The sequence below is a fragment of the Flavobacterium sp. JAS genome (genome assembly GCF_020991455.1).
Classification (GTDB): Bacteria; Bacteroidota; Bacteroidia; order Flavobacteriales; family Flavobacteriaceae; genus Flavobacterium.
The window spans coordinates 57,672-115,342 of the sequence record NZ_JAJMOX010000014.1 but is presented as its reverse complement, the minus strand read 5'-3'; the positions used below and the strand labels follow the sequence as shown (position 1 = coordinate 115,342).

The following is a 57,671-nucleotide window of genomic DNA, read 5'->3' as shown; positions in this document are numbered from 1 at the left end:
ATCAAAATCTGTAGAAACCGTTTCAGGATTACAGTTAATCATGATTGTTTCGTAACCACATTCTTTAGCAGCCAAAACTCCGTGCACACAAGAATAATCAAACTCAATTCCTTGTCCAATTCTGTTTGGTCCTGAACCAAGAACGATAATTTTCTTTTTCTCAGTCACAATGCTTTCGTTATCTACATAACGCTCGCCGTTTGCTTTTTCGATTTCAGCCTCAAAAGTTGAGTAATAATAAGGTGTTTTTGCTTTAAACTCCGCAGCACAAGTATCAACCAGTTTAAACACACGGTTAATATTTTTGTCCATACGCAAAGTATGTACTTCACTTTCCAGACAATTCATCATGTGAGCGATTTGTCTGTCAGCAAAACCTTTTTGTTTCGCTTCAAGTAAAAGTTCTTTAGGAAGATTATCGATTTTATAGTTCGAAATTTCTTTCTCAAGAGTATAAAGCTCTTCGTATTGTTTTAAGAACCACATGTCTATTTTTGTGATTTCATGAATACGGCTCAACGGAATTCCCATTGCGATTGCATCATAAATTACAAAAACACGATCCCAACTTGCAAAAGTTAGTTTCTCGATAATTTGTTCGTAGTTTTTATATCCTTTCCCGTCAGCTCCTAACCCATTTCTTTTAATTTCTAAAGATTGAGTTGCTTTATGTAACGCTTCCTGGAACGAACGTCCAATTCCCATTACCTCACCAACAGATTTCATCTGAAGACCTAAAGTTCTGTCAGCACCTTCGAATTTATCAAAGTTCCAACGTGGTATTTTTACGATTACATAATCTAAAGTTGGTTCAAAAAGAGCCGAAGTAGATTTTGTAATTTGATTTTGCAATTCATCTAAGTTGTATCCTAAAGCCAGTTTAGAAGCAATTTTAGCAATTGGATAACCTGTTGCTTTTGATGCTAAAGCAGATGAACGAGACACACGAGGATTAATCTCGATTGCTACGATATCTTCTTTTTCGTCTGGCGAAACTGCGAATTGTACGTTACAACCTCCAGCAAAATTTCCGATACTTCTCATCATTAAGATGGCATAGTCACGTAATTTTTGGAATGTTGTATCAGATAATGTCATTGCCGGCGCAACCGTGATCGAATCTCCCGTATGAATTCCCATTGGGTCCATATTTTCGATCGAACAAATGATTACAACATTATCATTTTTATCTCTTAAAAGTTCTAACTCATATTCTTTCCATCCCATCAAAGCTTTGTCAATCAAAACTTCATGTATTGGCGAAGCTTCAAGACCGCGAGTTAAAAGCTCATCAAAATCTTCTTTTTTATAAACAATTGCAGCTCCCGTTCCTCCAAGTGTAAACGAAGGACGAATTACAAGTGGAAAACCAAATTCCTGAGCAATTTCTTTTCCTTCTAAATATGAAGTAGCAGTTTTTGCAGGCGCAGTTGGTACATTAATTCTTTCTAAAAGTTGTTTAAACTGCTCTCTGTCTTCTGTAATATTAATCGCGTTTACGTCAACTCCAATTAATTTTACTCCAAAATCCTGCCAGATTCCTTTTTCTTCAGCTTCCAAACACAAGTTCAAAGCCGTTTGTCCACCCATTGTAGGCAAAACAGCGTCAATTTGTGGATGTTCTTTCAGAATTTCAATAATCGATTTTGTAGTTAAAGGTTTCAAGTATACATGATCGGCCATTGTTGGGTCAGTCATAATAGTCGCTGGATTTGAGTTTATCAAGATAACTTCAATTCCTTCTTCACGAATCGAACGTGCAGATTGAGATCCTGCATAATCGAATTCGCAAGCTTGTCCAATAACAATAGGACCTGATCCTATTATTAAAACTGATTTTATTGATGTGTCTTTAGGCATTTTATTTGTATTGTGTAGTTATATAAAGTACTTTAAAAAACATTCGTAGTGTATTCTAAACTAGAATGTTGCATCTTTTTTTACCGACAAGGTATAAAAAAAGGCGATACTAAAAAAGTAATCGCCTTATGTATGTTTATACAAACATTATTTTTTGTGTCTAGGCTCGCTAGAAACAGTTAATTTATGTCTTCCTTTAGCTCTTCTACGCGCCAGAACTTTTCTTCCATTCGCAGAAGCCATTCTGTCCATAAATCCGTGCTTATTTCTTCTTTTTCTTTTCGATGGTTGAAATGTTCTTTTGCTCATTGCTTTGTATCTTTAAAATGGTGTCTATTATCTGTTTTTCTGTTTTGGATATCGTTATTCCAAAACCGAGTGCAAATATACAAAGACTTTTTTTTCTGGCAAGTACTTTAATAAAAATATTTTTAATTCATTTTACTATATTTGCAATCACAAATATACATCTATTATGTTTCACAAAAATATTAAACTTATTTTGGCCGGATTTCTTGTAGTTGCTGGCGTTTGGCAATTTACAGAAAGTAATATCGGGAATGGAATTTTCCTTTTATTACTGACTGCAATTCCAATATTTCTTTACTTTAAAAACGAATTTATCCTTTTAGCTTTCCTTAAATTAAGAAAACAAGACTTCGAAGGTGCTAAAAAATGGCTGGCATATATCAAAAACCCGGAAGCTGCTTTAGTTAGAAAACAACAAGGATATTTTAATTACCTACACGGAATCATGTTATCTCAGACAAATATCAACCAAGCCGAGAAACATTTCAAGAAAGCAATAGAACTTGGACTATCAATGGATATGGACTTAGCAGTTGCAAAATTAAACCTTGCCGGAGTTGCAATGTCACGCAGAAGAAAACTTGAAGCGACTAATTTATTAAACGAAGCTAAAAAATTAGACAAACAAGGAATGCTGAAAGAGCAAATCACAATGATGAAAGAACAAATGAAGAAAATCTAAACTTCTTTAAATTACAATATTTAAAATCCCAAATTCCAATTAATGGTGTTTGGGATTTTTTTTGCATACAGTTTGTGATTTCTCCCTTCGCTCGAAATGACAAGATTGCGTTTATTACTTTGTGTATAAACCTTTGTCAAAGTTCAAAACTTTGACAAAGGTCTTAACCAATAAACAATTGGAATTTGGAATTTAAAAAATTGGAATTTATTCTTCTAAAATAATAGAAGGCAAATTCTCATTCAGCCATTTGTATTTATTCAGAATCATAATATGAGTTCCACCTTTTACTACGATGCAACTATTAATATACTTTATAGGAAAAACATCGTCCTGATCTCCATGAATATGAACGACATTTGAATCAACCTGATCACGATCCCATAAAATAACAGATTCTACTGCCCATTGCAAATAATTGAGATCGCGGACAGCCAGAAACTTCTCATATAATTTAATACGCTTATTTATTTTCTCGCCAAAAGAATACTTAGCAAGATTTTCGATATTCAAAATTAACTTCATCGGAATCAGCTTGTAGGCTTTTGTAGTTTTCCCGATTTTCATTCTTCTTGGGAATTCGGTATTACTTCTAACACTCGAAATAATTATTACTTTTCGGGTTTGAATATGTTTTGCAATTTCCTGAACCAAGATTCCTCCAAACGAAACTCCAATCAAAACCGGATTTTCGTGTTTGATATTTTTAGATATTCGCAGTGCATAATCAGACAAAGATTCTTTTGGCTGCGGAATTTCCCATTCCAGCAAACACATCTCAAAAACAGATTCGTCTAATTTGATTCTTTCAAAAATAGCCGGACTAGCCGCCAGACCAGGCATAAAATAAACAGGAATTTTACTCATTTGACAGAAAAAGAATTATGGTTACAGATTTTAATTTCAAGCTAAAATTACTTTTTTTAGTAATATACTCTACAAATCCCACACCACAATTATGCTTTAAATCAAATAAAATTTCAACCGCACATAAGTTAAGACTACATTACGGCTGCAAAAAATAATTTTATATTGAAAATCAAATGATTACCTTTGTAGTTATTATGACCATTATTTAAAAATCTTCCATAGATTATTTATATAATGTTATCACCGTTCTTTTTCTATTATTTTTTAATCCAATCCCCCCAAAACATGACTAATATGGAACCTATTGAAACTATGGAAATCAAAGACAACACTTTTGCAAGACAATTTGAGACCATAGTCCCCGAAGGATTACTTTCTGTTGAATATTCTTTTCAGGAAAAGAAAATTTTCCTAACCAAAATCAACAGTCCCGAAGGTTTTGACAATCAAACTACAGTTGATACTTTACTTAAAAACATCATGGAAATTGTCGTTGAAAAGAAATTTAAATTAATGCCTATTCATCCTAGAATTGTATTATTTATCAAAAAAAATCCCGAGTATAAAGAATTACTCCCTCCTGGAATTAGAATTTAAAAATCACCAATTAATCGGAGCCACAATCCTCCTATTACCATATAGATAAAGAGCATAACCAATCCGGTTATCAATCCTTTGACCCACCAGCTTTTTAGGTCGACATAACCACTTCCGAAGAAAACTGGTGCAGGCCCGTGTCCATAATGCGTTAAAGTTCCATAAAGCGAACCAACGAAACCAAGCATAAAAGCCAGAAGTAATCCCGGAATTCCAAGTGAAACACCAACTCCCAATAAAGCTGCATACATTGCCGCCACGTGAGCCGTTGCACTTGCAAAAAGATAATGACTAAAAAAGTACACCAAAATAATAATCGGGAAAGCCATTTGCCAACTTAATCCACCAATCTGAGCTTTTACCAAACCGCTAAACCAACTAATAAATCCTAATTCGTTTAGCGAACTTGCCATCATTACTAAAACCGAGAACCAGACAATAGTATCCCATGCCCCTTTTTCAGATTTTACATCATCCCAAGTTAATACTGAAGTCAAAAGCAAAATAACCAAACCAATAAACGCTGTAGTAGTTGCATCAATAGAAAACAAATCGCCTGTCATCCAAAGAAACAACAAGATAAAGAAAGTCAACAACATCATCCATTCGTCACGTGTTATTGGTCCCATTTCTTTCAGTTTCTGAGCTGCAATCTGAGGAGCATCGCCTGTTTTCTTCAATTCTGGCGGATAGATTTTATACAATACAAAAGGAATCACAAAAAACGCCACCAACCCCGGAACTATAGCTGCTGTTGCCCACGAAATCCAGGTAATTTTTATCCCTAAATTAAGTGCAAATTTTTGACACATTGGATTACTCGCTGTTCCGGTCAAAAACATAGACGAAGCAATTAAATTGGCATTATAACTGCTTAAAGTAAGATATGAACCTAATTTGCGATGTGTTTCCGGCTGATCCGGCATTGAACCAAAACTCATTGACATCGACTTCATAATCGGATAAATGATCCCTCCTCCTCTAGCCGTATTACTTGGCACGGCAGGAGCCAAAACTAAATCGGCCAATCCTAAGCCATAAGCTAGTCCAAGCGAGCTTTTACCAAATATTCGAATAAACAAGAAAGCAATTCTATTTCCCAAACCTGTTTTAATAAAACCTCTTGCTATAAAAAACGAAATCCCAATAAGCCAGATTACTTTATCTCCAAAACCTTTTAAAGCTAATGTTATTGATTTTCCAGCTTCACCAGGTGCCAAAACTTGTGAGAATGCAGTAAGTGCAATTGCAATCATACACATGGTTCCCATTGGTGCCGCTTTCAAAATAATTCCTAAAATTGTTGCCACAAAAATGGCAAACAAATGCCAAGCTTCAATTACTACACCATCTGGCGCAGGAATAAACCAAATTGCTATTCCAACAACAAGTGTAATCAGAGTTTGAGGAATTTTTACTTCTTTCATAACAATAAAAATTAGATTAAATTATAGTCTGCACTGAAACTGAATTATAAATAAGTTGTCATTATACATTGATGTATCCGGAATGTTTTTATCAAAACGATCTATTTCCATCCCCATTTCGATACGCCCCGTATAAGCTTTACCAAACTCAAGACTAATCATTGGCGTATAAGTTTGTCTCACATTAGAATCAATTTTATAACTCGGATCAAATCTTTCGTATCGACAGGACAATTCTAATGAAGTTAGTTTTTTATAATCAATTAAATACCGCAAATTAGGCAGGAAATAAATTCCGCGCATTTGATAATCTGAAACATTTGGAGTTCTTGTTGCGACTGGTAAAGAAAAATACAAATTATGGTTTGTACCTTGTTTATATTCTATTTGCAAATCAAAAGTAAATTTATCCGTAAGCTTAAAATCACTTGTAATATCTGCACCTAAAGCAAAAACATCTTGTTTAAAAACCTTTCCGACACCACCATTTAATCCTAAATTGATTTTATGTTCTTTTGACAACCCAAAAACCAATCTGGTAGAGTATTGTTTTCCATTATCTTTATCCATTTCCTGATCTTTCCCATTTCCGTTTAACATAGAAACAGCATAATTAACGGGGATTTTTCCAAGATCAAAAGCTCCTGTTGCAGACGCTCCTATTTGAAAACTGGTCCAGCCATTTTTTCCAAATTCATAATATTGATTTGAGAAATCAAATGATTTAATGATGTCTACAGGAACAAGTTCTTCAATACCAAAAGCAGGTCGGAATTGACCTCCTGTTACAGCAAAATATTTATTGAAAGTATATTTTGCATAAGCATTCTCCAAAACTTTTCCTTTTGGATCTGATTTAAAATCAGCAAGGTTTACTAAAATTACAACTTCTGTAGCTTCACTTAATTTAGCATTAAGACCAACACGCATTCTTTTAATATCAAACGAACTTTGAACAACATCACCTGTAGAATGCTGAACACCCATAACATCAACACGATCTTCTAACACTTGTAGATATCGCGCCTGAAACAATCCTTTGAATTGAAATTGAGGATATTTAACTGTACTTTCAGGTACCACCGGAGCTACAGGAGCTGCTGGTGTTTGCGCCTTTGCTAAAAAAGGCATTATAAAAAGGAAAAAAATAATTCTTACTAGTAAAATTTTACTCATATCTTCATAAATAAAAAATTAAGTCTGCATCAAACCTGCACCAAAAACTTACACTAATTTCCAGAAGTTCTCCCTGCCCTTGGCGCAGCGGTACTTCTATTTCCCGAAGAGTTGGTTGCCGGACGGGTCGTAGCAGGTCTTGTTGTTGGCTGAGTCGGACGAGTCACTGGAGTTACCGGACGTGTTGTTGGTTGAGTCGGACGTGTTGTAGGTTGTGTTGGTTTTACAGCAGGTCGCGTTGATGGATTAGTTGGATTTGTCGGACGTGTAACTGGTCTGGTCGTACCTGGTTTCGTCGACGGATTTGTAGGACGGGTTACTGGTCTGGTTGTACCCGGTCTGGTCGACGGATTTGTCGGACGTGTTACCGGTCTGGTAGTAGTTGGCCTTGTAGATGTTACAGGAGCTGGCCTTTTATAGTCCCTTCCGTTATAAGTTGTATTATAACGTCCACTAGTTCTATTGTCCCTAACTAATACTGATGTGTTTCTTCTGTTAGTATAATTATTATAATATCTAGGATTTCTTATAGAAGCTGTTCTTCTATAATATGAGTTTCTATAATAATAATGCCCATGATACCCCCAATAATCATGATAGTAAACAGGACGCCACGGACGCCAGTACGGAGGGTAATATCCCCAATACCAAGGAGATCTGTACACAACATATACAGGAGAAAACAAATACAATACAACTGGCCACACACTTACACTTACATAACTTGGACTTGTTGTATTATAATTATTGGTTGTATTATTATTCACAATTACAGTCCCATCTCCTTTATAACCGGGATTAGGTGTTCCCGATACTGTATCTGATGGCTCTACAATATAATTTTTACCATATAAATCTTCATCCCCTATTATCTGAACGTGTACATTGTTCTTTTTATCCCGATCTACTTCAATAACTGCAACATCTTGTTTTTCTCTGGCACTAACAGCAACCTGAAGAACAATCGAATGGATACTTCCGTCGTTTTGACTTACTATTTCAATATAATCAATCTCTCCATCATTATTTAAATCTAAATTATTGACATTGCTGTCTTGTTCGTTTAACACTTTTTCAAACTCCTCTAGGGTTTTAGATTTCTGAAAAACATCCAAAACTGCAAATAAATTAAGATTATCTCCTGGCAAACCTAAAGCTACAGGTTCATTATCTGTTTGAGCAAACAGGGACAGGCTTATTAAATTAGTCATCAATACTGCAAAAAACAAAAAGGCTTTTTTCATGTTAAAATTGAGTTAATTTATAAATACATTTACTAAGGTATGAAAAAACAGACAAAGTCTAACGCATTGCCATAAATTTAGATAACTTTCTGTTTTTCAAACACAAATTAATCAAAGAACAAAACTAGCCCTTACTTTTCACCTATCGAAGAACAAACAATATAAGAGTTATATTCTTAAAATTTGTAAATAGTGGTTTTAAAAAACACAATTCTTCAGCAAACCATCTTACAAAATTCATCTACTTTTTCCTCAAGTAACAGAAATAAAAATTGCCATAAAAAAAAGCACAAGAATAAACTTGTGCTTTTTGATTTATAAAGGTCGAAAATTACTTTTCGATTTCTCTCATAGAATCCATTTTCTTGTGTGCCAGGAATCCAGCGACATCTTCAAAATGCTCTTTCACACGTTTGTTTCCAAACTCAAAAACTTTAGTTGCTAGTCCGTCAAGGAAATCACGATCGTGAGAAACTAAGATTAAAGTTCCGTCAAAATCTCGCAAAGCATCTTTAATAATATCTTTGGTTTTCATGTCTAAGTGATTAGAAGGCTCATCCAGAATCAATAAGTTAACAGGCTCTAGTAATAATTTAATCATTGCCAAACGAGTTTTTTCTCCTCCAGAAAGCACTTTTACTTTCTTGGTAATATCATCACCCTGAAACATAAATGCCCCAAGGATATTTTTAATCTGAGTACGAATATCTCCAACAGCGATTGCATCAATTGTTTCAAAAATAGTTGCATTTTCATCTAACAAAGAAGCTTGGTTTTGAGCAAAATATCCAATTTGAGAATTGTGTCCAATTTCAACACTTCCTTCATCGATACCAATTTCTTTCATGATCGCTTTGATCATAGTCGATTTTCCTTCACCATTTTTACCTACAAAGGCAACTTTCTCACCTCTTTCGATTACGATATTAGCGTCTTTAAAAACAACATGATCTCCGTATTTTTTAGATAACTCTTTTACCACAACAGGATATTGTCCAGAACGTGCTGCCGGTGGAAATTTTAATTTCAATGCCGAGTTATCTACTTCATCAACTTGCACAATTACCAATTTCTCCAACATTTTAACACGCGATTGAACGGCATCAGTTTTAGAGAATGTTCCTTTAAAACGATCAATAAAAGCTCTGTTATCTGCAATCATTTTTTGTTGCTCATCGTATGCCTTTTGTTGGTGTACACGACGATCTTTTCTTAATTCTAAGTAATGAGAATACTTTGCTTTATAATCGTAAATTCTTCCCATTGTAACCTCAATAGTACGATTGGTAATATTATCTACGAATGCTCTATCGTGAGAAATTACCACAACCGCTTTCGCCGAATTAATCAAGAAATCTTCTAACCACTGAATACTTTCAATATCCATGTGGTTGGTTGGCTCATCCAGTAAAATCAAATCTGGTTTTTGCAAAAGAATTTTAGCCAATTCGATACGCATTCTCCATCCTCCTGAAAACTCAGAAGTCTGACGTGTAAAATCTTCACGCTCAAAACCTAAACCAACTAAAATCTTTTCAACTTCGGCTTCATAGTTCACTTCTTCAATTGCATAAAATTTTTCGCTTAAGTCAGAAACTCTTTCGATCAATTTCATGTAAGCGTCACTTTCATAATCTGTACGAACCGTTAATTGTTCGTTGATTTCGTCAATTTCAGCTTTCATTTTAAAAATCTCACCAAAAGCTTTTGATGCTTCTTCCATTACAGTAGAACCATCTTTAGTTAACAAATGCTGAGGCAAATAAGCTACAACTGCATCTTTTGGAGTCGAAATACTTCCGGTAGAAGGTTTGCTTTGACCTGCAATTATTTTTAAAAGTGTCGATTTTCCCGCACCATTTTTACCCATAAGGGCAATTTTATCATTTTCATTTATAGCAAAAGAAACATCGCTAAATAATGTAGTTCCACCAAACTGAACCGAAATATCGTTAACTGTAATCATTACTTTCTGTGAATTTGTTTAATCGGTTAATCGTTTTGCTGTCAACCCATTTTTTTTTCGTGGTGCAAAGATAGATTAATTAGAGTATTAGACAATATAATTTAGATTACTGCAAGTTCAGTTTTTTAAAAACATATAATTATTCCTACATATTTACAAATTTTATTTATATCTTTATAAGAATTCAAAAAATCAGAAAAATATGAGAACGAAATTAAACTTGGCAGCCAGCTTAATTGCAGGGTTAATATTTGGACTTTCTGCAAATGCGCAAAAAACTGTAATTAAAAAAGAAGCTTTACCGGCAAATGCACAAACTTTTTTAAAGACTCACTTTGGATCGAAAAAACCCAGCTACATACTAGAGGACAAAGAAATCCTTTCTACAGAATATAAAGTTCAGTATGACAACAAACTTGAAATCGAATTTGATAAAAAAGGAAACTGGAAAGAAGTTGACGGTAAAAACTCTAAAATCCCTAGCTCTATTATCCCAAAGAAAATCGCAACTTATGTAAAAACAAATTTTCCTAAAGAAAAAATAACCAAAATAGAAATAGGAACTTCTGATTATGAGACAAAACTAACCAATGGTTTAGAATTAAAATTCAGTTTAAAAGGAGATTTTAAAAAGATTGATAAATAGCATTTAATTTTAAAATACAAAACCCGACAACTTACAAAAGAACTGTCGGGTTTACTAAATTATCAAATTGACTAATTACCTAATTAAACTAGTCTTTTCTCCACTTTTTAGTTTCCTCAAAAATATGTTCTAAGATTGAAGATTCTATTTCGTCGAATTCTATGTTTCGTCTTCCCATAACTAATTTCGCAGTTTCAAAAGCTTTTTTGGTTACATAAGTTGTAAAGCCCGCTGCCCCGCCCCAAGAAAAACTTGGAACAAAATTGCGAGGAAAACCGCTTCCAAAAATATTAGCGCTCACACCAACTACAGTTCCGGTATTAAACATCGTATTGATTCCGCATTTACTGTGATCTCCCATCATCAAACCACAAAACTGAAGTCCGGTTTTAGCAAAACCTTCAGTTTCGTAACTCCATAATTTTACTTCTTCGTAATTGTTTTTCAGGTTCGAATTGTTACTGTCTGCACCAATGTTACACCATTCGCCCAGAACAGAATCTCCTAAAAATCCGTCATGTCCTTTGTTTGAATTCGCAAAAAGCACCGAGTTTTTAACTTCTCCTCCAATTCTTGATCCCGGACCAACTGTTGTTGCTCCGTAAACTTTGGCATTTAGTTTTACTTGTGCATTTTCGCATAAAGCAAAAGGGCCACGAATTACGGTTCCTTCCATAATTTCGGAATTCTTACCTATATATATAGGTCCATTCGAAGCATTCAAAGTAACAAACTCCAGTTTTGCACCTTCTTCGATAAATATATTTTCCGGTGCAATGACATTTACACTTTTTGGAATTGCTTGCGATTTTCTGTCTTCAGTTAAATAAGCGAAGTCTTCACGAATTGCAGCGTCATTTTTAGAAAAAATATCCCAGGTATGTTCAACCGTTAAGCACTCGTCATTGTATTGAATGATTTCGTAAGAATCAAAATCAACTTCATCCTGATTTTCTGTTGTAAAAAAAGCGATTACATCATCACCTTTAAAAATAGCCTGGTTTTCTTTTAAATCAGAAACCAATTCTGCCAACACGTCATTTGGTAAATACGCAGCATTTATCATTACATTTTCTTCCATTTCCACCATAGGGAATTTAGCAGATAAGTAATCTTCAGTAATAGTAGTTATAGTTGAACCTAAGCGCGCTTCCCATTTTTGACGAATCGTCATGATTCCAATTAAGATATCAGCAACAGGTCTTGTAAACGTAAAAGGTAATAAAGCATTCCGGACGGGACCGTCAAAAAGAATGTAATTCATAAATAAAAAAATTTGGTACTTGTTAAAATCTCGATTTGGTTATCGAGTTCAAAGTTACAAATATTTTATGGGTTTGATTAAAAGTACTCTTATTCAAAATGAGAAAATAATTGCTTTTTGGGTTAACATATTTTTATATTGATGGTCATTTAACCGCAAAGTGCGCAAAGTTTTTATTATCAAGTTTTTATAAAAAGTAAAGTTCGCAAAGCTTTGTATAGATTTAGCTTTGCGAACTTTGTGTTTTCTGAACATAATACCAGGCAAAAATCTTTGCGCACTTTGCGGTTAAATTTTACAATTCCATAAAAAAAGCCTTCCGATTGGAAGGCTTTTGTATAAATAAAAACAGTTATTAGTTTTTAACGTGTTTTGCATATTTAGTTTTGAACTTGTCAATACGTCCTGCAGTATCGATAAGTTTAGATTTACCAGTATAAAAAGGGTGAGATGTTCTAGAAATCTCCATTTTTACAACTGGATACTCAACTCCGTCAACTTCAATTGTTTCTTTTGTATCTGCAGTAGATTTAGTGATAAAAACGTCATCATTTGACATGTCTTTAAATGCAACTAATCTGTAATTTTCTGGGTGAATTCCTTTTTTCATCTTTTTCTTTTATTTATTATTTAGAGCATTTTCATTTTGAAGCTTTTCCATGGTTAGAAAAAGGTGTAAACAAAGGATACTCTTTTTTTGTTTAAAATTTTAATTATTTTGAGTCTGCAAATTTACAATTCTTTTTTAATATACAAATCTTTAACACACTTTTTTTTAGTTAAATTCAAAAAGCTTTTTTTACCTCTCATTATATTGGGAATTGCTATATTTGTGGATTAATTTTAAAACATATAGAAATATGATTAATGAAGTTATAAAAAAGAATGGAGTTACATACGGAATTACCTTAGGTATTATTCTGGCGTTAATCACGGCAACCATATATGCCATTGATCTAAAATTGTTTGTTTCTGGCTGGATTGGTGGTCTGTCATTTGTTATTTATTTAGTAGTTGGAATTTTATTACTTATAAAAACAAAAAAAGAGATCGGTTTTTTCTCATTTAAAGATGCCTTTACCACTTTTTTTATAACTACCATAATTGCTGTTGCAATTTCTACTTTGTTTAGCATCGTATTATTTAATGTAATTGATCCGGAAGCAAAAAATACAATACTCGACTTGCTAGTAAAGTATATGGCTGAAACATTACAAAAATTTGGAACACCAGCATCTGCCATAAACGAAGCATTAGCTAAAATGAAAGAAAGCAATCCTTTTTCAACTTTAGAACAACTAAAAGCATTAGTTTTCAGCATTGTTGGGTACTCTATTTTAGGGCTAATTTTAGCAGCATTTTTCAAAAGCAAAACTACTCAAGAATAAAAATTATAAATGAATTTATCTATACTTATACCGCTTCTAAACGAAGAGGAATCACTGAAAGAACTCTACACGTGGATTATTAAAGTGATGCAATCTAATAATTACTCTTATGAAATCATTTTTGTAGATGATGGAAGTACGGATGATTCTTGGAATATTATCGAAAGTTTTTCTAACGAAAATCCTAATGTAAAAGGGATTCGTTTCATGAAGAACTTTGGAAAATCACAAGCTTTACACGCTGGTTTTGCCAAAGCAAAAGGCGATGTGATTATTACTATGGATGCCGATTTGCAAGATAGTCCGGATGAGATTCCTGGATTATACGAAATGATTACGGCTCAGAAATTTGATTTGGTTTCTGGTTGGAAAAAGAAACGTTACGACTCTGTTGTAGCAAAAAATCTTCCTTCAAAATTATTTAATTGGGCTGCCAGAAAAACTTCGGGAGTTGAATTGAACGATTTTAACTGCGGATTAAAAGCGTATAAAAATACTGTTGTCAAAAACATTGAAGTTTCGGGCGAAATGCACCGATACATTCCGGTTTTGGCAAAAAATGCCGGTTTTAATAAAATTGGCGAAAAAGTGGTAATTCACCAGGCGCGCAAATATGGTGAAACCAAATTTGGAATGGAACGTTTTATAAACGGTTTTCTGGATTTGATTACTATTTGGTTTTTATCAAGATTCGGAAAAAGACCAATGCACTTGTTTGGAGCAATGGGTTCTTTAATGTTTATTATCGGATTTTTATTGGCGGGTTATATTGGAGTTTCAAAATTGTACCACATGTACAACGGAATGAAATATAGCTTAATAACCAGCAATCCATGGTTTTTTATTGCTTTGACAACCATGATTTTAGGAACTCAATTATTCTTAGCAGGTTTTCTTGGAGAGATTATTTTGAGAACTAAAAGCAATGAAGCACGTTATAAGGTTTCCCGAGAGGTTAATTTTTAACGTGAAGCCCTAGCCCTGATGGGAGTGGCATCCTTTTGTGGTGGTCCCGATAGCTATCGGGAACAACAAAAGATATAACGGACAGCAGGAAATAGCTCCTGAAAATTATTATTTTAAATATAAAAATATACGAATGATGAATATAGCACCTAATATTTTGAATGCTGTAAACGAATGGTTAACCCCTACATTTGACAATGAAACACAAGCGGCGGTTAAGGAATTAATAACAACTTCGCCGAAGGAACTTGAAGAAAGTTTTTATAAAAATCTGGAATTTGGAACTGGCGGAATGCGCGGTGTTATGGGCGTTGGTAACAATAGAATCAACAAATATACGCTTGGAAAAAACACGCAAGGCTTGTCTGATTATATGCATGAAGTTTTTCCAAATCAGCCTTTAAAAGTTGTTATTGCTTACGATTGCCGTCACAATAGCAATACATTAGCAAAAGTTGTTGCTGATGTTTTCTCTGCAAACGGAATTCATGTTTATTTATTCTCGGATTTACGCCCTACTCCTGAATTATCATTTGCACTTAAATATTTAGGCTGTCAATGCGGAATTGTATTAACTGCTTCTCACAATCCACCGGAATACAACGGATACAAAGTATATTGGGAAGATGGCGGACAAATTGTTCCTCCTCAAGATGCTGCAATTATTGACGTAATCGAAAATTTAGGTTACGATAAAATTAAATTTAACGCTAACGAAAGCCTGATTCAATATATCGATACTGAAATTGACAAAGCTTTTGTAAAATCATCTATAGAAAACGCAAGTTTTAATACTCCCGCTGCTGCCAAAGACAATTTACAGATTGTTTTTACTTCGTTGCACGGAACTTCTATAAAATCTGTTCCTGATACTTTATCGCAAGCAGGTTACAAAAATGTACATATTGTTCCTGAACAAGCGATTCCTGACGGGAATTTCCCAACAGTTAAATCTCCAAATCCCGAAGAACCGGAAGCTTTGACCATGGCTTTGGCTTTGGCAGATAAAACAAACTCTGATATCGTTGTTGGAACTGATCCTGATTGTGATCGTCTTGGTGTTGCGGTTAGAAATAACGATGGCAAAATGATTTTGCTTAACGGAAATCAAACCATGATTTTAATGACTTCTTTCTTATTGAAACAATGGAAAAAAGCAGAAAAAATCAATGGTAAACAATTCGTAGGTTCTACAATTGTTTCTACTCCAATGATGATGGAATTAGCAACAAGCTATGGCGTTGAATGTAAAGTTGGTTTGACTGGCTTTAAATGGATTGCTAAAATGATTAAAGATTTCCCTGAACTTGAATTTATTGGAGGTGGTGAAGAAAGCTTTGGTTTTATGGTTGGCGACGCTGTGAGAGACAAAGATGCTGTTGCAGCTACCTTATTAATATGTGAAGTTGCTGCTCAGGCAAAAGCTGCAGGAAGCAGTGTTTACAAAGAGCTTTTACAACTTTATGTTGAAAATGGCTTCTATAAAGAATACTTGGTTTCTTTGACTAAAAAAGGAATGGAAGGTTTACAGGAAATTAATCAGATGATGATTGATTTACGTGAAAATCCTTTGAAAGAAATCAGCGGACAAAGAGTTATTATGGTTGAAGATTACCAATCGTCAATTGCACTAAATTTATTGTCTGGCGAAGAATCTACAATGGATATTCCGAAATCGAATGTGTTGATTTATTATACTGAAGATGGTTCTAAAATTTGCGCAAGACCAAGTGGAACGGAACCAAAAATTAAATTCTACATTAGTGTAAATGCAGAATTAGATTCAGTTGAAAATTTTGACGCTGCAGAAAGTTTCTTAGACAAAAAAACTCAAAATATCATTGCAGGAATGCAATTGAAATAAACATAATACAAATACTTTTTTAAAATAAACCCGATTGTTTCAAATAAACTATCGGGTTTTAATGGTAAAATAACATCCACAAATAAATGAGTAATTTTAAAAAAATAGTTCCTTTCATATATCCGTATAAAAAATATGCGTTCCTAAACATCTTTTTTAATGTTTTGTATGCCCTTTTTAGCACACTTTCTTTCATGGCATTGATTCCTATGCTTCAGGTTTTATTTGATAAAACGAAGAAGAATACTGTAATGCCAGTTTACGAGGGAATTACCCATATAAAAGAATATGGAGAAAATTATTTAAGCTATTATATCACAACACATACAGATCCTACAAACCCAGGGCTTATCCTTTCGGTAATGGTAGCTCTAATTATTTCGATATTTTTATTGAAAAATTTGGCCGATTATCTGGCTATGTTTTTTATAAACTTTTTACGAAATGGTGTATTAAGAGACATGCGAAATGCGTTGTATAAAAAAACACTGGAATTGCCTTTGGCTTTTTATTCTGAAAAAAGAAAAGGAGATGTTATCTCCAGAATTTCTGCTGACGTAAACGAGGTTCAAACTTCATTTTTAGCGATCTTAGAACTTATTGTAAAAGAACCTTTAACTATTATTTTTACAATAGCAGCTATGTTAATCATTAGTGCTAAACTTACCTTGTTTGTGTTTATTTTCATTCCTGTATCCGGATATATTATTTCATTGATCGGAAAACAATTAAAAAAACAATCCAGCAAAGCACAGCAGGAACAAGGTTCGTTCTTATCGACTATTGAAGAAACAATTGGAGGTTTGAAAGTTGTAAAAGGATATAATTCTGAAAACTACTTTAATACTATTTTTCAAAATTCTACAGAGCGTTTCTTCAAACTATCAAATAGTATTGGAAATCGTCAGAACTTAGCTTCTCCTGCAAGTGAGTTTATGGGAATCACTGTAATTGCAATATTACTTTGGTACGGAGGCCAAATGGTCTTAATTGAAAAAACGCTTGACGGCCCTTCATTTATTGCTTATATGGGATTAGCCTATAACATTCTGACACCTGCAAAAGCAATCTCTAAAGCTTCTTACGGAGTAAAAAGAGGAAATGCCGCAGCGGAACGTGTTCTTGAAATTTTAGAGCAAGAAAATACCATTACATCAAAAGTAGATGCAATAGAAAAAACAACTTTTGATAACGATATAAACATAAAAAACATTAACTTTAAATATGAGGATGAAACGGTTTTAAAAGATTTTTCTCTTCAAATTAAAAAAGGTCAAACTGTTGCTCTTGTTGGACAATCCGGAAGTGGAAAAAGTACGATCGCGAACTTGTTGACACGTTTTTATGATGTGAATGACGGAACAATTTCGATTGACGGAATTAACATCAAAGACATGAATTTACAATCGCTTCGTAGCTTGATGGGATTGGTTACTCAAGACAGTATTTTATTTAATGATACTATTAAAGCGAATATTGCTTTAGGAAAATTAGACGCTACGGATGACGAAATTATCGAAGCTTTAAAAATTGCCAATGCTTTTGAGTTTGTAAAAGAATTGCCTTTAGGAATCTATACCAACATTGGTGACAGCGGAAACAAACTTTCTGGTGGTCAAAAACAACGTTTATCGATTGCTCGTGCGGTATTGAAGAATCCTCCTATTATGATTTTGGATGAAGCAACATCAGCATTGGATACGGAAAGCGAAAAATTTGTTCAGGTTGCTCTTGAAAACATGATGCAAAACAGAACTTCGATTGTAATTGCTCACAGACTTTCGACAATTCAAAAAGCAGATGTGATTGTGGTGATGCAAAAAGGAAAAATCGTAGAGCAAGGAACTCACGATGAATTAATTGCTCACAATGGTACTTATAACAAATTGGTAACGATGCAATCTTTTGAATCGTAAATAAATAAAATTATTTTAGCCACAGATTACACAGATTAACATAGGTTCTTTTTTTTTAAACAATGAAATAAACCCTTTTAATCACTGTAATCTGTGGCTTTTTTTTTAGAATAAACCCTAAATCTATAAAAGATGTATCGTAATAATCCGACCATAAAACTTCCTGATGATCCAGATACAGTTGTTTGGAAGTACTTAGATCTCTCTAAATTCCTGGATTTATTACTTTCGAAGAAACTATTTATGTCACGTTCTGATAAATTTGAAGATCAGTACGAAGGCACTTTTAGCGAACCTACCTTTGAGGAGATTAAAAAATTAGCCACCGACAATCCCGACTTTTTAAATTATTACAAGATACATCGTGAGCAAGTTGCTGTAAGCAGCTGGCATATTAACGAATATGAATCATTTGCCATGTGGCAGATATTCACTCAAAACAGTGAAGGATTAGCTATTCAGTCTACTATTGGGAGATTGCAAAAAGCCCTGAAACCTGAGAATAATTTTGATCAATATATTGGCGAGGTTAACTATATCGACTACAAAAAAGAATACATTCCGTTTGATGATTTATTTTTTCCGTTTCTATTTAAACGAAAAAGTTTTCAGTACGAGCGTGAAGTTCGCATTATTACAGACACTTCAAAAAGCAATATCAAACTGAATGATGGATTAAAAATCAATGTCGATATTAATCAATTAATCGAAAAGATATACATTCATCCCAAATCAGAGAACTGGTATAAAAAACTCGTAATTGATTTAGTAGATCGCTTAGGCTTTGGAATCGAAATTGAAAAATCAGACTTGGAAAGCGATATTTTGATTTAGATTTTTCTGCTGTGAATTCACAAATTAAACATTGTAAACTGGACTAAAGTCCAGCTCTACAAAACTGACCGAACCTACGGTTCTTTTCCTCAATTCCTTTGGAATAATTTATATTGTAGCAACGGATTAAAATCCGTTGATTAATAAACACAAAAAAACCATTTAAAAATTAATTTCTAAATGGTTTTCTTTTAAATCAGATTGGAGTCAAAATTCAAATTTTCAATCTAAAATCTAAAATCAGCAATCTAAAATCTAGATCGGTTTATAACTTTTAACTTCCCATTTTTTCGAAGCTAAATCAATGTAGTTATAATGTAAAACATCATTTTTATCGAATTGTCCGTTTTGATTCGTGTCTTCGATTGTTCTAAAGTATATACGGTTCTTAGATTCAATTAAACTCCAATCTACTAACTCCTGAAGATCTTCTGATACTTTGGTGAAATTCTCTCCACTAATATTACTTAAATACAATGTTTTGATATCTCCAGTATCAATTTTTCCGTCTTTATTAGTATCAGAATCGGTCAAAGTATAAACCATAACTTTATTCTGAGTTTTATCTGCAACTGTTTTTAAATAAGTCGCCGTTAAAATTAAAACTGGCTTATCAGATAAAGGACGAATAGAGTCTGAATCTACTTTTTGAAATTTCAAGTTTTGTAAATAACCCGTAATTTCATATTCTCCTAGATTTGAAATCGTAAAACTCACATCATTCACACTCGAAGATCCGTAGCGTGCTTTTGTTCCTCTTTCAAAAACGCGTAAATCTCCAACAGGATGAATTAAATAATTCGTTCCCTCCATTTGAATAGGCAAATCAGCCACTTCTATTTGTGTTGAATCCGTTTTTGATACGACACTTCCTTTATTTGCAGTGCCATAAATCACTTTCGGTTTCTGAACTTCATCTTTACAACTCACTAATGTTCCGATGATTGCTAAGGCTATATATTTTAAGGAATTTTTCATGTCTGCAAATTATATTAGAATATCAAATATAGTATTTTTGATTGTATTATCTACTTTTATTGAATTTTACTAAATGTAAAGCGATATCTATTTTTCAACGCAGATAGTTCCTTTTTTATTGCAAAAAAACCATCATAACATTTACAACCTCGCATTCAACTTCACATTAAAAACTCTCGAAGTCATATAATTTGGAATCGCATATTGATTTTTAGAATATACATCGCGAACCCAAGTATTGGTAATTGCGTTTTGATTATTGAAAAGATTAAAAATCTCCAAGCCAACAGATAATTCTTTGAAGTTTTTTAACCAGTTTGCTTTTGCAACTTTAGTACTGCTATCCACAAAAACTTTAGCAAAACCAACATCAACCCTACGATAATCGTTTAATCTGTTTTGGTACAAATACGGATCTGAATAAGCTGGCGCTCCACCCGGCAAACCAGTATTATAAACTAAATTCAGATATAATTTTACACTCGGGATATTTGGCATATAATCCTGAAACAACATCGCAAATTTCAAACGCTGATCTGTAGGTCTTGCAATATATCCCTTTCCTTCATAGTTTTCTTCGGTTTTCAAATAACCAAAACTAATCCATGATTCTGTTCCCGGCACAAATTCCCCATTCAATCTAAAATCTAATCCTTGTGCATACGCTATTGCATTATTATTGGCTACATAACGAATTCGGACGTTATCGATCGAATATACATTTACATCTGAAAGTGATTTATAATAAAGTTCCGTCACCCATTTAAAAGGGCGATTCCACATTTTGAAATTGTAATCATTACTCAAAACAATATGAACAGATTCCTGCGCTTTCACATTTGGGTTCACAACACCTTCCAAATCTCGAAGTTCTCTGTAAAAAGGCGGTTGATAATACAATCCTCCCGAAAGTCTAAAAACCATATCCATATCCCAATCCGGTTTTATGGCAAATTGTGCTCGTGGACTAAAAACAATTTGATTTTTTCCTTCAACAGCTGCTCCGGAAACACTCCAACTCTGGAAACGTGCTCCTAAATTATACCAAATCTGACTCGATCCTATTTCTGACTTTTTATTGTATTGTGCATATCCCGAAAATCTGTTTATAGTATTATAATTTGTTGCACGCACATCCTGATAAGGCAATAATGGTCCTGTATAAGGCTGATATGGTTGATTATTTTGTGGTAAAATAACAAGTGGTGGATTTATAGAAAACCCAGCTGAATCAATCGCTTCCCATTCTACAACTCTGTCTCTTATAGATTCTCTGGTATATTTAAGTCCAAATTCTAATTGACTGTCATTTAACCATTCTTTAAACCCTTTAACTTCTGCATTTGCGATTAAAGCATCCAAATCATTTCGGGCATGGCTTAATTGCGAACCAATTCCTCTGGTAAAATCAACTTGCGAAGTATCTTCTTCTCCAACGTTTCCAAGACGATATTGTGCCAAAATATCAAAATGTTCTTGCTCTGTGGTATGAAATAATGAACCAATAAGTTTTAACGTAAAAGTTGGCGAAACTTTATAAGTTGTTTTCAAAGCACCAAAATAAGTATCGTACTTATCCCTCTCCTTCCCTTCATAATATACCGAAAGAGCCATTGGCTGATCGATTGTTCCAAATTTTGTCTCACGTGTTAAAGGCTGATACAAATATTTATTTTCTGAAATATTCCCTAAAAAGCTAATTTGCCATTTTTGAGAAATATCATAATTAATATTCGTCTGAATATCGGCAAACGTTGGTGTGTAATTTGTTTGTGTATCCTGACTATTGACCAACAAACTATTATTTCTATAACGAACCCCTGTAACTGCTGACCATTTTTTGTTTTTAGAAACAGCATCAACAGAAACGCTTCCGCCAAGTAAACTTGCTTCTAAAGATGCGCCAAACTGAGTTGGTTTTCTATACGTAATATCTAAAACGGAAGATAATTTATCCCCAAATTTAGCCTGAAATCCTCCAGCCGAAAAATCAACATTCTGAACTAAATCGGTATTGGTAAAACTCAATCCTTCTTGCTGACCCGAACGAATTAAAAACGGACGATATACTTCAATTTCATTTACATAAACTAAGTTTTCATCATAATTTCCGCCGCGAACTGCATATTGTGTACTTAGTTCGTTATTTGAATTTACGCCTGGTAATGTTTTCAGAATATTTTCGATTCCGGCATTTGCACCCGGAATTTTCTTAATCGTTGCGACATCAATGTTTGCAATTCCCTGAACTCGTTTTTTATTTTTGGAAGAAACAAAAACTTCGCCCATTTGTTCTTCAGAATTACTCATTACAGGATTAAAAACAAAAATTTCATTTGGTTTTAAACTCACTGTCAAACTCATCATTTTTAAAGAAACGTGAGTAAAGATTAGAGAAGTTTTTTTGTTCGAAGGAACATCGATTTCAAAAAAACCATTTGAATCTGATTGTGTTGTATTCCCCAATGAGGTAATATTTACATCGCCAACAGGATGTTTTTGATTATCTAAAATAACACCTTTAACATGAGCATTTTGAGCAAATGAAATGCAAGTAATGCATAAAAAAAGAAAAACGAATATTACCCTGTTATTATTCAAACGTTTTGATTTTATTTTTGTTGGCTTCTAAAAAAATGAGTTTCAAAGATAACAGAATTACCCACATTATCAATTACTTCTATTTTTAAATCATTTGCGCCTTCGGCAAGCATTGTATCATCAAAAGTATGTGTGATTTTCTTCGTTTTATTTTCATATTCAAACAAAATCCAATTCCCGTTTAAATATCCGTTGTATGATTTAATTCCTGATGAGGAATCATTTATAATAAAATCAATTTTCTTAACATCACTGATCCATTTATCCTGAATTGGCTTTAAGATCTTAATCGTTGGTGCAATAGTATCTAAAACCAACCCAAATTGTCCTAAAGTTTTTGACTTAGCTGTATACACATCACCTTTTCTAATTGTACCATTATAACTGGAACCGTTCCCGCTAAATCTTCCTATAAAAAGTTTATCTTTTAATGCTTCCGGATAAGAACTATCATTTATTGTAATTGTAAAATTCGAATGAACAGGAACGGTGTCATCGTGAATATAAATACGGTTGTTTTTTACATCAAAATTCAAATTAAAATCGTCGTAAAAAGTTCCCACAGGGAAAAATACCGACATATTATCTTTTTCGAAATTAGAATCTTTATTGACTTTAATGAAATATTTAGAGGTTACAGGTTCTTCCTTTACAATTGGTGTTGCTGTATCATATTCAACCGGAACCGTAATTGACCTTAAATTACCAAAATAATCTGAAACTTCAATTCTATATGTCGAAGCTAAATTCGGCTCGACCGGAATAATACCACGAAGCGAATCTGTTTTTATTATGCTTAAAGCAAAAGGCGTTTTCATAAAAAGTTTTTGAACTCGCTGACCTGATTTTTTATATTTACCATAATCGATCAACGCATTTACGTAACGCATTTCGTCAAACGAATACGTATTGAACTGATAATTGAAGTTTTGATTTCCGTTGAAAAAAGTAGAAACATTAAAAACTCCGTTTTTATTAAATGAGATATCATCAAAATCTACAGCAACTATTCCAAAACCAATTTTTCCATTCGCTTTTACTTTACTTGCTAAATACGTTCCATCTTTTTGCAATGCTACATTCAAAAGCAAAGGCTGCTTAGACTGGTTTACCGTCGAATTATCTAACGGATAAACATATACGCTCGAGATTGTTGGTTTTTTAGTGTCTTTTATGTTTTTATCAAACCCAAAAAATATTGGATTAATAACAAATTCTGTTTTTGTATCGCGAATTTCAAAATGCAAATGCGGTCCTTCTGATGAACCCGTATTTCCGGAAAGCCCAATTATTTGTCCTTTTGTAACTGGCAATTCGTTAGGTTTTAGAAGCATTTCGATTTCGTAAGCTTTCTCCTTATAATGTGTTTTTTTTACATAATCCTGAATTTCACCCACAGCTGTTTGCAAATGTCCGTAAACCGAAGTGTACCCATTTGGATGTGTAATATAAATACATTTACCGTTTCCAAAAGTCGAAATTTTTATTCTCGAAACATATCCGTCAGCAATTGCATGCACACTCAGTCCTTCTCTTTGATTGGTTTTTAAATCGAAACCTGCGTGAAAGTGATTGGGTCTCAGCTCACCAAAATTGCCGGAAAGCTGCATTGGGATATCAAGTGGCGGACGGAAATCATTCTTCGGATATTGGGTTTGAGCAAAAATAGAATTACAAAAAAGCAGGGCAAGTAGTGAAAATCTCATAAACAACATTTTTGCTAAGGTAAAAAAATAAGAAGCAAAAACCGAGTAAAAAGCTACAAAAATACAATTAATTGAATTTCATTTATTTGTCTATTTTTAATGCAAAAAAATCGATAAAAAATTGCATTAATAAAAAGGAATACTAACTTTGTAGGATTAAGTAATGAATAGGATTTATAATGAGTGTAATTGCAGAAATAATTGATACTCTTGAATATAAAGTCGAAAAGCTTTTTGAGAAATCAAAGGCTTTAGAACAAAACAATCAGGTTTTACGATTAGAACTAGCCAAAGCTGCGCAAATTATCCAGAAACAATCTGAAGAAATGGAAGCTTTGAAGAAGCAATACGAGACACTTAAGATAGCCAATTCGTTGCTCGGCAGCGACAATAACAAGAGAGAGACAAAGCTTAAAATAAATTCATTAATTCGCGAAATTGATTACTGTATAGCACAACTATCAGATTAGAAACACATGGACGGAAAGCTTAGAATTAAAATATCAATCGCAGACAGAGTTTACCCTTTAACGGTAGAACCAACTCAGGAAGAAGGGCTTAGAAGTGCTTCTAAGAAAATTGATGCTATGATCAAGCAATTCGAAGAAAGTTACGCGGTACGTGACAAACAAGATGTCCTGGCTATGTGTGCCTTGCAATTTGCATCACAGGTAGAACAAAAACAAATTGATAATGCAATCGATGGCGAAGAAACTATCGAAAGAATTAAAAGATTAAATTCGCTATTAGATCAATATCTCGAAAATTAAACGTTCTTTACAGAAACTAAGATACTGCCTACATTAGTTCACAATTGGTAAACTCAACACTAACAATTTAGAATGAGCAAATCGTCGCTACTATAGTATGCCATGCTTCGGCTTGGAAACTTGAACAGTGAGTTAGCTCAAAACTTGTCTTTACGAGTTTATTCAAGCAATTAATGTAGGCTTTTTTATATATAAATTTTAACAAACATGGACATAATAACGATCATTATTTCAGGTATTGTAGGGATTGCAGCAGGTTTTGCAATCGCTAAAATCATCGAAAAAAGCAATATTTCTAATTTAATTAAAAACGCAAAGAAAGAAGCATCCTCAATTTTAAAAGATGCCAATTTAGAAGCAGAAAATATCAAGAAAGATAAGATTCTACAAGCAAAAGAGCGTTTTATCGAATTAAAATCAGAACACGAACAAGTTATTTTAGCTAGAGACAAAAAAGTAGCTGAAGTAGAAAAAAGAGTACGCGACAAAGAATCTCAGATTTCGAATGAACTTTCGAAAGCTAAAAAAGTAAATGACGATTTTGAATCTAAAACTCAGGAGTACAATAACAAAATTGAGCTTTTAGACAAAAAACAAGCTGAAGTTGACAAACTGCACAAAAGTCAATTGCAACAACTTGAAGTAATTTCAGGCCTTTCTGCTGAAGAAGCAAAAGAGCAATTGGTTGAAGGTTTAAAAGCTGAAGCTAAAAGTAAAGCAATGTCTCATATTCAAGATACTATTGAAGAGGCAAAACTTACTGCACAACAAGAAGCTAAGAAAATTATCATCAACACTATTCAAAGAGTTGGAACTGAGGAAGCGGTTGAAAATTGCGTTTCTGTTTTCAACATTGAATCTGATGATGTAAAAGGTAGAATTATTGGCCGTGAAGGTCGTAACATTAGAGCGCTTGAAGCTGCAACGGGAGTAGAAATCATTGTTGATGATACGCCTGAAGCAATTATCCTTTCTTGTTTTGATCCTGTTCGTAGAGAAATTGCTCGTTTGGCATTGCACAAATTAGTAACTGACGGACGTATTCACCCAGCCAGAATTGAAGAAGTTGTTGCTAAAACAGCTAAACAAATCGATGACGAAATTATCGAAGTTGGTAAACGTACTGTTATTGACTTAGGAATTCACGGTTTACACCCAGAATTAATTAAAGTTGTAGGTAGAATGAAATACCGTTCTTCTTACGGACAAAACTTATTGCAACACTCAAGAGAGGTTTCTAAACTTTGTGGTATCATGGCTGCCGAATTAGGCCTGAATGTAAAACTGGCTAAAAGAGCAGGTTTACTTCATGATATTGGTAAAGTGCCGGATACTGAAAGTGATTTACCACACGCATTGTTAGGTATGCAATGGGCGGAGAAATATGGCGAAAAAGAAGAAGTTTGTAACGCAATTGGAGCTCACCACGACGAGATCGAAATGAAATCATTACTTTCTCCAATCGTTCAGGTTTGTGATGCTATTTCAGGTGCAAGACCAGGTGCAAGACGTCAGGTTCTGGATTCATACATTCAACGTTTGAAAGATCTTGAAGAAGTAGCTTACGGATTTAGCGGTGTAAAAAATGCATACGCAATCCAGGCTGGTAGAGAACTTCGTGTAATTGTAGAAAGCGAAAAAGTTTCTGATGATAATGCTGCAAACTTATCTTTCGAAATTTCTCAGAAAATCCAAACCGAAATGACTTATCCAGGTCAGGTAAAAGTTACTGTAATTAGAGAAACCAGAGCGGTTAATATCGCTAAGTAATCTCTTTTCATTATAAATAAAAAGGCTATCGTTACGATAGCCTTTCTTATTTATACAATGTTTTGAATTTACATATCATTAAATACAATTTTAAAACTCGTTCCCACTCCTACTTCACTTTCAACAGAAATACTTCCTTTCATTGCCTCAATTTGATTTCTGGTAATATACAAGCCAATTCCGCGAGCTTCCTGATGCTTATGAAACGTTTTATACATTCCGAATAATAAATCCCCATAAACTGCCAAATCTATCCCTAAACCATTATCTGTGATTTTTAGCGATTTATAGCCTTCTGGTTCTATCGAAAAATCAAAAACTATTACTGGGTCACGATCAGGATGAGCATACTTTATAGCGTTTGTAGTGAAGTTTAACAAAACACTCTCTAAGTAAGCCGGATTAAAATTAATAGTCAAATATTGAGGAACGTTGTTCACGATTGTAACCTTTGCCTGCTTGTCGTAACCTTTGATTGTCGAAATTGTTTTCTCTATATATTCACAAAGCTTCAAAGGAACAACGGCAATATTAATATTACTCTGCGTTTTTACAATTTGTGTTAAATTAGAAATCGTTTCATTCAAATCATTAGAAACAGTTCTCAAATGTTCTAACATTTCACTCACCGTTTCCTTATCTCCATCGGCATCAATAAAGTCTAAAATCGATTTTATATTTCCTGCCTGCGTATTTAAATTATGCGAAACGATATGTGAAAAATTCAGCAATCTACTATTTTGATCACCATACAATTTCATTGTTTTTATAAGTTCTAATTCTTTTTCTTTTTGCAAAGAAACATCTGTATGAGTTCCGATAACACGCAATGGTTTTCCGTTTTCATCTCTCTTAATTACTTTTCCACGGTCTAAAATCCATTTATAGTTACCACTGGAAGTCATTACACGATGGTAATTTTCATAATAAGGAATCTTATTATCAAAATGTTCTTGTATGTCTGAATAGTATTTTGGAAGATCATCTGGATGTACAATTTTATCCCAGCGTTCAGGATCATCAAAAATATCTGTCGAATCTAATTCTAGTATTTTTAGTGATAAAGACGAATAAAAAACATTATTGGTAACCATATCCCAATCCCAGATTCCGGCTGTAGAAGCATCAAGTGCAAACTGAAAACGCTCTTCGGAAATACGCAATTTTTCTTCTTTGTCTTTTAAATCAGTAATATCCGAAACATGCCCGAAAAAACTAACCCTGCCATCATCAGATTTCTCTGTTTTAGCAGAAATTTTAAACCAGCGTAAACCTTTCTTAGGCAAAACAGCCCTAAATTCAACACACCAAGGTTTTACTTCTTTACGTGCTTTAACTAAAGTTTGAAAAAACATTTCACGATCCTGAAGAAAAATTCGATCGTAAATAATTAATTTGATATCATTATTAAATTCATTAATCGTAAGCTCAAAAATTTCATCAGCCGATTTACTGACCAAAGGAAAAGAATAATTATTATCCTTGTCGACCACAAATTGGAATAGTAAATCGGGCATTTCGGCAAACAATTTTTTATAAAAATTATTCACCTTTAAGCAATCCTCATTTTCATATAAATCAAAAACCATATATTACTTATTTATTTGATTGAATGATCAAAATAACCTTTAAAAACAAAAAGAGTGCCGTTTGTCGATCTTATCTGCCTTTAGTAGAAAATGTATTACAATATATTAATTTTTGATGTAAAAATCAGGGCTCTGCCAAAAAATTTATTTCCTTGGATGAAAAGAATGCATCACTTCTTTTAAAAAACTTCTGTCTAAATGCACATAAATTTCAGTAGTTGTAATGGATTCATGACCTAACATTAACTGAATTGATCTTAAATCGGCGCCATTTTCGAGTAAATGTGTCGCAAAAGAATGTCGCAAAGTATGCGGACTAATACTTTTATGCAAGCCAATTTTTACAGCCAGATCTTTTATAATCGTAAAAACCATTGCGCGTGTCAATTGGTTTCCTCTTCGATTTAAAAACAAAGTATCTTCAAAGCCTTTTTTAATATCCAGATTTACCCTGACTTCCTTTTGATAGATTTGTATGTATTTCTGAGTCAATTTTCCAATAGGAACAAAGCGTTCTTTATTTCCTTTTCCGGTAATTTTTATAAATCCTTCATCAAAAAATAAATCAGATATTTTGAGTGAAATCAATTCTGAAACCCGAAGCCCGCAACCATATAAAGTTTCCAGCATCGCACGATTTCGTTCGCCTTCATTCTTACTCAAATCTATTACTGCGATAAGTGCATCAATTTCTTTAACAGATAAAGTATCCGGTAATTTTCGGCCTGTTTTGGGTGTTTCGATTAATTCCAGCGGATTATCATTTCTATAATCTTCAAAAACCAAATAATTAAAGAAACTTTTAAGTCCAGATATCATACGCGCTTGCGAGCGCGGATTCACTTCTTTAGATACCGAATATATAAATTGCTGAACGGTTTCGTCGGTAATTTTTAAAGGCGAAACTTCGATTTGATTTATCTCTAAAAAAAGACACAATCGCTCAATATCAAAACCATAGTTTTCGATTGTATTTTTAGACAAACCTCTTTCAATTCGCAAATACGATTGATAGTCTTTTATATATCGGTTCCAATTCATATCTACAAAGTAAAACAATTTTTAGGCATAAAAAAACCTTCCTGATTAAGGGAAGGTTTAAAATATTTTTTGACAAGAAATTAGAATTTATATCCTAATGTCAAAGCTAAAACGCTATTTTTTGGACTATCATAATACTGATCAAAATCTTCAGTATTATAATCTGCAATATTTGATAAACCTACAGTATAACGAAGATTCACAGAAACATTTTCTGTAAAATTATATCCTGCACCGAAATTAAATCCTGTATCTACAGATTTATAAAAATCTTTTGCATCATGGCCATCTTCTTTAGCAGAAACTAAAAATCCTAATTGTGGACCTGCCTCTACAGTAAACTGCTTTGTAATAAAAAATTTAGCCAAAACAGGAATATTTATATAATTCAATTTAGAATCAAAATCACCATCTGGACCACCATCAAATTTAGCACCTTGCGTAGAGAACAAAACCTCTGGTTGTATAGCTAATCTTTCAATAACTTTAATCTCAGCAAAACCACCAACTTGAAAACCTACTAAAGATTTAGCATCATAATAATTTCCTCCGGCAAAAGATGTTAGGTTAAGACCTCCTTTTACTCCAAAACTAGTTTTTTGCGCATTAGCAAAGCCAAATACCATTACTGCCATTGCAGCTAAAATAATTCTTTTCATTACAATTTGTTTAAGGGTTATAATTCATCAAATATAAAAATATCCTTAATAAAAATTAATTTTTATTTTAACAAATAAAGTGGTAATTGAAACAAAACTCTTATAAAACAAAACGATGACTAATTGTTAAACCTATTTAAGCCCAATATAAACGACTGAATATATCATTTTTTGTTTGCTTTCTAACTAAAGTAAAACCAAAAAACATAAAATTAAACCTACCAAAATAAAACGCTTTAAAAATATATTTGAAATATTATTCGTACTAAAAATGAAAGTTTCACAGCAAAATAAAACACTGGCAACTTTCTTAAAAAGAGCTTCTTATCTCGTAAAAAACAAAAAACATGGGAAATTTAGTAATTATTTAAACTAAAATATAAAACAATAAATTCTTAATTCTGTAGTTTTGACAAATAGATAATATTTAAAAAATACCAAATTTTAAAAACACTTTTATGAAAAAGATAATTTTAGCAGCTGTTTTGTTCATTGCAACATCAGCTACAATACAAGCACAATTAGTACAATTTGGAGTTAAAGCAGGGGTAAACTTTGCAAGTCAGCCTGGAGATGCAAGTCTTCAAGGAGTTGCATTTGACAAAGAAGGTATCACCAGCTATCACGTAGGTGTTCTTGCAGAAATTAAATTATTAGAAAAATTCGCTATACAACCAGAGCTTTTATATTCTACTCAAGGAGCAACTTACAAATTTGCTGATGCTCAGGAAGATTTCAAAAATGAATTAGCATATTTATCTATTCCTGTAATGGCTAAAATCTATATGACAAAATCATTAAGCTTAGAAGTTGGACCACAAGCTTCATTTTTACTAAGCCAAAAAAACAAAGTAGATTTCGAAGATGCTAAAACTTTTGATTTTGCTATTAACGCAGGTTTAGGATTAAAAATCACTAAAAGTATATTTGTACAAGGTCGCTATAGTTTAGGATTAACAGATGTTTCTTCTAATGCTGATATTAGAAACTCAGTAGTTCAACTTTCTGCAGGATTCTTGTTCTAAAAAATATATCACATACTTTTCTAAAAACCGTTCTAATAATTAGAACGGTTTTTTTATTTTTACACTTCTTGTGAAATGCTTCTGTGAAATGTAAAACAGATTCAAAACACTTTAATATAATTTAATCATTTATGAAAATCGCTATAATCAACGGACCCAATTTGAATCTTCTAGGAAAAAGAGAACCAGAAGTTTACGGAAGTCAAACCTTTGAAGATTACTTTGAAACGTTGAAGCAAAAATTTCCAAACGTCGAGCTTTCTTATTACCAAAGTAATATTGAGGGCGAATTGATTGGAAAAATTCAGGAAGTTGGTTTTACATTTGATGGTATTATTTTAAACGCCGGCGCCTACACTCACACTTCTATTGGTTTGGGCGATGCAATAAAAGCAGTTACAACTCCGGTAATCGAAGTTCATATTTCGAACACTTATGCTCGCGAAAGCTTCAGACATCAATCGTATTTGTCCGGAAATGCAAAAGGCGTTATTCTGGGCTTTGGACTAAAAAGCTATGATTTGGCGATTCAGGCATTCTTGTAATTAGATATTTAACAAATTATTAATAGGCTCGTTTTTTACTTATTCTATTTTTGTGAGAGAAAAAACTTTCATGAGAAACTATACTTTATTTGCCTTTTTATTTTTTTCGATTTCAAACTTTGCACAGATCAAAGGAACCATAACCGACGATAAAGGAAACCCGCTTCCTTTTGTATCTGTTTTTGAAGAAAACACATACACCGGAACAACTTCTAATGAGCAGGGAAAATATCAGCTCAACGTAAAGGAGATTGGCAAAAACAAAATAGTCTTTCAATATTTAGGGTTTAAAACTCAAAAATCAACTGTTTCTTCAGATTCAAAAACGGTTACCTTAAACATCACAATGCAGGAAGAAAGTTTTGCATTGAATGAGGTCGTTATTGATCCTAAAAACAATCCTGCGAACGCCATTATAAAAAGTGCAATCGCAAATAAAAAGAACAATTCTGAAAAAACAGCACGTTATACCGCTGATTTTTATTCGAAAGGAATGTTCAAAATAAAAGATCTTCCGAAGAAAATAATGGGAATGAAAGTGGATATTGGCGACGATATGGCTTCAAACTTAGACTCAACAGGAACTGGTATTTTGTATTTATCAGAAACGATCTCGAAGATTTCTTTTGAAAAACCTAGCAAACTAAAAGAGAAAATTATTGCTTCCAGAATTTCAGGAAATAATAAAGGCTTTAGTTATAATACAGCCACTTTATCGACCTATGATTTCTATGACAATACGCTAGAATTCAACATTAATATCATCTCTCCTATTGCTGATAATGCTTTCAATTACTACAAATATAAACTCGAAGGCTCATTTTTTGATGATAACAATCAGCAGATTTACAAAATAAAAGTAACGCCAAAACGTGATAAAGAACCTGTTTTTGAAGGCTACATTTATATCGTTGATGATAGTTTTGCCATTTATGCCGTAGATGTAGACATAAAGGGTTACCGAATGAAAAACGAATTCACCGAGGTAATGAATCTAAAACAGAGTTTTAGTTATAATATAAAAAATAAAATCTGGTCAAAAAACGCTCAAACTCTTGCTTTTAATGCCGGTGTTTTTGGGGTAAAGTTCTCCGGAAAATTCAATTATGTTTATTCGAATTATGAATTTCCGACTTCTTTTGAGAAGAAAACTTTCGGAAATGAAATTGTAGCTTTCGAAACGGATGCAAATAAAAAAGATGACGCTTTCTGGAATGAAATCCGACCAATTCCTTTGACCATTGAGGAAAGCAACGATTATACTAAAAAAGACAGTTTACAAACCATTAAAAAATCTCAGAAATATACAGATTCAATCGACGCTAAAAACAATAAGTTTAAAGTATTCGATGTCATAATGGGTTATGAATACAAGAATACTTTTGAGAAACATTCTTTTGAATATAAAGGATTGCTAAATCTTTCGTCTTTAAGTTTTAATACCGTACAAGGTTTTAATCTGGACTCTGGTTTTTCATTTAAAAAATGGAATGAAGAAAAAGGAAAAAGCACTTCTATAAGTACAACCTTTAATTATGGTTTTTCTGATGAGCGTTTTCGTGTTACAGGCGAATTTAGTCATAAATTCAACAATACAAATTATGCTACAATCTCGGCTTCGGGAGGAACAAAAGTTGTTCAATTTAATAGTGCAGAACCAATAAGTAAATTTATCAATTCTATAAGTTCTTTGTTTTTTAAAGACAATTACATGAAGTTATATAATTTAGAATTTGCTCAAATCAACTATTCTCAAGATGTTGCAAATGGAATAAATCTGAATGCAAAAGTTGCTTATGAACAACGAAAACCTCTTTTTAATACAACAGATTATTCGTTCTTTAAAAGAGATGATATTTACTCGTCAAACAATCCGTTGGCACCAAATGATTTTGTAACTCCAGGTTTTGATCAGCATCATTTGTTTAAAACGACTTTAATAGCTCGAATTAATTTTGGAAACAAATATATTTCTCGTCCTGACGGAAGATTTAATTTTAAAAATGATAAATATCCAACTGTATTCTTAGCTTTTGAAAAAGCGTTTGCCGCGAGCGAAAAGATATACGAGTTTGAGCGAATTGGCGCTTCTGTACAATACGATTTATCATTAGGGAATAAAGGAATCCTGGGAATGAATTTTAGAGGTGGGAAGTTCTTTAATGCCGAGAATATTTCGTTTATCGACTACAGACATTTTAACGGAAACCAAACTCATATAGGCACAAGTGACCGTTATTTGAATGTTTTTAATCTGATGCCATACTACGCCAACAGCACAAACGACAGTTATTTTGAAATGCATTTAGAGCACAATGACACGGGATTTATTATGAATAAAATTCCGTTATTGAATCTTTTAAAATCTACTATGAATCTTGGATTTCATTCCTTAGCAATTCCGGATAGAAAACCATACTCTGAATTCACAGTTGGTTTAGATAACTTAGGTTTTGGGAAATTTAAAATGTTTCGGGTAGATTATGTTCATTCTTATCAAGGCGGAATTCAACAAAATGGTGTTGTGTTTGGATTGAAGATTTTGAATGTTTTGGATTAAGCTGCTAAGGTTCTGAGTTTCTAAGATTCTAAATCATCATTTCGAATAACTCAATTCATTTCTACAATATTGTCATTTCGACGGAGGAGAAATCACATTACGTGAGTTTCTTTATGTGACTTCTCCTCCGTCGAAGTGACAAAAAAAACCATAAAAACTTCAAATTACATAACAACCCGTTCGCCGCGGCGAAAACGCCCAAATAAAAAATCCGTTTACTCTTTTAGAATAAACGGATTTTGTGGTTTTATATCATTAAAAAACCTTAGAGACTTAGAATCTTAGCACCTTAGAACCTTCCTCAATGATAATCATCTGGTTCTATATGAATCAGAACATTTCCTAATTGAGGTATTTCTTCTTTTAAAGTATCTTGAAGTTTATGCGACAACTCATGTCCTTCTTTTACTGAGATTCCAGCTGAAACTATAGCGTGAAGATCTACATGGTATTTCATTCCGGCTTTACGGATAAAACATTTCTCGGTTCCTAAAATACCTTCGACTGTTAAGGCAACAACTCTAATTTCTTCGACCAAATCATCATTTAGATTTTCATCCATGATTTCGCCAAGAGCCGGTCTGAAAATTTTATAACTATTGTATAAGATAAAAAAAGCAGCAAAAAGCGCCGCCCAGTCATCTGCTGACTCATAACCTTTTCCCATAATTAGCGCAATCGAAATCCCGATAAACGCTGCTACAGATGTAATCGCGTCACTACGATGGTGCCAGGCATCTGCTGCAAGAGCAGAACTATTTGTTTCTTTACTTCGTCTCATTACCAATCGATACGAATACTCTTTCCAGATAATTATAGCACCCAAGACATATAAAGTCCAGGATTTAGGCAAATCATGCGAAGTCTGGATGTTTGCAATACTTTCATACCCAATAATAGTTGCCGAAGTAATTAAGAATCCAACTACCAAAAAAGTAATCAAAGGCTCGGCGCGACCATGTCCATAAGGATGATTTTCATCAGGAGGTTTGTTAGAATACTTGATTCCAAACAAAACCAAACAAGACGAAAATATGTCGGCTGTTGATTCTATTGCGTCTGCAATTAAGGCATATGAATTGCCAAAAAAACCTGCCAAACCTTTTATCAAGGCTAAGCAGGTGTTTCCAACTATACTAAAGATAGTAGCTTTTACAGCTTTTTGTTCATCTGTCATTTAGACTATTTTTTTTTCGCCACTCCCGATAGCTATCGGGAGTGGCAAATATTTTTTTACGCTCTCACGATTTTCGCACCAATTGCTCTTAAACGCTCGTCGATACGCTCGTATCCACGGTCAATTTGTTCGATATTTTGGATTGTACTTGTTCCTTTTGCTGAAAGTGCTGCAATTAATAATGAGATTCCCGCACGAATATCCGGAGATGACATTGTTGTCGCTTTTAATTGAGATTCGAAATTATGTCCCATAACCACAGCTCTGTGCGGATCACATAACATGATTTTTGCTCCCATATCGATTAGTTTATCTACGAAAAACAAACGGCTTTCGAACATTTTTTGGTGAATCAAAACATCACCTTTTGCTTGTGTTGCCACAACCAAAACAATACTCAATAAGTCAGGTGTAAATCCTGGCCAAGGTGCATCGGCAATGGTTAAAATAGAACCATCAATATCTGTTTTTACTTCGTACCCGTCTTTGTGAGCAGGAATATAAATATCATCACCACGTTTTTCGATCGTAATACCTAATTTTCTAAATGTATTTGGAATCAAACCTAAATTTTCCCAGCTTACATTTTTGATCGTAATTTCGCTTTTTGTCATAGCCGCAAGACCAATCCAAGAACCAATTTCGATCATATCAGGCAAGATTCTGTGCTCGCAACCTCCAAGGCTTTCAACACCTTCGATAGTCAATAAGTTCGAACCAACTCCTGTGATTTTAGCTCCCATAGAGTTCAACATTTTACACAATTGTTGCAAGTAAGGCTCGCAAGCTGCATTGTAAACTGTTGTTGTTCCTTTTGCCAAAACTGCAGCCATTACAATGTTTGCTGTTCCGGTAACTGATGCTTCATCAAGCAACATGTCTGTTCCTGTAAGTCCGCCTTCTGGAGATTCTACTCCGTAAAAGTGGTCTTCTCTATTGTATCTGAATTTTGCTCCAAGGTTAATAAAACCTTCAAAGTGTGTATCTAATCTACGACGACCAATTTTATCTCCTCCCGGTTTTGGAATATATCCTTTTCCGAAACGTGCCAATAATGGCCCAACAATCATAATAGAACCACGAAGCGCTCCACCTTCTTTTTTGAAAGCTTCGGTTTCTAAATATCCAACATTAACTTCATCTGCCTGAAACGTAATCGACCCCGGCTCATTGCGTTGAATTTTTACTCCTAAATTACCCAACAAAGTGATTAATTTGTTGATGTCAATAATATCGGGAATATTATTAATTCTCACTTTATCACCCGTTAAAAGCACAGCACATAAAATTTGTAATGCCTCGTTTTTTGCTCCTTGCGGAGTGATTTCTCCTTTTAAAGGTATTCCTCCTTCGATTTTAAAAATTCCCATATATTCTTTTTAAGGTTCTGAGTTACTGAGGTTCTAAGGTTCTAAGTTTTTTTCTTTTATAAATAAAAGCTTAGCAACTTGGTCACTTATATGCTTAGCAACTTTTTTGTATTTCTGATTGTTTTTTAAAAGGTTCTGAGTTAATGAGGTTCTAAGTTTCCAAGAGAAAAACCTTAGCAACTTAGTCACTTAGTAACTTTTCCTACTTTTGATTGTTATTTTTCTGAAAAGGCTTTGGTTTTCCCGGTCCTTTATTATTTTTATTGCTTTGAATTTTTGGTTGTCCGGCTGGCGTAATTTTATTCGACATACGTTTGTTGGTACGCAATAAGTCAGTTGTGTTTAAAAGCTCTTCTGTACTTTGCAACAAATTGATTTTACCTCCTGACAATTCATACAAGTGTTCAAAAATCACATCGTCTTTAACGGTGTCTTTGTTCCAGCTTAAATAAGACTTTTTCATGTGGTTGGCAATCACCAATACCAATGCATTTTTCATTTCGCCATCTTCCCATTTATTGGCAACATCGATCATGTATTTGATGTTATTACCGTAAAATCTGTATTTTGGAAAGTTCTGAGGATATTGCAAAACATCTGGTTTTAATTGCAATACATCTCTTGAAGGAATTGGATATGGCGATTCTACATCTAATTTAAAATCAGACATTATGAAAAGCTGATCCCATAATTTGTGTTGAAAATCCGGCACATCACGCAAATGCGGATTCAGACTTCCCATAACCTGAATGATGTATTTCGCAGCTTTATTGCGCGTTTCAGCATCTTCAATAATGGTTGCCTGATCGATCAATTTTTGCAAATGACGACCGTATTCCGGAATAAGTAAACGTTGTCTTTCAGAATTGTATTCTAAATTAAAAACAACATCATTCGCGACTTCTTTTTTATATTTTTCGACCATAAGTTATAATGAAACTATACCTTCTATTGTAGAGACTTCCTTGTATTTGCTAATCACTTCGTCAGCACTATGCATGGTAACATCTACAGAAACACTGGTAAATTTACCTGTTTTAGATTTTGTTGTTTTGATAACCGCACCCATACTATCAAAAGCTTTTTCAACTCGCTCGACATTATCGCCTACCGAAGGCATTATAAATTTATACAAATATTCTGCTGGCCAAGTATTTGAGTTATCCAACTCGACCTTTAATCTTTCGTAAAATTCGGCGGTTTCTTTTTCTTTATCGTTTTCCATTCGTAATTAAAAATAAACGCAAATATACGGTTTTGATTTCAGATTTCAGATTTTAGAAATTAGAAATTTTTCGTTGAAAAAACAGCTTTTTTTTCGCCACTCCCGATAGCTATCGGGATTCACAAATTTGCACTAATTAATATCTCTTAAAATCTAATTTCACAAATTATTTCATCTACTGATTTTTATAAAGTTAAACATTAGCGAAAATTCGTGAAATTCGTGGCGAACTTTTATATTTGAAAAACTTTGCTCCCAAAACTCCGAGGATCGAGAGATTAAAAACATATTCTAATGAAAAATTACGTCATCTTCCTTTTTACAATTCTCATTTTCAACAACATTCAGGCTCAGGAAGTCAAAACGATGACGTATTTTCAAAATGATACAATCAAACTGGATCTGGATTTGTATTTACCTCAAAAGAAAACTAACGAAAAAACTCCGTTGATCATTTTTGCTTTTGGAGGTGGATTTTCCGGAGGAGAAAGAATGAGCGAAAAAGACTTTGGAATGTTTATGGCAAAAAACGGTTACGCAGTTGCAAATATTTCATACAGTCTATATATGAAAGGAAAAGATTTTGGCTGTAAAGGAACTTTGACTGAAAAAATAAAAGCAATCCAAATTGGTGCGAGCGATATGTGGCAGGCAACCTCTTTCTTGATCGAAAACGCAAACAAATACAATCTTGATTCTTCAAAAATATTCATTTCCGGAATTAGTGCCGGAGCCGAAATTGGTTTTCATGCTTCATTTTGGGATTATAAACTGATGAATTTATACAAAAGTAATTTGCCTGAAAGTTTTAAATACGTTGGTTTCATTGGAGGCTCGGGTGCTATTCAGGATATTAATTTGATTACGAAAGAAAAAGCGATTCCTATGTTATTAGCGCACGGAAATAATGATGCGACGGTTCCGTATGCAGCAGGTTCTCACCGTTCGTGTCTAACAAACGCTCCGGGTTGGCTGATTCTTTTTGGATCTTATGCCGTTTACAATCACATGAACGATTTACATAAAGATATTGAATTGATTACGTTTTGCGGTGGCGGACATGAATTTTCAGGTTATCTTTTCCACCAAGGACAACAATATGTTCTGGATTTTGTAAATGATGTTTTGAAAGGAAAGAAATTTGAATCTCATATTATTATTCCTTCAGGGAAAAAGAATGTGAGTTCTAGTAAATATTTGTTTTGTGAGTGATCCGTAAATAATTCGGCCAAAGCCAAAACAAATCTTAAACTCGCTGGTTTTAACGTCATAACTTTCTATAAATATGACATTCCGCTGGAATTTATATCTTTTTATACAAACTGGACTAAAGTCCAGCCCTACAATATTGGTTGAGCCTATGGCTCTTTCTTAGTTTAGTTCCGGAGGAACAATTTATTTTGTAGAGCTGGATTTCAATCCAGCACATAATATTTGCCGAACCTATGATTCTTTTTTGGTTTCAATTCCGTAGAAATGGTTTATTTTGCAACGTTGGATTTCAATCCGACACCATAATAATTGTAAAAATTGCGAAATCATTCGCTCAAAGCAAAATAATCTTTTTAAATACCAATAAGTTTAGGTAAATTTGCGCTTTATTTTTAGAAAGTGCAAAAACAAATCATAGTTCTCATTGGTGGCCCGGGAACGGGAAAATCTACTCTTATCAACGAATTGGTAGCTCGTGGCTACTGCTGTTACCCTGAAATTTCAAGACAAGTTACGCTCGAAGCACAACAACGTGGTATCGACCAATTGTTTCTGGAACAACCTTTATTGTTTAGTGAAATGTTATTGGAAGGACGCATAAAGCAATTCGAAAACGCTCTTGAAGAACCGGAAAATGTAGTTTTCATAGACCGCGGAATTCCTGATGTTGTGGCTTACATGGATTATATTGGCGACGATTATCCGGAGAGTTTCATAAAGGCTTGTGAGGATTTTAAATATTCTAAAACTTTTATTTTACCACCTTGGGAAGAAATTTACGAGAGCGACACAGAGCGCTATGAGAATTTTGAACAAGCACAAACAATTCAGAAACATCTTGTTGATACCTATAAAAAATACGGCTACAACTTAATTGAAGTACCTAAAGATACGGTTGAAAACAGAATTCTTTATATCTTAGATAAAATTTAGGCACATGTTTAAAGTTGTAAAACTAGAAACTGATTTCTAAATTTTTTAACTTTAAAACATGACCAATGCCAGAAGCGCAAGAAATTCTTTTAAAATACTGGAAACACGACAGTTTTAGACCGTTACAAAAGGAGATTATTGAAGCGGTTTTGGACGGTCAGGATACTTTTGCCCTTTTACCAACGGGCGGCGGAAAATCGATTTGTTTTCAGGTTCCGGCAATGATGCAGGAAGGTATTTGTTTGGTGGTTTCGCCTTTGATTGCTTTGATGAAAGATCAGGTGGCGAATTTACAGAAACGAGAAATTAAAGCCATTGCGCTTACGGGCGGAATCCACACAGAAGAAATCATTGATTTATTAGACAATTGCCAATACGGAAATTATAAGTTTTTATACCTTTCTCCAGAACGTTTACAATCAGATTGGATTTTGGAACGTATTAAAAATCTTCCTATAAATTTAATTGCGATTGACGAAGCACATTGTGTCTCTCAATGGGGACATGATTTTCGTCCGGCATATTTGAAGATTTCTGAACTTAAAAAGTTTTTTCCTAAGATTCCATTTTTGGCTTTGACCGCTACAGCAACTCCCAGAGTTATTGAAGATATTAAAACCGAATTAGGCCTGAAAGATCCAATACTTTTTCAGCAATCATTTGAAAGAAAAAATATCGCATACATGGTTTTTGAAGTTGAAGACAAATTGTATCGCACAGAACAAATCCTAAAAAAAAATCCACAGCCTTCTATTATATATGTACGAAATAGAAAATCGTGTTTAAACATATCGACGCAATTACAATCGTTAGGATTCAAAGCAACTTATTATCACGGCGGACTTTCGGCTAAAGAAAAAGACAAAAACATGCAGTTGTGGATGTCTGAACAAGCGCAGGTTATTGTCGCGACAAATGCGTTTGGAATGGGAATTGACAAAGACAACGTAAAAACGGTTATCCATACGCAACTTCCTGAAAATATCGAAAACTATTATCAGGAATCCGGAAGAGCGGGACGAAATGGCGAAAAAGCTTTTTCGGTTTTGCTTTACAATAATTCAGATGCAAATCAAACTGAACAACAGTTTTTGAGCGTTTTACCAGATAAAAAGTTCCTGAAACTGATGTATGTAAAACTTTGCAATTATTTTCAGATTGCTTATGGCGAAGGTTTGGATGATTCTTTTTCATTCAAGTTGAATCATTTCTGTCACAAATACGACTTCCCTACTCTAAAAACTTATAATGCTTTGCAATTTTTAAATCAGCAGGGAATTATTACGATGTCTCAGGAATTTTCGGAAAAGATTACATTGCAATTTTTAATCGAATCGAAAGAAGTGATTCGGTATACGAGCTTAAATCCAAATGACGAGGAAATTATTTTGGCAATTTTAAGAACTTATCCAGGTGTTTATGAAATGAAAACTCCTTTTAATCTTTCGTTGATTGCCAAAAAATCACATCATACCGAAGAGCAGGTTTCGGCCGTTCTGGAAAAATTGAAAGAAAAAGAGATCATCGAATACAAATCTAAAAATAACGACGCTACTATATTATTTAATGAAGTTCGCGAAGACGACTTAACAATTAATCGAGTTTCGAAATATCTTGAAAAACAAAATCAATTAAAAGAAGAACAACTTTTATCTGTTCTACATTATATAAAGGAGAACAAAACTTGCAAAAACCGATTGATCTTAGCCTATTTTGGAGAAGAAACCAATTCTAATTGTGGCGTTTGCTCTTACTGCATTACTCAAAAAGGAAAAATTACCGAAGCCGATTCGATTGCCGATAAAATTCTGCATTTATTAAAATCGACTGCTTTGACTTCAAGAGAAATTCAGACTCAGATAAAACTGGATGCCAACGATATTGTTGTGGTACTTCAGGAATTATTAGAAAACAATCACATTACCATTCAACCGAATAACAAATACACTTTAAAATTATAATGGAAAAATTGAGAATCATATTTATGGGAACTCCGGAATTTGCTGTTGGCATTTTGGACACCATTATCAAAAACAATTACGATGTTGTTGGCGTTATTACTGCTGCAGATAAACCGGCAGGACGCGGACAAAAAATAAAATATTCGGCTGTGAAAGAATATGCACTGGCGAACAACCTTACTTTATTACAACCTACAAATTTAAAAGACGAAAGTTTCCTGACCGAATTAAAAGCCCTGAATGCTAATTTGCAAATTGTTGTTGCTTTTAGAATGCTACCAAAACTAGTTTGGGAAATGCCAAGTTTAGGAACTTTTAATCTTCATGCTTCTTTGCTACCAAATTATCGTGGTGCAGCGCCAATTAACTGGGCTATTATTAATGGAGAAACCAAAACTGGTGTTACAACTTTCTTTATCGATGACAAAATTGATACTGGCGCAATGATTTTAAATTCGGAAATTGCAATTGAACCAACAGAAAATGCAGGACAATTACACGACCGATTAATGCTGTTAGGAAGCAAAACTGTAATCGAAACTTTGAAAGTTATCGAAAACGGAAATGTTACTACTACAATTCAGGAAGATAACGAGGAAATTAAAACGGCCTACAAACTAAATAAGGAAAATTGCAAAATAGACTGGACAAAATCCGGAGCCGAAATCAACAATCTGATTCGAGGCTTAAGTCCGTATCCTGCTTCCTGGTGTTTTTTGAAAGACAAAGACGAAGAACAAACAATCAAAATATACGAGGCAAAACTAATTTCCGAAGCTCATTCTTATGCGTCCGGAAGTTTGATTTGCAGCAAAAAAGAAATCAAAGTTGCCGTTCAGGATGGCTTTATTCAGCTATTGAGTTTACAATTACCGGGAAAAAAGAGAATGCAAGTGGCCGAATTACTAAATGGGATAACTTTTTCTGATACTGCAAAGGTCTATTAAAGTCAGTAAAACAGGGGTTTTTACCTGATTTTCACCGATGAACAACCTGCTTTATGAACAAAAAAAGCAAGTTATTAACAATTTTTGCTAAAATTAAAGAAAACACTTGCAAGGAACGGATTTCCTACTAAATTTGTGTATTAACAATTTTTTTTAACCAACAATTAATAACTAATTATTATGAACAAATCAGAATTAATCGATGCTATCGCTGCTGATGCAGGAATTACAAAAGCTGCGGCAAAATTAGCTTTAGAGTCATTTTTAGGAAACGTAGGAGCTACTTTGAAAAAAGGTGGTAGAGTTTCATTAGTAGGTTTTGGATCTTGGTCAGTTTCTGCTAGAGCTGCTAGAGATGGTAGAAACCCACAAACTGGAAAAACTATCCAAATCGCTGCTAAAAATGTAGTTAAATTCAAAGCTGGAGCTGAATTAGAAGGTGCAGTGAACTAAGTAAGAAAGTTCTCTAAACTTATAATATAATCAAAACCCTCCTATGGAGGGTTTTTTTATGCGGTTTAACGATTTTATTTGGGATTTTAAATATTTTATGATTAAATTTAATAAAAATTGTAGCCGTATGATTTCAGAAAAATTAAAAAAAGGACACCTGCTTATTGCCGAGCCTTCTATAATTGGAGATTTATCTTTTAATAGATCGGTAATTTTATTAGCAGACCATAACAAAGAAGGATCAATAGGATTTATCATTAATAAACCACTAAAGTATACTATTAATGATCTAATTCCTGAGATCGAAGCTTCTTTTAAGATATATAATGGAGGCCCTGTTGAGCAGGATAATCTATATTTTATTCACAATATTCCAGAGTTGATCCCGAATAGTGTCGAGATATCTAATGGAATTTATTGGGGAGGTGATTTTGAATCAACCAAAGACTTAATTAACGACGGATCTATTAGCAAAAATAATATTCGTTTTTTCTTAGGATACACAGGTTGGGACGAAAATCAGCTTGAGAATGAAATGCAGGGAAACTCTTGGATCATTGCTGATAATAGTTACAAAAACAAAATTATAGGAAAGTCAACCACTCATTTTTGGAAAGAACAAATTATTGAGCTTGGCGGAGATTATCTTATATGGTCAAATGCACCTGAAAACCCATATCTGAATTAATTTTCAGATATGGATTCATTTAGTTTTTGCAATAATAAATGAGCCAGATTACTGGTAAACTCCTTTTTTCGATATTTGGTTATCGGTTGTATTCCCATGATTACATTTGTTAGAAATAATTCGTCTGCTTTTTGAAGATCAAACGGCGAAATTATTTCTTCATGTACCTCTATACCTTCAACTTTTTTGGCCAATGCTAGAATTTGTTTACGCATTACTCCATTTAAACAACCTTCAGAGATTGGTGGTGTAATTAGTTTTTTACCCACAACCATAAATAAATTGCCTTGTAATCCTTCGACCACATTTTTAGTATCGTTTATCAAAAGACAATTTGCCAAACCATTTTCATGAGCAAAAACACTTCCCGTAACATTAATCATCTTATTAGTCGTTTTAATGGACGATAATAATTGTTTGGTTACATAGAAATCTTTATATAAATCAACTTCATATTCGCCTGATTTTAAAGCATAAACAACATTCTCAAGCGGTGTTGCATGAATTAAATATGAAACTTCATTAGTCTTTGGCAAATATAATCCGCCATCGTTTCTAAAAACAGTAATTCGGGCACGCGCTGATGCTGAAATTCCGTTTTGCTGAACCAGACTTAAAACTTGTTCTTCCAGAAACTCCATCGTAAAATTCATAGGAATTTCCATTCTAACAACACGCATTGAAGCCATCAATCGGAAATAATGATCTTCGAGAAACAAGATTTTATTGTTGACTATTTTTAGTGTTTCAAAAACACCATCTCCATACAAAAAAGCACGATTTTGAGTTAATATATTATCGTTCTGCTCTACTATGTTTCCGTTAAAATTGATCATAAAAAAACCCTGAATTTTGTTCAGGGCAAATATAAGGTATAAAATAGACTTTTACTAAACAGATCCTATAAGATGTTTCAGATCTGAGATCTGATTCTCCCACAATTGTTTAGCCTCGCCTACCTCTTCTTTTTCAGCAAAATCTACAACCATTAATGACACATCTTTAGTCAACTCATCAACTAAGATATGCAATTCAAAAAAGTATTCCGTATCCTTACTGCTTTCGTCAACCCATTTAAATTTTACTTTTTCTCCGGTTTTTTTAGAAGCCAAACGCGCTTTTTCCTGCGAGTCATTCCAAATGAAAGTGAAGAATTCGCCTCTTGAATTTACATTGTCTGCAAACCATTCTGACAAACCTGATGGTGTTGATATATATTGATATAATAATTGCGGCGAAGAATTTATAGGAAACTCGATTTCGTAACGTATTTTTGGATCCATGTGCTACTTTTAATTTTTTTGGAAATATAAGAATATATGTCCAAAAACAATGCATTTTTAAAAATATTTTTTTTTCTTCATTTTATTCTTGCAACCTTTAATATTATTTCTATCTTTGCACCCGCAATGAGGAACACGGTTCACTTGCAATCTTGGCGAGGTAGCTCAGTTGGTTAGAGCGCAGGATTCATAACCCTGAGGTCACGGGTTCAACTCCCGTCCTCGCTACAAAAAACAAAACCCTAATCATCAATTGATTAGGGTTTTTTTATTGAAATTATTTCTTCATTGTATAAAAAAATACAATAAGGAACTTTAAATAATTAAGTTATAACTCTAAATAATTAAATATCTTTAATACTTTTTAGAGACATGTTATAATTTTCATGTTGGAAAAAATCAAAAAGTTAACACGTTATAAATATGGACATAGTTAAATTTAAAATCACATCAAAAACGATAAAAGTAGAAGTACGCAATTCGAATAATTATGTTTTTAATTTTAATAATGCTTTAGATATTAAAAAAGAAGACAAAGATGTTTTATTAAGACTCTACAACGCATTAGAACTTCTTTTTAAGAAAGAAAACAATGCTGAAGTAAAAAACTATATTTCTCCCAACCAAACCAACATACTGGATCAGATTTCTGCCGCTGATAATAATAATAATTTAGAGCAGGAAGAATAAACAAACTATGTTTAGAAGAAAGAATATCTGTTTTCTCTTTATTAAAAGTCCAGAGATAATTTGTTATTAGCTTGTAATCAAAAAAGATTGGATTCTAATTTTCAAAAAGCCGGGCTTTTTATAATAACGTTTTGTTTTAGAAATACTAGCAATACTAAAACCACAAGATCAAATCGTGTCTACTATATAAAAACAAGTCCTTAATCATCGACTGATTAAGGACTTGTTTTTATTTATATTTAGAAAATATTCTCAAATCACTTCATTGCAAATACAGTAACATCTGCTTTACCATTTAGGAAACCTTGGGTATCGTACCAAAACTCAATTGATTTTAATTTTCGTTTTCCTCCTTTCAAATCAATTACTCTGCTTTCGCCACCTTTTGGTATATTGAATCTTGTATTAATATTTTCAGGCGCTCCGTCATCATAACAAACTACTATTCTTTGCATATTTAGAGGAGAATCTGTCACTTTAAATTTTATCCTTCTATAATAATCATGTGGCCCCGGTACATTTAGTGCATCATGATCTGCGGTGTGTTTAGCATGAACTGTTCCCAGAACTCTCCAACTTCCTGCATTTACTGCATTACTCCCAACACGATTTATTTTTTGTGCCTGACTAGTAAAACTAATTGCTGTAATACAAATTACTGTCAAAATAAAACCAAGATTCCTTTTTATTGCTCTCATAAGGTTCTTTATTTTTAAGATTATTATACTTTATAATGCCTTTCTATTTCTAGCCTTTCCTTATTAAATAAATTAAAATTTCATCTTCTAATTCCTTAGATAAATTTTCGACTTCTAATTTATGTTGAAAGTATTTTTCGAATTTTTTCTTATACTTTTCTGTTTTCAATTTACTTCTGCAATAATCATCGCAAATCGCTTTGAATTTGTCATCTACTAAATACAAAATCTTTAGAGATTCTATATAGTCCAGGAATTTTGCATTATATAACTCTTTTGGAACTGCCATAATATATATTTTTTTTATAAAATAAATTGAGTTCAAAAAACCACCAAATCGTAAAATGAAAAATAATAAACCGACTAATTAAAACTTTATTTATTGAAATCAAATCGCACTTTATTTCTTTAGACTTTGATCAAAAAAATAAAAATGTATCAAAGAGAAATCCTTTATAAAATTAAGTCATATTAAAATCTAAAAAAGCTATTTACAATTTAACTCTGTTTCATATTATAAAATGAAACCTGAAATTTGTTTAATTATACAAATGCAACATCAAAATTTATATAAAAACTCAACAATCACTAAAATTATATCAAATCAGCAAAAACAAAAGAATAGTCTTACTTAATTTTATACCCGTAAGAATATTGAGCGTTTTTTTATCCTTTAATTCCAAAAAATAACTGATTCGATCCTATTCTAAAAACTAAACTCCGTAAAAATGGAATCTCCGTTTTTTAAACTAATGTCAAAAATGAGTTAAAGTATTCTTCTGATTACAGTTTTTAAGTAATAAAAAATACTTTTGTTATACAAAAAAATCTTACATCACATATACCTAACCCCAATGTTTGCTGATATGGATAATGAAAAGTTTATTTTCTGTTTGGAAGGTGTTCCGGACATAGATACTCATGTCCCAACTCAAGTAGTAAAAAATCTGGAAGAAATCGCAATTCATCAAGGTATTACCAGCATTTATAAAACCTGCGACACAATTGAAGGTTTAGAAGAAAGTTTGAATGTATTACTTTATGAAGATCATAATTTTAAGGATTACGAAATCATTTATTTAGTAATGCCGGGTGAACCCAACAATATCTGTCTTCACGATTATTATTACAGTCTTGAAGAAATCGCAGAGTTGTTTGAAGGTAAGATGAAAGGTAAAATTATACATTTTGCCAATTTAAAAGTTTTGGACTTGAATGATGATGAAGCTCAATATTTTCTGGACATTACGGGAGCCAGAGCAGTTTCTGGCTATGGATCATCTTATAACAAAATAGCAAGTTGCAGTACTATAGACAAAGCTTTTTTTAGCCTATATCAGGAAAATGATGACATTATTGAGGTTGTCGAAGAGTTATACCAAAAGCATTATGCATTGTGCAAATTATTAGATTTTAGATTGTATTATTAGAATATGGAAACAAGTGAAAAAATAAAAACGTATGGAGCAAAGGGATTTCGCGAAAAATTTCTTGGTTTAGAGAATCCCATTCATAAACTTTTCAAAACAAATTCAGATTATTTTTTTTGTTTGAAAATAGAAGAAATAATGCAGCTTCAATATCCTGTTCCTCCTTCGAAACACGATTGTCATACCTTAATTTTTATTACTTCGGGGACGCATATTCTAAAGTTGGGTTTTGAAGAATGTCTGACCAATAAAAATGAAATCATTGTCGTTCCTGCAGGTCAGATTTTTTCAATCGAACATATTAATAGTAAGCATAGCGGTTTTATTTGTCAATTTAATCCAGATATTCTAATTGGAAAATATGGAAATATTGACATTATAAATGATTTTGACTTTCTAAAAATATCAGGGAATCCTAAAATTATTGTTTCAGAAAAAGATGCCGCTTTTATTACCAATATACTTAGCCGTCTTGAGGTTGAATATCTTGAAGCTGAAAAAATAAATTTAGATCTGATCCAGACTTATTTAATGACTTTGTTTTGTGAAATGAACCGAAACACAGTCAAAATTCCAAAGGGCGGAACTGCCGCTGAGGTTCTTACTGCCAGATTCAGAGAACTTATTTATCCGAATATCAAAACAAATCATCAGGTAAATCATTATGCTTCATTGCTTAATGTAACACCTAATCATTTGAATAAATCAGTTAAAGCCATAACAGGCAAATCTGCAACTTCTTGGATTGATGAGACCATATTGCTAGAAGCTAAGTATTTGTTGTATCAAACTACGCTTTCGGTAAGCGAAATAGCAATGCAGGTGGGACATGAGGATCAATCTTACTTTAGTCGTTTCTTTAAAAAACACGAAGCAATGAGCCCTGTTCAATACCGAAAAATGATTGATAAATCCTAATTATTGATTACAGAATCCTATTAACTGAAAAAGCATTTGTTGAAATTTGCCCTGTAAAAAAATGAGCAAATTATGATTTATGTTTTTAAAACTTCCATTGATACAAAATTGAAATTGGAGTTCGCGAATGCACTACTTTATGAATTACTGCCAAATTCCTTATGGAATTTTGACCTTGAAGATTGTGATAATATTTTGAGAATTGAAACTGAAGATGAAATAAGCGAAATGATGTTAAGAAATGAAATTTTTGATTGTGTCGAATTAGAATAATCCTTTTTACATCCAAAACCTCTTTTCAACCTCAACCTAGTATTATGGAAACTGTATTACATCAAAACAAGACTTTTGACACTATTGATTATTCTGATCAAAAACTATCAGATAATGAATTTGTAAATTGTGAGTTCATCAATTGCAATTTTTCTAAAAGTGATTTTAGTTACATTGATTTTTTAGATTGTACGTTTAAGAACTGTAATCTTTCGTTAGCAAGTCTAAAAAGTACCGGATTAAAGAATATTAAATTTATTGGCTGTAAGTTAATGGGGCTTGATTTTAGTGCCAGTAATAGCTTTTTATTTTCGATGAATTTTCAGGATTGTCTTCTTGATTATTCGACTTTCATTTACAAAAAATTAAAGAAGACCAACTTTATTGATTGTTCTTTAAAAGATGTAGATTTCTCTAATACTGATTTGTCTCTAGCAATTTTTAAAAACTGCGACCTCTCTAATGCCACTTTCGTGAATGTGAATTTAGAGAAAACTGATTTTAGGTCTTCCAGAAATTACGCTTTTGATCCTTCTGAAAATAAAATCAAAAGAACCCGAGTGTCTCATACTTCACTTGCAGGTTTACTTGAAAAATTTGATTTGGATATTGAGTAATAGTTTGTGTGTTTATGGCACACGGATTTTGCGGATTAAACGGGTTTTATTTTTGATTTTTTGTCATTTCGACGGAGGAGAAATCACATCTAATAATTCGACAAAGATTGGCGTTTTTCTTTGCGGAGTTTCTAGTGTGATTTCTCCTCCGTCGAAATGACAAACTAGACACGCAAGGATATTTCAAAGAAATTAAAAATCCGTTTAATCCGCAAAATCCGCGTGCCATTTACGCAAGCAATTATTACAAAAACCAAAAGAGGGATACAAAAACTGTATCCCTCTCTTTCTATAAAAACCAACCGTAGAAAAATGCTATTTTATCCAACGTGGATCTCCCACTATATTATCTTTTAATGTTTGATTTCCAATTGTAAAATTGCCATTTGCAGGATCTGCAAATTGAGGATTTAACGCAGTTCCTGATGCATCCGATTTTAATGGTGCGGTTGGACTGGCCAAATTAAGTGTTGGTGCATTAAAATAATTATTATTAGAAAATACTGGTGCTATAGTTGCTGCCTGATTAGCATATCTTGCAATTGTTTCGGCAAATAATGAATTACGAACAATTGTTGAGTTGGTCACAAAACGAATATAAAACATTTGATAACCACCTTGCGCGGTCGTATTTGTTACTTTATAAAAAGTACAGTTTTCTATTAATGTATTTGTTACTAAACCTGTACCAAATGCTGTGGTAGCATCTTCTCTTATAAAACCTCTGCCTGAAGCACAATTATTAAATGTACTTTTTGTTAAAACAATATTTGCTACGTAACTGGCTCTGAAATCTATACATTCTCCCGTTGACCCTGTATCTATATTTGTACAAATAGAATTTTCTACCGTTACAGATTCAATTTTGGCAACAGAACTACTTGGAGCATAAACCAAAGAACCTAGATAATCATGAATTACACAACCACTTATTAAAAGTTTACCATAAGTACCCGTTTGATTGTATTTTACGACTTCTGATAAAGCGGCATCTCCATTTAAATCTAAATCAATTAAACTTAAAGAACTAGCTGCGGCATTTAGGGTAAATTTTACATGCAATTTTGGTTTATCACCAACACGTAACCCTCTTATTGTAATAGGTTTATCTAAGATGATTTCGCCTTTGTAAACTTGATAATCATTAGGCATCAATACTAAGGTTGCACCTGAAGGAGCTGCAGCAATCATAGCATTTAAATCATCTGTAGGTTTTACCAAAATACCTGTTCCTATATCAATTCCGGTTTTAAACGTTCTAATTCCTCTTGTTTTAGTTCCGTTAAGCAAAGTAGCTGTATAATCTGTTTCACCTGTTAATCCGGTTACAACTGCAACTCCAGCTATTTTTTCTGCCGGTGTTATCGTATGGGTAATTCCGCCTGGAGCTAGTGTGATTTGTGTCAAAGTACTATTTGGAGTCCATCTTAATGTAACTTGTTTAGCCTCAATATCAGCATCATCAACAGGAAATAATATTTGCTCACTTAATGTTTTTGCTGTAGTGACAGACCATTTAGAATCTGCTAATCCTATTGCACTTACTCCTTTTACTCTTATTGAATAAACTGTTTCTCCTTCTAACGCAATTGTTACCGGAAGTTCTGTAGGCTCAACCTTAACCGTTTTGTAAATGGTTTTAAACTCAGCGTCATCTGCACTAAATTCTACTGTGTAGTAATCCACATCATCTTTTACTGTCCAATTTAATTCTACCGAAGTCTGATTTCTAACGATGGCTTTAAGTTCTAATGGAGAAAATATTCTATTTGCTCCTATATCTTCTAATACTGCTTCATTGTAGCTTTCGCAACCGGCAACTATCAATAAAAACATAGCCAGCAATCCTTTCAATATATATTTTGCTTTCATAATTATAAAACTATAATTTGTTTGTTAATTGTTATTAGTTACCCAAAACCCAGTCGTTCACCAATTGACCATTACTATTGTCAATAAACGTTTGCCAAATTGGCCAAAACTGTCTTTTATCAGGATTAACCCCGGCTTTGTATAATGTTGTTATTTTATTGTCTTCTAATTTATCCCAAGCTTTAGAAGTATAACCTACCGGAGCCTGATTTTCACCTCGGTTTAACCCATAAATATCTAATGTAATTCCGTCGTCTTTGTATTTGTAATACAATATCAAAGGCACTTCTTGATATTTACCGGTGCGAGTTTTCAAATCGGTCATTTTAACCTTAGCTTCGTCTAATTTTGTTTTTAACAAATTCCAACGTATAAGAGAAAATTTACGTTCCATTTCTCCTGTAAATTCATATTTATTCTCCTCAACAATAGCATCCATCATTGCTGCTTTACTTGTCAATGCATCTACGTAAGCATCTACTTTTACAGCCTGATTTCCTGAAGCAAAAGCTCTACGACGAATTTCTTTTAAATAAACCGCAGCAGATCCGGGACCTTCTAATTCATTCGCAACTTCGGCAGCAATTAAGAGCACTTCTGCATAACGCATATAAATTTTATTTACACCATCATCATTTGGCGCACTAACGATACGATTCATCCATTCAAAACGATATTTACCAAAATACCATGTCTGTAAATCTGTAAGTTCCTGTTTTGCTTTACCATTTGTGGCAGCGCCCCATTTATAAGGAACACAAGTAACATCTCTACGGGTATCAGCTTGGTCATAGTCATAAAAAACAAATGGCAATGGTCCGTTTACTCCGCCTTTATTAGCTCCCATTTGCTGAAACTGATCTACAGCATCGTGTCTTACAGCATAAGTAAACAACATTCTTCCTCGTGTAGGTGCAAAAGGAATTTCCCAAAGAGATTCTCCTCCGGCTGCTAAATTTTCCTGATTATATTTTTTCCATAAACCTTGAAAAGTTGGTTCTAAATGTGCAGAACCACTAGCAATAACTGAACGACATTCGTCTAATGCCAACTTATACATAGTTGCCATTGAAAGTTCAGGATCTGTACTTCTATGAACTCCGTCAGAATATTGCTGATATCCGCTTGCCATCATAGCCAAGCGAGCTCTCAAACTTTTTACAAAAGCCTTATTTACACGTTCTGTACTAGTTGTTACCGATGTTTCATTAGGCCATGCTACTAAAGTTGAAGCTTCGCCCAAATCAGCAATTAATTGCTTGTAAATTACATCACGGCTTGTTTTTGGGATATAAATAGTTGCTGTAGCAACTGGTTCAAAACGTGCAGGAACATCTCCCCAGTTTCTTACCAAATCAGCATAATAAATAGCACGTAATGTCAATGCTTCTCCCAGCAATTGCCCTAACTGTGTATTTGGTGCCGGATTACCATATAGACGCAAACCTCTGATACATAAATTAGCACGTTCAATTCCTTCATACATCATTGCCCAGGCATTTTTTGGCGAGTTCATTTCTGTATTATCAGCTTTAGGATCATACACCACCAGATCTGATTTAGCACCTTCACTAGAAGATGTCAGAAGCCACTCGCTATCTGTATTCAATCCCTGATAGGCTAAAAGTCTTCCTCTGTAGGACTGCTCTTCTCCAAATGAGACTTTTATTCCGTCAACAGCTCCTTGTGCAAGTTCAACATTAGAAAAGATCAATTCGTCACCTAATGTTGATTGTGCAGGAGTATCAAAAAATTCATCACCAAGATCCTGACAGGAAGTCAATAAACCTGAGATAATCAATCCTGCTATTATTATTTTATATTTCATTTTGATAAATTTTAAATTAGAAATTAAGGTTTAAACCGAAAACCAATTGTCTGCTTCGTGGATATGCTGAATAATCAACTCCTGGCGTTAGCGGTGTTTTTCTTTTTGTTGACACCTCAGGATCTGGACCAGAATAATTTGTAATTATAAAAACATTAGTTGCTGTAAAATAGAATCTTAACTTATTCACTCCCAATTTAGAGGTAAACGATTCAGGTGTAGTATATCCTAAAGTCAAAGTATTTAATCTAAAGAATGAACCATCCTCTACTGCCCAGTCTGTAAACATAAATTTTTGCATATATGGAGACCACATTGTTGTGTTAGCATTTAAAGCCGCTAACTCTGTAGGATCTGTCACTAATTGTCCTGAATCAGGATTTAAGTTTGTCCATCTTTTACCATCGGCCATTTCAGAGCTTAAATTCTTGTATTGTCCGTTTCGGTTTGCTGTAGAAAATTCCGCTTTATTGGCATTATATATATCATTCCCGATAGTCCAGTTGAAAGCAGCAGAAAGATCAAAACCATAAGCATTCGCATTAATGATTAAACCTCCTGTACTTTTAGGATTAGCATTCCCAATAATTGTTTGATCTGATGCCGTAACTTTATTATCTGCAGAACCATCAGTATTTTTCAACTTCATCATACCCGGTTGTACAGCACTGCCAATAACGCTTGTTGCATCAACAACACCTGCTTTTAAAGTATACTTTCCGCCTACGTAATCAAAATCAGAAACTTCATATCGTCCATCACTTTTAAAACCATACATTAATCCCATTGGAGAACCGGCATTAACGGCATAATCATTACCAATATCAGTCGATGCCCAATTCGTATTTACTCCAAAGTTGTCCATTACTCCAAGAGAATTGATTTTGTTTTTGTTAATACCAACATTCACAGAAAAGTTTAAACCAAAATTCTTCTTTTCGATTGCTATGAAATTTACAGTAGCTTCAAAACCGGTGTTTTGTGTTTCACCCATATTTCGGTACTGCGTTTTATATCCTGTTCCTCCTACCGGAAATTCTATTAACAAATCGCTTGTTACGTTTTTATAGGCATCAAAAGTTCCGTTTAAACGGTTTTTGAAAAATCCAAAATCAAGACCAATATTTTGCGTAACTGTTGTTTCCCATTTTAAATTTGGATTTGCCAAAACACTCGATGGAGCCCAGTAACTATCAAAACCATTTATATAAGCATTAGTAACAGACTGATAACTCTGCACTGTTTGTCCTACAGGAATATTATTATTTCCGGCTTCACCATAACTCAGTCTTAATTTAAGAAGACTTAACCATGAAGTATTTTTCAGGAAACTTTCTTCAGAAATCTTCCATGCCGCTGCCGCCGCAGGAAAATATCCCCAGCGATTATCGGCTAAAAATCGGCTTGATCCATCGGCACGAAAAGAAGCAGTCAATAAATAACGATCTTTATAATCATAATTCAAACGGCCGAAAAAAGACAATAATTTATCGTCAGGACTATAAAAATTATCCACTGAAAATGGTGTTCCCTGAGTGGTTAATTTCTTTGCTTCATCAAGATCAAAGAATTTCGGATAATTTAACATTGTCGTTGTTTCTACATTTGAAGTAGTCGTGATCATTTCTTCCCCAAAAAGCGCTGTCAAATGGTGGTTTTGTCCTAAGATATTTTTAAAATCGTAATTTAAAGTATTAGCATTTCTAAAACGTACATCTTTACGATCACTCATTACCATACCAGGTTTTCCTGCTCCTATTTTGGCAGTGCTTGAAAAATAAGTAGAAGATCCATAAAAACGATAATCAGAATAATTATAATTATCCAATCCTAAGTCACTTTGAAATTTCAAATTATCAATAAGCTTCCATCCAAAGCCTCCCAACAAATTGTAGTTTTTTCTGGATTGGTCACGGTCATTATCTGATATTGCCAAAAATGGATTTACTAAATAGCTATTTACACTTTGATCATCATTATCAGTCGTTAAACCTGGCATTGGAACCGGAGAATAACCAACACTATGGCGCAAACGGCTATCAAGCGATGAAACTTCATTTTGCTCATTTGCTCCTCCTCCATTTATTTCTGTATCAGAATAACGTACTGTAAAAGCAAGATCAATTTTATCACTTGCTTTGTTTTTTAATGCCAAAGACAAGTTGTTTCTTTTATAATCAGAACCAACCATAATTGCTTTCTCATCATAATAAGCATAATTAAAATTATAACTAAGCTTTTCATTACCTCCGCGAATTCCTAAATCACGGCTATTTACTTCGCCGCGACGGCCATAAATTTGCTTTTGCCAATTTGTACCTTTTACCCCATTATATAAATCACGATCCTGCCAGTTGCCAAAATACTTCGTATAAGAATTTGGATTACTCAAAATAGTTTTATCAGTCTGAGCAAGCAGAGCATATTCATATTGCCACTTTACAAAATCGTCAGCAGGAAGAACATCAATATCTTTAGCCAGGTTTTTCATTCCATAAAACATATTAAAACTAACAGCCATTTTTCCATCTTTACCCGTTTTAGTAGTTATGATAATAACCCCATTTGCACCTCTTGATCCATATATTGCAGTCGAAGAAGCATCTTTTAATACGGTCACCGATTCGATATTAGAAGCTGCAATATCACTCATACTGTTTACAGGGAAACCGTCAACAATAATCAAAGGCGAGGCATCTTGTGTCAATGATCCGCCACCACGGACTCTAATTTTAATATCTGCATCTGGAGAACCTTCGGTTGAAGTAACCTGAACTCCCGCTATTCTTCCTGTTAAAGCCTCTGCAACATTAGAAACAGGCACTTTCTTTAAATCATTTCCTGAAATTGAAGCAACAGCTCCTGTTAAATCTGATTTTTTTACGGTTCCATATCCAACAACAACCACTTCATTTAATGCATTTGAATCTTCAGTTAGACTCACATCTAATTTAGTTTTACCTGCAACAGCTATTTCTTTAGTTTTAAAACCTATAAACGAAAAAGCCAATACCGCCTTAGGATTCGTAAGCTTTATTTTATAATGCCCATCAAAATCAGTAGAAGCGCTATTTTTTGTTCCTTTCTCAATTATATTAACACCAGGCAAAGTCAATCCTCCACCATCCTTCACAGTACCTTCGAGTGTTAAATTTTGTGCACTCATACGATTGCTCATCAGCAAGCACAATAAGAAAACAACTGCAAAAGAACAATTTGCTCCTTTATTAAATAAATCTTTAAAATTCATGGTTAATTGTTTAAATTATTAATTGGTTTTATGGTTGTTCGTTTATTTTTATTCTTTTTTGTAACCTCTTATTTTCAATTCAAAGTTTCATTTTATCAGCAATAATACGCTTCTTTCGTTCATTAAATATCATTCTGGGACTTCATCAATTTATACAAATGCAATATTGTAATCGATTACACAAACATAGATATTTTTTTTATATAAAAAATTAATTTTCCCAAAAATTTCATAAATAAAATTATATATCAAAAATAAAAGTGGTTTTTTCTATGACATGTGTAATTTATATTACCAATAAATATTAAATATATTATTGTATAATATACATTTGTTTTGGTATTTCAGAAAAAAAACAATCGATTACATAATTGAATAATGCAAAATTATTAGTCAAGAAAAATATTACACACAAATCAATGCAGGAGAATTATTTTTTTGCGAAGAAATAAAAAAGACCACCAACAATTAAATTTTTAAGATGATAAGACTTAAACATTAGTTTAGTATTTACTAAACAAAAAAAGCCCTCAAACTAAAATTAGCTTAAGGGCTTTTACATATTTAAACAGCATTTTGTTCCATCGTAACAT

General features: G+C 33.3%; 51 protein-coding genes and 1 tRNA gene (1 of these 52 only partly in view). 26 read left to right on the top strand and 26 right to left on the bottom strand.

The window, feature by feature from the left end:
• Together carB and rpmH are read right to left on the bottom strand one after the other, a co-directional pair.
• Positions 1-1,860, bottom strand: partial view of a carbamoyl-phosphate synthase large subunit gene (gene carB, locus LPB88_RS20490; RefSeq protein WP_089352933.1) — the 5' portion only. Its footprint begins 996 nt before the window's first position; 1,860 of the gene's 2,856 nt are visible here — the first part of the coding sequence; the start codon lies at positions 1,858-1,860; its stop codon lies off the left edge, out of view.
• A gap of 147 nt (positions 1,861-2,007) precedes the next feature.
• A complete protein-coding gene (rpmH, locus tag LPB88_RS20485; protein ID WP_008464848.1) occupies positions 2,008-2,169 on the bottom strand; it encodes a 50S ribosomal protein L34 in 162 nt (53 codons plus the stop codon).
• A 166-nt stretch (positions 2,170-2,335) separates the two neighbouring features.
• Between rpmH and LPB88_RS20480 the strand changes: the two genes are divergently transcribed.
• The gene (locus tag LPB88_RS20480) at positions 2,336-2,851 is read left to right on the top strand and encodes a DUF2892 domain-containing protein (RefSeq protein WP_230717526.1); all 516 of its coding nucleotides are present in this window, start codon (positions 2,336-2,338) and stop codon (positions 2,849-2,851) included.
• 207 nt (positions 2,852-3,058) lie between these two features.
• On the opposite strand, the gene LPB88_RS20475 is transcribed toward LPB88_RS20480, so the two are convergent.
• Positions 3,059-3,718 carry an alpha/beta hydrolase gene (locus LPB88_RS20475; protein WP_230717525.1) on the bottom strand — a complete coding sequence of 220 codons (660 nt, stop codon included), beginning with the start codon at positions 3,716-3,718 and terminating at the stop codon, positions 3,059-3,061.
• Between the two features lie 288 nt (positions 3,719-4,006).
• Here LPB88_RS20475 and LPB88_RS20470 point away from each other — a divergent pair, with 288 nt between their 5' ends.
• The gene (locus LPB88_RS20470; RefSeq protein ID WP_230717524.1) at positions 4,007-4,318 is read left to right on the top strand and encodes a GNAT family N-acetyltransferase; all 312 of its coding nucleotides are present in this window, start codon (positions 4,007-4,009) and stop codon (positions 4,316-4,318) included.
• Here LPB88_RS20470 and LPB88_RS20465 read toward each other — a convergent pair.
• From LPB88_RS20465 to LPB88_RS20450, 4 genes are all read right to left on the bottom strand, one after another.
• Positions 4,315-5,745: an anion permease gene (locus LPB88_RS20465; protein ID WP_230717523.1), complete on the bottom strand. Its 1,431-nt coding sequence runs from the start codon at positions 5,743-5,745 to the stop codon at positions 4,315-4,317. The two genes, LPB88_RS20470 and LPB88_RS20465, sit on opposite strands and share 4 nt — an antisense overlap.
• Positions 5,746-5,766: 21 nt before the next feature.
• Complete coding sequence (locus tag LPB88_RS20460) at positions 5,767-6,921, bottom strand: porin (protein WP_230717522.1); 1,155 nt, start codon at positions 6,919-6,921, stop codon at positions 5,767-5,769.
• A gap of 53 nt (positions 6,922-6,974) precedes the next feature.
• Positions 6,975-8,165, bottom strand: coding sequence for a hypothetical protein (locus LPB88_RS20455; protein WP_230717521.1), 1,191 nt, complete (start codon positions 8,163-8,165; stop codon positions 6,975-6,977).
• Between the two features lie 331 nt (positions 8,166-8,496).
• The gene (locus LPB88_RS20450; RefSeq protein WP_230717520.1) at positions 8,497-10,131 is read right to left on the bottom strand and encodes an ABC-F family ATP-binding cassette domain-containing protein; all 1,635 of its coding nucleotides are present in this window, start codon (positions 10,129-10,131) and stop codon (positions 8,497-8,499) included.
• Between the two features lie 202 nt (positions 10,132-10,333).
• Here LPB88_RS20450 and LPB88_RS20445 point away from each other — a divergent pair, with 202 nt between their 5' ends.
• Positions 10,334-10,777 carry a PepSY-like domain-containing protein gene (locus LPB88_RS20445; RefSeq protein ID WP_230717519.1) on the top strand — a complete coding sequence of 148 codons (444 nt, stop codon included), beginning with the start codon at positions 10,334-10,336 and terminating at the stop codon, positions 10,775-10,777.
• An 88-nt stretch (positions 10,778-10,865) separates the two neighbouring features.
• Here LPB88_RS20445 and LPB88_RS20440 read toward each other — a convergent pair whose 3' ends face one another.
• Both LPB88_RS20440 and LPB88_RS20435 read right to left on the bottom strand, forming a co-directional pair.
• The gene (locus tag LPB88_RS20440) at positions 10,866-12,041 is read right to left on the bottom strand and encodes a GlmU family protein (protein ID WP_230717518.1); all 1,176 of its coding nucleotides are present in this window, start codon (positions 12,039-12,041) and stop codon (positions 10,866-10,868) included.
• A 355-nt stretch (positions 12,042-12,396) separates the two neighbouring features.
• A complete protein-coding gene (locus LPB88_RS20435; RefSeq protein ID WP_041516871.1) occupies positions 12,397-12,651 on the bottom strand; it encodes a type B 50S ribosomal protein L31 in 255 nt (84 codons plus the stop codon).
• Positions 12,652-12,901: 250 nt separating this feature from the next.
• Between LPB88_RS20435 and LPB88_RS20430 the strand changes: the two genes are divergently transcribed.
• The 5 genes from LPB88_RS20430 (at position 12,902) to LPB88_RS20410 (ending at position 19,009) form a co-directional block, all read left to right on the top strand.
• A complete protein-coding gene (locus LPB88_RS20430) occupies positions 12,902-13,429 on the top strand; it encodes a DUF4199 domain-containing protein (protein ID WP_230717517.1) in 528 nt (175 codons plus the stop codon).
• A gap of 9 nt (positions 13,430-13,438) precedes the next feature.
• Complete coding sequence (locus tag LPB88_RS20425; RefSeq protein WP_230717516.1) at positions 13,439-14,395, top strand: glycosyltransferase family 2 protein; 957 nt, start codon at positions 13,439-13,441, stop codon at positions 14,393-14,395.
• Positions 14,396-14,531: 136 nt separating this feature from the next.
• Positions 14,532-16,259, top strand: a complete 1,728-nt coding sequence (locus LPB88_RS20420; RefSeq protein WP_230717600.1) for a phospho-sugar mutase — start codon at positions 14,532-14,534, stop codon at positions 16,257-16,259.
• Positions 16,260-16,345: 86 nt separating this feature from the next.
• A complete protein-coding gene (locus LPB88_RS20415; protein ID WP_230717515.1) occupies positions 16,346-18,175 on the top strand; it encodes an ABC transporter ATP-binding protein in 1,830 nt (609 codons plus the stop codon).
• A gap of 132 nt (positions 18,176-18,307) precedes the next feature.
• Entirely contained in the window at positions 18,308-19,009 is a 702-nt protein-coding gene (locus tag LPB88_RS20410; protein WP_230717514.1) for a DUF2971 domain-containing protein, read from the top strand.
• A gap of 255 nt (positions 19,010-19,264) precedes the next feature.
• Here the strand turns inward: LPB88_RS20410 and LPB88_RS20405 are convergent, their stop codons facing one another.
• From LPB88_RS20405 to LPB88_RS20395, 3 genes are all read right to left on the bottom strand, one after another.
• A complete protein-coding gene (locus LPB88_RS20405; protein ID WP_230717513.1) occupies positions 19,265-19,987 on the bottom strand; it encodes a hypothetical protein in 723 nt (240 codons plus the stop codon).
• Between the two features lie 141 nt (positions 19,988-20,128).
• Positions 20,129-22,588, bottom strand: a complete 2,460-nt coding sequence (locus LPB88_RS20400; protein ID WP_230717512.1) for a carboxypeptidase-like regulatory domain-containing protein — start codon at positions 22,586-22,588, stop codon at positions 20,129-20,131.
• An 11-nt stretch (positions 22,589-22,599) separates the two neighbouring features.
• Complete coding sequence (locus LPB88_RS20395; RefSeq protein WP_230717511.1) at positions 22,600-24,294, bottom strand: M23 family metallopeptidase; 1,695 nt, start codon at positions 24,292-24,294, stop codon at positions 22,600-22,602.
• A 179-nt stretch (positions 24,295-24,473) separates the two neighbouring features.
• On the opposite strand from LPB88_RS20395, the gene LPB88_RS20390 reads away from it, so the two are divergent.
• From LPB88_RS20390 to rny, 3 genes are all read left to right on the top strand, one after another.
• On the top strand, positions 24,474-24,764 hold the full coding sequence (locus tag LPB88_RS20390; RefSeq protein ID WP_089352909.1) for a hypothetical protein: 291 nt from the start codon (positions 24,474-24,476) through the stop codon (positions 24,762-24,764).
• Between the two features lie 6 nt (positions 24,765-24,770).
• Entirely contained in the window at positions 24,771-25,064 is a 294-nt protein-coding gene (locus LPB88_RS20385) for a cell division protein ZapA (RefSeq protein ID WP_041516860.1), read from the top strand.
• A gap of 207 nt (positions 25,065-25,271) precedes the next feature.
• Positions 25,272-26,834: a ribonuclease Y gene (gene rny / locus LPB88_RS20380; RefSeq protein ID WP_230717510.1), complete on the top strand. Its 1,563-nt coding sequence runs from the start codon at positions 25,272-25,274 to the stop codon at positions 26,832-26,834.
• 68 nt (positions 26,835-26,902) lie between these two features.
• Here the strand turns inward: rny and LPB88_RS20375 are convergent, their stop codons facing one another.
• The 3 genes from LPB88_RS20375 to LPB88_RS20365 all read right to left on the bottom strand — a co-directional run bounded on the left by LPB88_RS20375 (position 26,903) and on the right by LPB88_RS20365 (position 30,123).
• A complete protein-coding gene (locus tag LPB88_RS20375; protein WP_230717509.1) occupies positions 26,903-28,423 on the bottom strand; it encodes a PAS domain-containing protein in 1,521 nt (506 codons plus the stop codon).
• A 144-nt stretch (positions 28,424-28,567) separates the two neighbouring features.
• Entirely contained in the window at positions 28,568-29,464 is an 897-nt protein-coding gene (gene xerD / locus LPB88_RS20370; protein WP_230717508.1) for a site-specific tyrosine recombinase XerD, read from the bottom strand.
• Positions 29,465-29,544: 80 nt separating this feature from the next.
• The gene (locus tag LPB88_RS20365) at positions 29,545-30,123 is read right to left on the bottom strand and encodes a porin family protein (RefSeq protein WP_230717507.1); all 579 of its coding nucleotides are present in this window, start codon (positions 30,121-30,123) and stop codon (positions 29,545-29,547) included.
• Positions 30,124-30,581: 458 nt separating this feature from the next.
• On the opposite strand from LPB88_RS20365, the gene LPB88_RS20360 reads away from it, so the two are divergent.
• From LPB88_RS20360 to LPB88_RS20350, 3 genes are all read left to right on the top strand, one after another.
• Entirely contained in the window at positions 30,582-31,148 is a 567-nt protein-coding gene (locus LPB88_RS20360) for a porin family protein (RefSeq protein ID WP_230717506.1), read from the top strand.
• Positions 31,149-31,279: 131 nt separating this feature from the next.
• Positions 31,280-31,693: a type II 3-dehydroquinate dehydratase gene (aroQ, locus tag LPB88_RS20355; RefSeq protein WP_230717505.1), complete on the top strand. Its 414-nt coding sequence runs from the start codon at positions 31,280-31,282 to the stop codon at positions 31,691-31,693.
• A gap of 70 nt (positions 31,694-31,763) precedes the next feature.
• Complete coding sequence (locus LPB88_RS20350; protein ID WP_230717504.1) at positions 31,764-34,253, top strand: DUF5686 and carboxypeptidase regulatory-like domain-containing protein; 2,490 nt, start codon at positions 31,764-31,766, stop codon at positions 34,251-34,253.
• A gap of 301 nt (positions 34,254-34,554) precedes the next feature.
• Here LPB88_RS20350 and LPB88_RS20345 read toward each other — a convergent pair whose 3' ends face one another.
• The 4 genes from LPB88_RS20345 to LPB88_RS20330 all read right to left on the bottom strand — a co-directional run bounded on the left by LPB88_RS20345 (position 34,555) and on the right by LPB88_RS20330 (position 38,025).
• On the bottom strand, positions 34,555-35,430 hold the full coding sequence (locus LPB88_RS20345) for a cation diffusion facilitator family transporter (RefSeq protein ID WP_230717503.1): 876 nt from the start codon (positions 35,428-35,430) through the stop codon (positions 34,555-34,557).
• A gap of 56 nt (positions 35,431-35,486) precedes the next feature.
• Positions 35,487-36,800, bottom strand: coding sequence for a UDP-N-acetylglucosamine 1-carboxyvinyltransferase (murA, locus tag LPB88_RS20340; RefSeq protein ID WP_089352900.1), 1,314 nt, complete (start codon positions 36,798-36,800; stop codon positions 35,487-35,489).
• 202 nt (positions 36,801-37,002) lie between these two features.
• Complete coding sequence (locus LPB88_RS20335) at positions 37,003-37,725, bottom strand: DUF4290 domain-containing protein (RefSeq protein WP_230717502.1); 723 nt, start codon at positions 37,723-37,725, stop codon at positions 37,003-37,005.
• Between the two features lie 3 nt (positions 37,726-37,728).
• A complete protein-coding gene (locus LPB88_RS20330) occupies positions 37,729-38,025 on the bottom strand; it encodes a DUF493 family protein (RefSeq protein ID WP_230717501.1) in 297 nt (98 codons plus the stop codon).
• 294 nt (positions 38,026-38,319) lie between these two features.
• Here LPB88_RS20330 and LPB88_RS20325 point away from each other — a divergent pair, with 294 nt between their 5' ends.
• From LPB88_RS20325 to LPB88_RS20300, 6 genes are all read left to right on the top strand, one after another.
• Positions 38,320-39,237 (top strand): S9 family peptidase, encoded by a 918-nt coding sequence (locus tag LPB88_RS20325; RefSeq protein WP_230717500.1) that lies wholly within the window; start codon positions 38,320-38,322, stop codon positions 39,235-39,237.
• Positions 39,238-39,636: 399 nt separating this feature from the next.
• Complete coding sequence (locus LPB88_RS20320; protein ID WP_230717499.1) at positions 39,637-40,170, top strand: ATP-binding protein; 534 nt, start codon at positions 39,637-39,639, stop codon at positions 40,168-40,170.
• 65 nt (positions 40,171-40,235) lie between these two features.
• The gene (locus LPB88_RS20315) at positions 40,236-42,131 is read left to right on the top strand and encodes an ATP-dependent DNA helicase RecQ (RefSeq protein WP_230717498.1); all 1,896 of its coding nucleotides are present in this window, start codon (positions 40,236-40,238) and stop codon (positions 42,129-42,131) included.
• Positions 42,131-43,078, top strand: coding sequence for a methionyl-tRNA formyltransferase (gene fmt / locus LPB88_RS20310; RefSeq protein WP_230717497.1), 948 nt, complete (start codon positions 42,131-42,133; stop codon positions 43,076-43,078). Before LPB88_RS20315 ends, fmt begins: the two co-directional genes overlap by 1 nt.
• 180 nt (positions 43,079-43,258) lie before the next feature.
• Positions 43,259-43,531 (top strand): HU family DNA-binding protein, encoded by a 273-nt coding sequence (locus LPB88_RS20305; RefSeq protein WP_017498096.1) that lies wholly within the window; start codon positions 43,259-43,261, stop codon positions 43,529-43,531.
• A 127-nt stretch (positions 43,532-43,658) separates the two neighbouring features.
• The gene (locus LPB88_RS20300) at positions 43,659-44,219 is read left to right on the top strand and encodes a YqgE/AlgH family protein (RefSeq protein ID WP_089353007.1); all 561 of its coding nucleotides are present in this window, start codon (positions 43,659-43,661) and stop codon (positions 44,217-44,219) included.
• Here LPB88_RS20300 and LPB88_RS20295 read toward each other — a convergent pair.
• Positions 44,216-45,055 (bottom strand): aminotransferase class IV, encoded by an 840-nt coding sequence (locus LPB88_RS20295; protein ID WP_230717496.1) that lies wholly within the window; start codon positions 45,053-45,055, stop codon positions 44,216-44,218. The two genes, LPB88_RS20300 and LPB88_RS20295, sit on opposite strands and share 4 nt — an antisense overlap.
• Positions 45,056-45,109: 54 nt before the next feature.
• The gene (locus LPB88_RS20290; protein ID WP_026984135.1) at positions 45,110-45,502 is read right to left on the bottom strand and encodes an START-like domain-containing protein; all 393 of its coding nucleotides are present in this window, start codon (positions 45,500-45,502) and stop codon (positions 45,110-45,112) included.
• Between the two features lie 154 nt (positions 45,503-45,656).
• Between LPB88_RS20290 and LPB88_RS20285 the strand changes: the two genes are divergently transcribed.
• Positions 45,657-45,730: transfer RNA gene (locus LPB88_RS20285), tRNA-Met, on the top strand.
• Positions 45,731-45,925: 195 nt separating this feature from the next.
• Positions 45,926-46,192: a hypothetical protein gene (locus tag LPB88_RS20280; RefSeq protein ID WP_230717495.1), complete on the top strand. Its 267-nt coding sequence runs from the start codon at positions 45,926-45,928 to the stop codon at positions 46,190-46,192.
• Between the two features lie 257 nt (positions 46,193-46,449).
• Here LPB88_RS20280 and LPB88_RS20275 read toward each other — a convergent pair whose 3' ends face one another.
• Positions 46,450-46,890, bottom strand: coding sequence for a hypothetical protein (locus LPB88_RS20275; RefSeq protein ID WP_230717494.1), 441 nt, complete (start codon positions 46,888-46,890; stop codon positions 46,450-46,452).
• Between the two features lie 49 nt (positions 46,891-46,939).
• A complete protein-coding gene (locus LPB88_RS20270; RefSeq protein WP_230717493.1) occupies positions 46,940-47,179 on the bottom strand; it encodes a hypothetical protein in 240 nt (79 codons plus the stop codon).
• A gap of 577 nt (positions 47,180-47,756) precedes the next feature.
• On the opposite strand from LPB88_RS20270, the gene LPB88_RS20265 reads away from it, so the two are divergent.
• The 4 genes from LPB88_RS20265 to LPB88_RS20250 all read left to right on the top strand — a co-directional run bounded on the left by LPB88_RS20265 (position 47,757) and on the right by LPB88_RS20250 (position 50,128).
• Positions 47,757-48,320 carry a DUF6642 family protein gene (locus tag LPB88_RS20265; RefSeq protein WP_230717492.1) on the top strand — a complete coding sequence of 188 codons (564 nt, stop codon included), beginning with the start codon at positions 47,757-47,759 and terminating at the stop codon, positions 48,318-48,320.
• A gap of 3 nt (positions 48,321-48,323) precedes the next feature.
• Positions 48,324-49,238 (top strand): AraC family transcriptional regulator, encoded by a 915-nt coding sequence (locus LPB88_RS20260; RefSeq protein ID WP_230717491.1) that lies wholly within the window; start codon positions 48,324-48,326, stop codon positions 49,236-49,238.
• A 72-nt stretch (positions 49,239-49,310) separates the two neighbouring features.
• Positions 49,311-49,511: a hypothetical protein gene (locus LPB88_RS20255; protein WP_230717490.1), complete on the top strand. Its 201-nt coding sequence runs from the start codon at positions 49,311-49,313 to the stop codon at positions 49,509-49,511.
• Between the two features lie 44 nt (positions 49,512-49,555).
• A complete protein-coding gene (locus LPB88_RS20250; protein ID WP_230717489.1) occupies positions 49,556-50,128 on the top strand; it encodes a pentapeptide repeat-containing protein in 573 nt (190 codons plus the stop codon).
• A 315-nt stretch (positions 50,129-50,443) separates the two neighbouring features.
• On the opposite strand, the gene LPB88_RS20245 is transcribed toward LPB88_RS20250, so the two are convergent.
• Genes LPB88_RS20245 through LPB88_RS20235 form a run of 3 tightly spaced genes read right to left on the bottom strand, consistent with a single transcriptional unit; the run spans position 50,444 to position 57,078 of the window.
• Complete coding sequence (locus LPB88_RS20245; protein ID WP_230717488.1) at positions 50,444-52,000, bottom strand: DUF5123 domain-containing protein; 1,557 nt, start codon at positions 51,998-52,000, stop codon at positions 50,444-50,446.
• A 34-nt stretch (positions 52,001-52,034) separates the two neighbouring features.
• The gene (locus tag LPB88_RS20240) at positions 52,035-53,828 is read right to left on the bottom strand and encodes a RagB/SusD family nutrient uptake outer membrane protein (protein ID WP_230717487.1); all 1,794 of its coding nucleotides are present in this window, start codon (positions 53,826-53,828) and stop codon (positions 52,035-52,037) included.
• Positions 53,829-53,844: 16 nt separating this feature from the next.
• Entirely contained in the window at positions 53,845-57,078 is a 3,234-nt protein-coding gene (locus LPB88_RS20235) for a TonB-dependent receptor (RefSeq protein WP_230717486.1), read from the bottom strand.
• Positions 57,079-57,671: the final 593 nt, after the last annotated feature.

Coding starts and splice junctions, on each gene's coding strand:
- LPB88_RS20430 (WP_230717517.1), top strand. CDS start 12,902: ATGATTAATGAAGTTATAAAAAAGAATGGAGTTACATACGGAATTACC.
- LPB88_RS20360 (WP_230717506.1), top strand. CDS start 30,582: ATGAAAAAGATAATTTTAGCAGCTGTTTTGTTCATTGCAACATCAGCT.
- rny (WP_230717510.1), top strand. CDS start 25,272: ATGGACATAATAACGATCATTATTTCAGGTATTGTAGGGATTGCAGCA.
- rpmH (WP_008464848.1), bottom strand. CDS start 2,169: ATGAGCAAAAGAACATTTCAACCATCGAAAAGAAAAAGAAGAAATAAG.
- murA (WP_089352900.1), bottom strand. CDS start 36,800: ATGGGAATTTTTAAAATCGAAGGAGGAATACCTTTAAAAGGAGAAATC.
- LPB88_RS20315 (WP_230717498.1), top strand. CDS start 40,236: ATGCCAGAAGCGCAAGAAATTCTTTTAAAATACTGGAAACACGACAGT.
- LPB88_RS20350 (WP_230717504.1), top strand. CDS start 31,764: ATGAGAAACTATACTTTATTTGCCTTTTTATTTTTTTCGATTTCAAAC.
- LPB88_RS20480 (WP_230717526.1), top strand. CDS start 2,336: ATGTTTCACAAAAATATTAAACTTATTTTGGCCGGATTTCTTGTAGTT.
- LPB88_RS20365 (WP_230717507.1), bottom strand. CDS start 30,123: ATGAAAAGAATTATTTTAGCTGCAATGGCAGTAATGGTATTTGGCTTT.
- LPB88_RS20455 (WP_230717521.1), bottom strand. CDS start 8,165: ATGAAAAAAGCCTTTTTGTTTTTTGCAGTATTGATGACTAATTTAATA.
- LPB88_RS20435 (WP_041516871.1), bottom strand. CDS start 12,651: ATGAAAAAAGGAATTCACCCAGAAAATTACAGATTAGTTGCATTTAAA.
- xerD (WP_230717508.1), bottom strand. CDS start 29,464: ATGAATTGGAACCGATATATAAAAGACTATCAATCGTATTTGCGAATT.
- LPB88_RS20440 (WP_230717518.1), bottom strand. CDS start 12,041: ATGAATTACATTCTTTTTGACGGTCCCGTCCGGAATGCTTTATTACCT.
- LPB88_RS20410 (WP_230717514.1), top strand. CDS start 18,308: ATGTATCGTAATAATCCGACCATAAAACTTCCTGATGATCCAGATACA.
- LPB88_RS20295 (WP_230717496.1), bottom strand. CDS start 45,055: ATGATCAATTTTAACGGAAACATAGTAGAGCAGAACGATAATATATTA.
- LPB88_RS20465 (WP_230717523.1), bottom strand. CDS start 5,745: ATGAAAGAAGTAAAAATTCCTCAAACTCTGATTACACTTGTTGTTGGA.
- aroQ (WP_230717505.1), top strand. CDS start 31,280: ATGAAAATCGCTATAATCAACGGACCCAATTTGAATCTTCTAGGAAAA.
- LPB88_RS20240 (WP_230717487.1), bottom strand. CDS start 53,828: ATGAAATATAAAATAATAATAGCAGGATTGATTATCTCAGGTTTATTG.
- LPB88_RS20345 (WP_230717503.1), bottom strand. CDS start 35,430: ATGACAGATGAACAAAAAGCTGTAAAAGCTACTATCTTTAGTATAGTT.
- LPB88_RS20415 (WP_230717515.1), top strand. CDS start 16,346: ATGAGTAATTTTAAAAAAATAGTTCCTTTCATATATCCGTATAAAAAA.
- LPB88_RS20450 (WP_230717520.1), bottom strand. CDS start 10,131: ATGATTACAGTTAACGATATTTCGGTTCAGTTTGGTGGAACTACATTA.
- LPB88_RS20250 (WP_230717489.1), top strand. CDS start 49,556: ATGGAAACTGTATTACATCAAAACAAGACTTTTGACACTATTGATTAT.
- LPB88_RS20385 (WP_041516860.1), top strand. CDS start 24,771: ATGGACGGAAAGCTTAGAATTAAAATATCAATCGCAGACAGAGTTTAC.
- LPB88_RS20300 (WP_089353007.1), top strand. CDS start 43,659: ATGATTTCAGAAAAATTAAAAAAAGGACACCTGCTTATTGCCGAGCCT.
- LPB88_RS20255 (WP_230717490.1), top strand. CDS start 49,311: ATGATTTATGTTTTTAAAACTTCCATTGATACAAAATTGAAATTGGAG.
- LPB88_RS20260 (WP_230717491.1), top strand. CDS start 48,324: ATGGAAACAAGTGAAAAAATAAAAACGTATGGAGCAAAGGGATTTCGC.
- LPB88_RS20405 (WP_230717513.1), bottom strand. CDS start 19,987: ATGAAAAATTCCTTAAAATATATAGCCTTAGCAATCATCGGAACATTA.
- LPB88_RS20335 (WP_230717502.1), bottom strand. CDS start 37,725: ATGGTCGAAAAATATAAAAAAGAAGTCGCGAATGATGTTGTTTTTAAT.
- LPB88_RS20470 (WP_230717524.1), top strand. CDS start 4,007: ATGACTAATATGGAACCTATTGAAACTATGGAAATCAAAGACAACACT.
- fmt (WP_230717497.1), top strand. CDS start 42,131: ATGGAAAAATTGAGAATCATATTTATGGGAACTCCGGAATTTGCTGTT.
- LPB88_RS20280 (WP_230717495.1), top strand. CDS start 45,926: ATGGACATAGTTAAATTTAAAATCACATCAAAAACGATAAAAGTAGAA.
- LPB88_RS20375 (WP_230717509.1), bottom strand. CDS start 28,423: ATGGTTTTTGATTTATATGAAAATGAGGATTGCTTAAAGGTGAATAAT.
- LPB88_RS20290 (WP_026984135.1), bottom strand. CDS start 45,502: ATGGATCCAAAAATACGTTACGAAATCGAGTTTCCTATAAATTCTTCG.
- LPB88_RS20395 (WP_230717511.1), bottom strand. CDS start 24,294: ATGAGATTTTCACTACTTGCCCTGCTTTTTTGTAATTCTATTTTTGCT.
- LPB88_RS20270 (WP_230717493.1), bottom strand. CDS start 47,179: ATGGCAGTTCCAAAAGAGTTATATAATGCAAAATTCCTGGACTATATA.
- LPB88_RS20425 (WP_230717516.1), top strand. CDS start 13,439: ATGAATTTATCTATACTTATACCGCTTCTAAACGAAGAGGAATCACTG.
- LPB88_RS20245 (WP_230717488.1), bottom strand. CDS start 52,000: ATGAAAGCAAAATATATATTGAAAGGATTGCTGGCTATGTTTTTATTG.
- LPB88_RS20265 (WP_230717492.1), top strand. CDS start 47,757: ATGGATAATGAAAAGTTTATTTTCTGTTTGGAAGGTGTTCCGGACATA.
- LPB88_RS20325 (WP_230717500.1), top strand. CDS start 38,320: ATGAAAAATTACGTCATCTTCCTTTTTACAATTCTCATTTTCAACAAC.
- LPB88_RS20445 (WP_230717519.1), top strand. CDS start 10,334: ATGAGAACGAAATTAAACTTGGCAGCCAGCTTAATTGCAGGGTTAATA.
- LPB88_RS20420 (WP_230717600.1), top strand. CDS start 14,532: ATGAATATAGCACCTAATATTTTGAATGCTGTAAACGAATGGTTAACC.
- LPB88_RS20390 (WP_089352909.1), top strand. CDS start 24,474: ATGAGTGTAATTGCAGAAATAATTGATACTCTTGAATATAAAGTCGAA.
- LPB88_RS20330 (WP_230717501.1), bottom strand. CDS start 38,025: ATGGAAAACGATAAAGAAAAAGAAACCGCCGAATTTTACGAAAGATTA.
- LPB88_RS20460 (WP_230717522.1), bottom strand. CDS start 6,921: ATGAGTAAAATTTTACTAGTAAGAATTATTTTTTTCCTTTTTATAATG.
- LPB88_RS20475 (WP_230717525.1), bottom strand. CDS start 3,718: ATGAGTAAAATTCCTGTTTATTTTATGCCTGGTCTGGCGGCTAGTCCG.
- LPB88_RS20275 (WP_230717494.1), bottom strand. CDS start 46,890: ATGAGAGCAATAAAAAGGAATCTTGGTTTTATTTTGACAGTAATTTGT.
- LPB88_RS20305 (WP_017498096.1), top strand. CDS start 43,259: ATGAACAAATCAGAATTAATCGATGCTATCGCTGCTGATGCAGGAATT.
- LPB88_RS20235 (WP_230717486.1), bottom strand. CDS start 57,078: ATGAATTTTAAAGATTTATTTAATAAAGGAGCAAATTGTTCTTTTGCA.